The 47,514-nt window shown below is 64.8% G+C and carries 51 protein-coding genes and 1 riboswitch (1 of these 52 running past the window's edge); of the genes, 24 read left to right on the top strand and 27 right to left on the bottom strand.

All coding sequences use genetic code 11. The features are described 5' to 3' along the window. Nucleotides 1-235: 235 nt before the first annotated feature. From BMI87_RS16885 to BMI87_RS16875, 3 genes are all read right to left on the bottom strand, one after another. On the bottom strand, nucleotides 236-1,879 hold the full coding sequence (locus BMI87_RS16885) for an NAD(P)/FAD-dependent oxidoreductase (RefSeq protein WP_078522783.1): 1,644 nt from the start codon (nucleotides 1,877-1,879) through the stop codon (nucleotides 236-238). Between the two features lie 175 nt (nucleotides 1,880-2,054). Beyond that, nucleotides 2,055-2,669, bottom strand: coding sequence for a glutathione S-transferase family protein (locus BMI87_RS16880; RefSeq protein WP_078522782.1), 615 nt, complete (start codon nucleotides 2,667-2,669; stop codon nucleotides 2,055-2,057). Next, a complete protein-coding gene (locus BMI87_RS16875) occupies nucleotides 2,666-4,042 on the bottom strand; it encodes an NAD-dependent succinate-semialdehyde dehydrogenase (protein ID WP_078522781.1) in 1,377 nt (458 codons plus the stop codon). The genes BMI87_RS16880 and BMI87_RS16875 overlap by 4 nt, the downstream gene beginning before the upstream one ends. 329 nt (nucleotides 4,043-4,371) lie before the next feature. Here BMI87_RS16875 and BMI87_RS16870 point away from each other — a divergent pair, with 329 nt between their 5' ends. After that, a complete protein-coding gene (locus tag BMI87_RS16870; RefSeq protein WP_078522780.1) occupies nucleotides 4,372-5,484 on the top strand; it encodes a zinc-binding dehydrogenase in 1,113 nt (370 codons plus the stop codon). Between the two features lie 82 nt (nucleotides 5,485-5,566). Here the strand turns inward: BMI87_RS16870 and BMI87_RS16865 are convergent, their stop codons facing one another. The 8 genes from BMI87_RS16865 to BMI87_RS16835 form a co-directional block, all read right to left on the bottom strand. Continuing rightward, nucleotides 5,567-6,259 carry a DUF4386 domain-containing protein gene (locus tag BMI87_RS16865; RefSeq protein ID WP_146681649.1) on the bottom strand — a complete coding sequence of 231 codons (693 nt, stop codon included), beginning with the start codon at nucleotides 6,257-6,259 and terminating at the stop codon, nucleotides 5,567-5,569. A gap of 25 nt (nucleotides 6,260-6,284) precedes the next feature. Then, on the bottom strand, nucleotides 6,285-7,184 hold the full coding sequence (locus BMI87_RS16860; RefSeq protein ID WP_078522779.1) for an EamA family transporter: 900 nt from the start codon (nucleotides 7,182-7,184) through the stop codon (nucleotides 6,285-6,287). 92 nt (nucleotides 7,185-7,276) lie between these two features. Further along, nucleotides 7,277-7,426 (bottom strand): hypothetical protein, encoded by a 150-nt coding sequence (locus BMI87_RS22590; RefSeq protein ID WP_168175231.1) that lies wholly within the window; start codon nucleotides 7,424-7,426, stop codon nucleotides 7,277-7,279. Between the two features lie 12 nt (nucleotides 7,427-7,438). After that, a complete protein-coding gene (locus BMI87_RS16855) occupies nucleotides 7,439-8,077 on the bottom strand; it encodes a DsbA family protein (RefSeq protein WP_078522778.1) in 639 nt (212 codons plus the stop codon). After that, nucleotides 8,077-8,700, bottom strand: a complete 624-nt coding sequence (gene wrbA / locus BMI87_RS16850) for an NAD(P)H:quinone oxidoreductase (RefSeq protein WP_078522777.1) — start codon at nucleotides 8,698-8,700, stop codon at nucleotides 8,077-8,079. The genes BMI87_RS16855 and wrbA overlap by 1 nt, the downstream gene beginning before the upstream one ends. 106 nt (nucleotides 8,701-8,806) lie before the next feature. Continuing rightward, nucleotides 8,807-9,694: a LysR family transcriptional regulator gene (locus tag BMI87_RS16845; protein ID WP_078522776.1), complete on the bottom strand. Its 888-nt coding sequence runs from the start codon at nucleotides 9,692-9,694 to the stop codon at nucleotides 8,807-8,809. A 168-nt stretch (nucleotides 9,695-9,862) separates the two neighbouring features. After that, complete coding sequence (locus tag BMI87_RS16840; protein WP_078522775.1) at nucleotides 9,863-10,330, bottom strand: N-acetyltransferase; 468 nt, start codon at nucleotides 10,328-10,330, stop codon at nucleotides 9,863-9,865. A 460-nt stretch (nucleotides 10,331-10,790) separates the two neighbouring features. Continuing rightward, complete coding sequence (locus BMI87_RS16835; protein ID WP_078522774.1) at nucleotides 10,791-11,261, bottom strand: PepSY domain-containing protein; 471 nt, start codon at nucleotides 11,259-11,261, stop codon at nucleotides 10,791-10,793. Nucleotides 11,262-11,386: 125 nt separating this feature from the next. On the opposite strand from BMI87_RS16835, the gene BMI87_RS16830 reads away from it, so the two are divergent. The 15 genes from BMI87_RS16830 to BMI87_RS22220 all read left to right on the top strand — a co-directional run bounded on the left by BMI87_RS16830 (nucleotide 11,387) and on the right by BMI87_RS22220 (nucleotide 25,949). Next, the gene (locus BMI87_RS16830; protein WP_078522773.1) at nucleotides 11,387-11,737 is read left to right on the top strand and encodes a PepSY domain-containing protein; all 351 of its coding nucleotides are present in this window, start codon (nucleotides 11,387-11,389) and stop codon (nucleotides 11,735-11,737) included. Further along, complete coding sequence (locus tag BMI87_RS16825) at nucleotides 11,737-12,402, top strand: response regulator transcription factor (protein WP_078522772.1); 666 nt, start codon at nucleotides 11,737-11,739, stop codon at nucleotides 12,400-12,402. Before BMI87_RS16830 ends, BMI87_RS16825 begins: the two co-directional genes overlap by 1 nt. Next, complete coding sequence (locus BMI87_RS16820; protein ID WP_078522771.1) at nucleotides 12,402-13,766, top strand: HAMP domain-containing sensor histidine kinase; 1,365 nt, start codon at nucleotides 12,402-12,404, stop codon at nucleotides 13,764-13,766. Before BMI87_RS16825 ends, BMI87_RS16820 begins: the two co-directional genes overlap by 1 nt. 135 nt (nucleotides 13,767-13,901) lie before the next feature. Then, nucleotides 13,902-15,287 carry a rhodanese-like domain-containing protein gene (locus BMI87_RS16815; RefSeq protein ID WP_078522770.1) on the top strand — a complete coding sequence of 462 codons (1,386 nt, stop codon included), beginning with the start codon at nucleotides 13,902-13,904 and terminating at the stop codon, nucleotides 15,285-15,287. A 28-nt stretch (nucleotides 15,288-15,315) separates the two neighbouring features. After that, nucleotides 15,316-15,702 carry a DUF302 domain-containing protein gene (locus tag BMI87_RS16810; RefSeq protein ID WP_078522769.1) on the top strand — a complete coding sequence of 129 codons (387 nt, stop codon included), beginning with the start codon at nucleotides 15,316-15,318 and terminating at the stop codon, nucleotides 15,700-15,702. A gap of 146 nt (nucleotides 15,703-15,848) precedes the next feature. Continuing rightward, the gene (locus BMI87_RS16805) at nucleotides 15,849-16,343 is read left to right on the top strand and encodes a hypothetical protein (protein WP_078522768.1); all 495 of its coding nucleotides are present in this window, start codon (nucleotides 15,849-15,851) and stop codon (nucleotides 16,341-16,343) included. Between the two features lie 139 nt (nucleotides 16,344-16,482). Further along, nucleotides 16,483-17,187, top strand: coding sequence for an ABC transporter ATP-binding protein (locus BMI87_RS16800; RefSeq protein WP_078522767.1), 705 nt, complete (start codon nucleotides 16,483-16,485; stop codon nucleotides 17,185-17,187). Between the two features lie 4 nt (nucleotides 17,188-17,191). Next, on the top strand, nucleotides 17,192-19,555 hold the full coding sequence (locus BMI87_RS16795) for an ABC transporter permease (RefSeq protein ID WP_078522766.1): 2,364 nt from the start codon (nucleotides 17,192-17,194) through the stop codon (nucleotides 19,553-19,555). Nucleotides 19,556-19,558: 3 nt separating this feature from the next. Continuing rightward, the gene (locus BMI87_RS16790; protein ID WP_078522765.1) at nucleotides 19,559-20,776 is read left to right on the top strand and encodes an efflux RND transporter periplasmic adaptor subunit; all 1,218 of its coding nucleotides are present in this window, start codon (nucleotides 19,559-19,561) and stop codon (nucleotides 20,774-20,776) included. A 209-nt stretch (nucleotides 20,777-20,985) separates the two neighbouring features. After that, nucleotides 20,986-21,094: riboswitch (guanidine-I (ykkC/yxkD leader) on the top strand. Between the two features lie 96 nt (nucleotides 21,095-21,190). Then, nucleotides 21,191-22,258, top strand: a complete 1,068-nt coding sequence (locus tag BMI87_RS16785; protein ID WP_078522764.1) for a putative urea ABC transporter substrate-binding protein — start codon at nucleotides 21,191-21,193, stop codon at nucleotides 22,256-22,258. A gap of 57 nt (nucleotides 22,259-22,315) precedes the next feature. Further along, nucleotides 22,316-23,128 (top strand): ABC transporter permease, encoded by an 813-nt coding sequence (locus tag BMI87_RS16780; RefSeq protein ID WP_078522763.1) that lies wholly within the window; start codon nucleotides 22,316-22,318, stop codon nucleotides 23,126-23,128. Next, entirely contained in the window at nucleotides 23,125-23,916 is a 792-nt protein-coding gene (locus BMI87_RS16775) for an ABC transporter ATP-binding protein (protein WP_078522762.1), read from the top strand. The genes BMI87_RS16780 and BMI87_RS16775 overlap by 4 nt, the downstream gene beginning before the upstream one ends. Before the next feature lie 105 nt (nucleotides 23,917-24,021). Next, nucleotides 24,022-25,296, top strand: a complete 1,275-nt coding sequence (locus BMI87_RS16770) for an agmatinase family protein (RefSeq protein WP_146673635.1) — start codon at nucleotides 24,022-24,024, stop codon at nucleotides 25,294-25,296. A 3-nt stretch (nucleotides 25,297-25,299) separates the two neighbouring features. Beyond that, nucleotides 25,300-25,788, top strand: coding sequence for a hypothetical protein (locus BMI87_RS16765; protein ID WP_078522761.1), 489 nt, complete (start codon nucleotides 25,300-25,302; stop codon nucleotides 25,786-25,788). Then, nucleotides 25,785-25,949: a peptidase M23 gene (locus tag BMI87_RS22220; RefSeq protein WP_146681647.1), complete on the top strand. Its 165-nt coding sequence runs from the start codon at nucleotides 25,785-25,787 to the stop codon at nucleotides 25,947-25,949. Before BMI87_RS16765 ends, BMI87_RS22220 begins: the two co-directional genes overlap by 4 nt. A gap of 43 nt (nucleotides 25,950-25,992) precedes the next feature. On the opposite strand, the gene BMI87_RS16760 is transcribed toward BMI87_RS22220, so the two are convergent. From BMI87_RS16760 to ehuB, 7 genes are all read right to left on the bottom strand, one after another. Beyond that, on the bottom strand, nucleotides 25,993-26,706 hold the full coding sequence (locus BMI87_RS16760; protein WP_078522760.1) for an aspartate/glutamate racemase family protein: 714 nt from the start codon (nucleotides 26,704-26,706) through the stop codon (nucleotides 25,993-25,995). Then, a complete protein-coding gene (locus tag BMI87_RS16755; protein WP_078522759.1) occupies nucleotides 26,706-27,881 on the bottom strand; it encodes a Xaa-Pro peptidase family protein in 1,176 nt (391 codons plus the stop codon). The genes BMI87_RS16760 and BMI87_RS16755 overlap by 1 nt, the downstream gene beginning before the upstream one ends. Further along, nucleotides 27,874-28,923 (bottom strand): pyridoxal-phosphate dependent enzyme, encoded by a 1,050-nt coding sequence (locus BMI87_RS16750; RefSeq protein WP_078522758.1) that lies wholly within the window; start codon nucleotides 28,921-28,923, stop codon nucleotides 27,874-27,876. Before BMI87_RS16750 ends, BMI87_RS16755 begins: the two co-directional genes overlap by 8 nt. A gap of 102 nt (nucleotides 28,924-29,025) precedes the next feature. Next, nucleotides 29,026-29,841: an ectoine/hydroxyectoine ABC transporter ATP-binding protein EhuA gene (ehuA, locus tag BMI87_RS16745; protein ID WP_078522757.1), complete on the bottom strand. Its 816-nt coding sequence runs from the start codon at nucleotides 29,839-29,841 to the stop codon at nucleotides 29,026-29,028. Continuing rightward, a complete protein-coding gene (gene ehuD / locus BMI87_RS16740) occupies nucleotides 29,841-30,512 on the bottom strand; it encodes an ectoine/hydroxyectoine ABC transporter permease subunit EhuD (RefSeq protein WP_078522756.1) in 672 nt (223 codons plus the stop codon). The genes ehuA and ehuD overlap by 1 nt, the downstream gene beginning before the upstream one ends. Nucleotides 30,513-30,515: 3 nt before the next feature. After that, nucleotides 30,516-31,181: an ectoine/hydroxyectoine ABC transporter permease subunit EhuC gene (ehuC, locus tag BMI87_RS16735; RefSeq protein WP_078522755.1), complete on the bottom strand. Its 666-nt coding sequence runs from the start codon at nucleotides 31,179-31,181 to the stop codon at nucleotides 30,516-30,518. 76 nt (nucleotides 31,182-31,257) lie between these two features. Further along, nucleotides 31,258-32,100, bottom strand: a complete 843-nt coding sequence (ehuB, locus tag BMI87_RS16730) for an ectoine/hydroxyectoine ABC transporter substrate-binding protein EhuB (protein ID WP_078522754.1) — start codon at nucleotides 32,098-32,100, stop codon at nucleotides 31,258-31,260. A gap of 400 nt (nucleotides 32,101-32,500) precedes the next feature. Here ehuB and BMI87_RS16725 point away from each other — a divergent pair, with 400 nt between their 5' ends. Continuing rightward, the gene (locus BMI87_RS16725; protein WP_078522753.1) at nucleotides 32,501-33,205 is read left to right on the top strand and encodes a GntR family transcriptional regulator; all 705 of its coding nucleotides are present in this window, start codon (nucleotides 32,501-32,503) and stop codon (nucleotides 33,203-33,205) included. 170 nt (nucleotides 33,206-33,375) lie between these two features. Further along, a complete protein-coding gene (locus BMI87_RS16720; protein WP_168175230.1) occupies nucleotides 33,376-35,274 on the top strand; it encodes a glycoside hydrolase family 15 protein in 1,899 nt (632 codons plus the stop codon). A gap of 65 nt (nucleotides 35,275-35,339) precedes the next feature. On the opposite strand, the gene BMI87_RS16715 is transcribed toward BMI87_RS16720, so the two are convergent. Together BMI87_RS16715 and BMI87_RS16710 are read right to left on the bottom strand one after the other, a co-directional pair. After that, the gene (locus tag BMI87_RS16715) at nucleotides 35,340-36,344 is read right to left on the bottom strand and encodes an SDR family oxidoreductase (RefSeq protein ID WP_078522751.1); all 1,005 of its coding nucleotides are present in this window, start codon (nucleotides 36,342-36,344) and stop codon (nucleotides 35,340-35,342) included. Between the two features lie 176 nt (nucleotides 36,345-36,520). Beyond that, complete coding sequence (locus BMI87_RS16710; protein WP_078522750.1) at nucleotides 36,521-37,318, bottom strand: response regulator; 798 nt, start codon at nucleotides 37,316-37,318, stop codon at nucleotides 36,521-36,523. Nucleotides 37,319-37,415: 97 nt separating this feature from the next. On the opposite strand from BMI87_RS16710, the gene BMI87_RS16705 reads away from it, so the two are divergent. The 4 genes from BMI87_RS16705 (at nucleotide 37,416) to BMI87_RS16690 (ending at nucleotide 41,630) form a co-directional block, all read left to right on the top strand. Then, nucleotides 37,416-37,562, top strand: a complete 147-nt coding sequence (locus BMI87_RS16705; RefSeq protein WP_078522790.1) for a NepR family anti-sigma factor — start codon at nucleotides 37,416-37,418, stop codon at nucleotides 37,560-37,562. Continuing rightward, complete coding sequence (locus BMI87_RS16700) at nucleotides 37,559-38,149, top strand: RNA polymerase sigma factor (RefSeq protein ID WP_078522749.1); 591 nt, start codon at nucleotides 37,559-37,561, stop codon at nucleotides 38,147-38,149. The genes BMI87_RS16705 and BMI87_RS16700 overlap by 4 nt, the downstream gene beginning before the upstream one ends. Then, a complete protein-coding gene (locus BMI87_RS16695) occupies nucleotides 38,146-39,996 on the top strand; it encodes a histidine kinase dimerization/phosphoacceptor domain -containing protein (RefSeq protein ID WP_078522748.1) in 1,851 nt (616 codons plus the stop codon). Before BMI87_RS16700 ends, BMI87_RS16695 begins: the two co-directional genes overlap by 4 nt. Before the next feature lie 62 nt (nucleotides 39,997-40,058). Beyond that, nucleotides 40,059-41,630, top strand: coding sequence for a phospholipase D-like domain-containing protein (locus tag BMI87_RS16690; RefSeq protein ID WP_078522747.1), 1,572 nt, complete (start codon nucleotides 40,059-40,061; stop codon nucleotides 41,628-41,630). Nucleotides 41,631-41,697: 67 nt separating this feature from the next. Here BMI87_RS16690 and BMI87_RS16685 read toward each other — a convergent pair whose 3' ends face one another. Then, complete coding sequence (locus BMI87_RS16685) at nucleotides 41,698-42,759, bottom strand: AI-2E family transporter (protein WP_078522746.1); 1,062 nt, start codon at nucleotides 42,757-42,759, stop codon at nucleotides 41,698-41,700. A gap of 158 nt (nucleotides 42,760-42,917) precedes the next feature. Between BMI87_RS16685 and BMI87_RS16680 the strand changes: the two genes are divergently transcribed. Beyond that, a complete protein-coding gene (locus BMI87_RS16680) occupies nucleotides 42,918-43,115 on the top strand; it encodes a CsbD family protein (RefSeq protein ID WP_078522745.1) in 198 nt (65 codons plus the stop codon). 170 nt (nucleotides 43,116-43,285) lie between these two features. Here the strand turns inward: BMI87_RS16680 and BMI87_RS22585 are convergent, their stop codons facing one another. From BMI87_RS22585 to BMI87_RS16665, 3 genes are all read right to left on the bottom strand, one after another. Continuing rightward, complete coding sequence (locus BMI87_RS22585) at nucleotides 43,286-44,482, bottom strand: hypothetical protein (RefSeq protein WP_078522744.1); 1,197 nt, start codon at nucleotides 44,480-44,482, stop codon at nucleotides 43,286-43,288. Next, nucleotides 44,479-44,898: a phage holin family protein gene (locus tag BMI87_RS16670; RefSeq protein ID WP_078522743.1), complete on the bottom strand. Its 420-nt coding sequence runs from the start codon at nucleotides 44,896-44,898 to the stop codon at nucleotides 44,479-44,481. Before BMI87_RS16670 ends, BMI87_RS22585 begins: the two co-directional genes overlap by 4 nt. Before the next feature lie 108 nt (nucleotides 44,899-45,006). Next, nucleotides 45,007-45,201 (bottom strand): PLD nuclease N-terminal domain-containing protein, encoded by a 195-nt coding sequence (locus tag BMI87_RS16665; RefSeq protein ID WP_088719999.1) that lies wholly within the window; start codon nucleotides 45,199-45,201, stop codon nucleotides 45,007-45,009. Between the two features lie 177 nt (nucleotides 45,202-45,378). On the opposite strand from BMI87_RS16665, the gene BMI87_RS16660 reads away from it, so the two are divergent. Beyond that, the gene (locus BMI87_RS16660) at nucleotides 45,379-45,552 is read left to right on the top strand and encodes a DUF1328 domain-containing protein (RefSeq protein WP_075776656.1); all 174 of its coding nucleotides are present in this window, start codon (nucleotides 45,379-45,381) and stop codon (nucleotides 45,550-45,552) included. 51 nt (nucleotides 45,553-45,603) lie between these two features. Here BMI87_RS16660 and BMI87_RS16655 read toward each other — a convergent pair whose 3' ends face one another. From BMI87_RS16655 to BMI87_RS16645, 3 genes are all read right to left on the bottom strand, one after another. After that, complete coding sequence (locus tag BMI87_RS16655) at nucleotides 45,604-46,266, bottom strand: CerR family C-terminal domain-containing protein (protein WP_165757036.1); 663 nt, start codon at nucleotides 46,264-46,266, stop codon at nucleotides 45,604-45,606. A gap of 123 nt (nucleotides 46,267-46,389) precedes the next feature. Continuing rightward, on the bottom strand, nucleotides 46,390-47,169 hold the full coding sequence (locus BMI87_RS16650) for a MipA/OmpV family protein (protein WP_078522741.1): 780 nt from the start codon (nucleotides 47,167-47,169) through the stop codon (nucleotides 46,390-46,392). An 89-nt stretch (nucleotides 47,170-47,258) separates the two neighbouring features. Further along, on the bottom strand, nucleotides 47,259-47,514 hold the 3' portion of the coding sequence (locus BMI87_RS16645; RefSeq protein ID WP_078522740.1) for a hypothetical protein. Its footprint extends 1,379 nt past the window's final position; 256 of the gene's 1,635 nt are visible here — the last part of the coding sequence; its start codon lies beyond the right edge, outside the window; it ends in the stop codon at nucleotides 47,259-47,261.

Raw genomic sequence — 47,514 nt, 5'->3', positions numbered from 1 at the left:
ATCACCCACCCCCGCGAAACCTCCTGAGGACCATGCCCCAAGGGCAGCAAACCAAACCAACCGAGTCACCAGCGAAATGAACGGAATCGAACCGCCATCAAGGCGACGAAAACACCAAGCCAGAGCTAGGCTCAGGGCCGATTGGTCGGCATGCACCCCCAATTGGCCGACTCTTCCTGAGAACAGAACACCTGCCAAACGGCACATGACACTCATGCCGCGTGGGCCCTTTGGGTCAATCGGCCAACCTGATCGGCCCGCGCTCGGGATAGAGATCGCCGGGACCGGGGTTTGCCGCGGGGCTGCTGCCCCCGAGATGCGTCATGATCCCCCACACCGCATTGAGCGACGTCTGCACCGCACCTTCGACCCAAGCGGGGGTCCAGCTCACACCGTCCCCGGCGAGGAAAACACCCTTCTGGCTTGCCGCCATGCCTTGCTGCATGAAGTGGCCATAGATGCGGTGGTTATAGCGATAATGACCCGGCAGCGCGCCCTTGAAGGCCCCGAGGAAGTTTTCGTCCGCCTCCCAGCTCACGCAGATCGGCTGGCCGCGGATATGCGCGGCAATGTCGACGCCGGGGTAGATTTTGCCCAGCGCCTGCAGCGACAGCTCGACCCGGCGCTCCGCACTGAGCGGCAGCACCTTGAGCGCGTCGCTCATCCAGGCGTAGCTGAGACAGATCACACCGGGGCGGTCGGGCCCATTGTCGAAGAAATAGGTGCCCCGCGTCAGCCGGTCGGTGAGCGTCATCGACATCAGCGGTTCGCCGGTTTCCGGGTCGATATCGTTCCAGAACGGTCGGTCGGTCATGACGAAGGTTTTCGCGGCCTGCATGTAGCGGGTCCGGTCGAGCGCCATCCACATCTTCTGATCGAACAAATCCTCTTCGGTCTCGATCGCCGTCGTCAACAGGTGCGTCTGGCAGGTCGCGAGCACCGCAGCATAGTCGTCCTCGTTGCCCCACTGGTCGCGAAGCCGGATCATTTCGCCTGCGCGGCTCAGGGCGGTCGCGCGGCTGCGCGTCGCGCCGCCATGCAGGCTCGCAAGCGTCGTGCCCTCCGGCCAATGCGCGCAGGCAGGCGCCGCGTTCCAGAGGCGATGCAGGACAGTTTCCACCCCGCCCACGATGTAGCGCTGATCGTCGTCGAGCCCGAGCAGGTTCACCCGCAGGATCTCCAGCATCGAGTTCGGAAAGTCCGAGTCCCAGCCGCCGGTTCCGAAGCCGACCTGACCGAAAATCTCCCGGTGCGAGAAATCGAGCTTCTGGAACGCGTCCGAATGGGCCACGAAATCGTAGAAGGTTCGCTCATCCCAGTCTTGGACGAGCGGATCCCAGATCGCCTTGATGGCCTCAATGTCCTTGGCGCGCACCGCGGCTTGCAGGTCGGGAAAAGCCGCCTGACTGCGCAACGCTTCGTCATAAGCCTCTGCGATCTCATGGTATTGCTCGGGCAGGTCTTCGAGGCTGCGGGCGAAATGGCGTTGGCCTTCAAGCTCGATGACGGTCGACCCGGCGGCGGGCGTCAGCGGGTTGGGAAAGGGTCGGCTCTCGCATCCGACGAGATCGACATAGTGGTAGAACCCACGCGAGGAGACGGGGAAGCGCATCCCGCCAAGCTCCGCCACGACCCCATTCGTTCCTTCGAAACTCTGCGAACGTAGCCGCCCGCCAAACTGAGAGGACTCGTAGACAACGGGCCGCAGTCCCAGCTTCATCAATTCGTAGGCCGCGATCACCCCGGCCGCTCCGGCGCCGATGATGGCGACCGGCGCGCCGAGTACATCCTTCGGAACCGTGCCGAGACCCGCGGGATGACTGATCCAGTCCTCATAGGAAAAGGGGAAATCCGGTCCAAAGGCTGTCAATTGCTGCATGGCTGTCTCCTGCTCCGCCAGTCGTCACCGCAACCCGATGGATGCGGTAAAGAAGACCTCTACGAGAATATCAGGGTCTGCAAGCAGGCATTCCGCCGGCGCTCGGGCCGGGCGGTTGACCAGATCGATCCGGCCTTTCAAGCCCGAGTCACCGCAGCGAAATCCGCGACGGCTCTCACCCGGGAGGCGCCATCGGGCCGGCGGCTTCCGTCGCCGCGATGTATCCCGGCTGCGCTCGCAGCGCCGCCCAATAGGCCGCGACCTTCGGATGATCCGCGAGCAGATCGAACCGCGCCAACAAGGCGATGATATAGGACATCTGGATATCGGCGAGCATCGCCTTGTCGCCAAATAGCAGAGGCCCGGTACCGATCGCCCGCGCGATGAAATTGAGATGGGCATCAAGCGCCGCCTGCGCCTGAGCGGGGACCGGCTTGTCGCGGAAGGCTGGCAAAATCGCCTGCAGCACGACCTCGGCGAAGGAGCTCTCGACGTAATCAAGGAGTTCCTCGTGCTGCCAGAACTCCGGAGTGCCCCGCGGCGGCGTGTGGGTCTCGTCGCCGTATTTCGTGACGAGGTAGCGTAGGATCGTCGCGGACTCCGCGAGTATCCGATTGCCGTCCTCGATCACCGGGGACTTGCCCAAGGGGTGAACCCGGGACAGGGCCTCCGGCGCGCGAAAGTTCTCGGTGCGCTGATAATCGACCCGGTGGCAGGGCTCGCCAAGATCGGCGAGCAGCCAGAGCACACGGGTCGCGCGGGAATAGTGCAGAGCGTGAAGCGTGATCATGGCAGGAACACCGCTTTTGCGTTGACGAATTCCTTCATGCCGAAGCCGCCGTGCTCGCGCCCGTAGCCGGAATCCTTGACCCCGCCGAAGGGCATGTTCGGATCGGCGGTCCCGAAGGAGTTGATCCGGACCATCCCGGTGTCGAAGTGATCGCGGGCGAGTTTGAGGGCGCGGTCTTCATCCTTGCTGAAAATCCCGCCGCCAAGGCCGTAGCGGCTATCATTGGCGATGCGCATCGCATCCTCGTCATCCTTGGCGCGGATCACCGCAGCCACTGGGCCGAAGATCTCGTCGTCATAAGCGGGCATGCCAGGGGTCACGTCGACCAGCACCGTCGCGGGGTAATAGGCGCCGGTGCCGCCCGGGGCCTCGCCACCGCAAAGCGCCTTCGCACCCTTGGCGAGGCTCTGCTCGACCTGCTCCTTCACCGTCTCGAACTGATCCGCGCTGGACAGCGGACCAAGCTGGGTGTCGTCTTTCGTGGGATCGCCCATCTTCACCGCCTTCATCTGCGCCACGAAGGCCTCGACGAAGGCGTCATAGACCTTGTCCGCCACGACAAAGCGCTTCGCCGAGACGCAGGTTTCGCCGTTGTTATACAGCCGCCCCATCAGCGAGAATTTCACCGCCGTTTCGATATCGGCATCTTCCAGCACGAGATAGGCGTCGTTCGATCCCAGCTCCAGCACAGTCTTTTTCAGCGCCTTCGACGCCACGCTGCCCACATGCCGACCCGCGCCATCGCTCCCGGTCAGGGTCACACCGCGCACCAGCGGATGCTCGATCAGATTGTCGCTGGTCTCGTGGTCGATCAGGATGACCTGGAACAGATCCTCCGGCAGCCCGGCCTCGATGCACAGCTCGCGCAGGCGCAGCCCGGAGCCGGTGCAGATGCTCGCATGTTTGAGCACGCAGGCATTCCCCGCTATCAGGTTCGCCGCCAATACGCGCACCGGCTGATAGAGCGGGAAGTTCCACGGCTGGATCGAGTAGATCACGCCGATCGGCTGATAGGTGACGACACCACGCGATCCGTTAGCGCCGTGGGTGCGTTCCTCGTCGGCGAGCAAGTCGGGCCCGGTCTTCGCGGTATATTCAAAGATCGCGGCGCAGATCTCGACCTCGGCCTTGCCGTCCTTCAGAAGCTTGCCGGTCTCGCGCGTCATCAGCGCGGCCAGCTCCTCCGCATTCTCGCGGAGCTTCGCGGCGATCTTGGTCAGGTAGGGCGCGCGCTCGGAATGGGACAGCTTGCGCCACTCCAGAAAAGCGGACTGCGCGGCCTCGAGTTTCTCGACGGCCTCCTGCTCGGACATCAGCGGATAGGTCTGGATCGTCTCGCCCGTCGCAGGGTTGGTGGTGGTGATCGTGGACATGAGAACTCCTTCGATTTCACCAGAGAAACTTGCACCGCAGTCGTGGAGTTCCAGCGCCCGCGACGGTAACGCGGCGTCTTTCGGCCCGCGAAACGGTCATTGCTGACCACGAAAACTTGTCCCTAGCCCGGTCTTGTCGCTCTCACCCGGGGCCAAGCATTTGAAGACCCCAGAAAAGACGCAGCGGAACGTAGCCGCGCGCCTTTTCGCTGCACGCTTTGCGGTCGCCTCGGACGCAGGGCGCTCTATCTGGCAATGCAAGCGCGCCCTCGGAAACCTCTGGGCGTGAACCAACCTCTTCCCGACGACATTCAAATCTGGAGATCGACATGGCGACCACTGGCAAGCAACTGTTCACGACGCTGGAGGCAGACGGTACGCTCACCGTCGCGATCGAGGACGTGGACTTCGCCGATCCGACCGGCAACCAAGTCCTCGTGAAGATGGAGGCGGCTCCGATCAACCCCTCTGACCTCGCCATCCTCGTCGGGGCAGCGGATATGGAGAACGCGGAATATTCCCCCGGCAAATTCGTGGCCAAGATGCCCGAGCCGTTCAACGCGGGTTCGAAAGCGCGGCACGGCCTCAAGCTGCCCGCCGGGAACGAAGGTGCAGGCACCGTTGTCGCGACCGGTGACAGCGACGCAGCCAAGGCGCTGATGGGGCAACGCGTGTCTTGCGTGCCGGGCAACGCCTATAGCCAATATTGCATCGCCGACGCGCAGATGTGCCTGCCGCTGGGCGATCACTCCTCCGAGGACGGCGCGAGCGCTTTCGTCAATCCGATGACCGCGCTGGGGTTCGCCGAGAACGCCAAGATGGATAAGCAGGACGCGATCCTGCACACGGTCGGGGCGTCGAACCTCGGCCAGATGCTGACCCGCATCTGTCAGGAGGACGGGCTCGGTCTCGTCAATATCGTGCGCAAGGACGATCAGGTCGATCTGCTTGAGAAGATCGGCTCGACCCATGTCGTGAACTCGTCGCAGGATGACTTCATGCAGCAACTCAGCGCCGCGATCGACGACACCGGCGCGTTCTACGGCTTCGACCCGATCGGCGGCGGCCACGCGGTCGACAACGCGTTCAAGGCGATGGAGCAGGTCGCGGTGAGCCGGATGACGGAATACTCGCGCTACGGCTCGAACCAGCCCAAGCGGATGTTCATCTACGGTCGGCTCGACACCGGCCCGACGACGCTTTCCCCAAGCTACGGCTTCGGCTGGACGCTCTCGGGCTGGCTGCTGTTCCCGTTCCTGCAAGCGGCGGGGCAAGAAACCGTCGGCCGCATGCGCAAGCGCGTCCGCGACAATCTCACCACCACCTTCGCCAGCCACTACAAGACGCGCGTGAATCTCGACGAGATGCTGACGAAGGAAGCCGTGACCGATTACCGGAAGATGAAGACCGGAGAGAAATACCTCGTGACCCCCTGGTCCTGATGATGCATCGCCGAAGTGGCCCGGATCGGTTCCGGGCCGCTTCGGATTCTGACGAACCGACAGTCGCTGGGCTAGACCAGAGTCAGCTCACGCTCCGCCCGTGTCGGCGCGGCGGGAAAAGCAATCTGAGGCAGAACGCAGTCTCTGCGAGGATCGTCAGCCCGTATGCCGGGGCGAAGGCCGATGAGAGGTCGGGGGCGAGAAGCCGGATTCCGCTGCCGATCAGATAGATCAGACCGGCCAGCGCCAGCCCCGCCCCAAAGGCTTTCGCGAAGAGGCCCGAGCGCCAGACCAGCGCGCCCATCATCAGGCTGTTCACGCCGAAGAAAACCAGCCCGAGATCGTAGCCATGGCCATGCAGGTCGAGAAAAATCAGCGCCAGCGACTGGGCGTCGGCCACATCATGACCGTTTGACAGAAGCAGCCAGGCCGTCTGCAACGCCATCAGGTTTGCCGCGATGAGGACCGCCTGAATCAGCCGAAACACCATCGCCGACAGGGCAAGACCCGGAGCAACCCCGCGGAAAATCAGATAAAGCAAGACGGCAAGCCCCGCATCGCTCAGCGCCATGACCAGATCGGCGATGATCGCCAGCCGGAACTGGCCCGGTGCCGCCAGTATCGCCGCGGCCGTGCCCGCGGCATCTGAAAGGTCGATCAGGGGAGCGCGCAGGCCGAGCTCGGCACCCAGCCCCATGACGATGATGATGAGGTAAAGCAGCCCGGCGAGGCGCGACTTTCGGGTCAGGTCGTCGGTCAGGGAAAGTTGGGCCACGCGGAGGTCCTCCGTTGATTGACGCTCACGCCGCTCCCGACTGCGCCACGCGCGAAGCGCGGAACCTATCGGCAACGCGCGGACGGTTCGCGCGCTGCCCGGCCCAGACCGAGATCAGAACGATAGCCGCGCCGCTCATCTGGAGCAACGACAGGCCCTGCCCCAGCCAGAGCCAGCCGAGGGTGACCGCCGTGACCGGGCTCATCATCCCCAGCATCGAAACCGCGCCGGGCTCGAGACGGGCAATGCCCCGGAACCAGATCGCATAGGTCGCGCCCGCCCCGATCAGGCCAAGCCAGATCAGACCTGACAGGTTCAGCGCGGTCAGCGGCGGCAGGGACGGCTCGACGATCAAAGCCAGCGGCAGAAGGACCAGCCCGCCTGCCGTCAGTTGCCAGCCGGTGAAACTCAGCGCCGAGACAGGCGGCTCCCATTTGCGGCTCAGCACGGTGCCCGCCGCCATCGACGCGGCCCCGCCAATACCGGCGATGACACCCACAGGATCCAATGCGGCCTCGGGCCCCAGCAAAAGAAGCGCGACACCCAGTACACCCGTCGCCGCGGCGATCACCGCCCCGGCGCGCACCGGCGTGCCAAGCCAGCCGCGCGCCATGAGGATGACCATCATCGCCTGCAGCGAACCGAGCGTCGCCGCGACCCCGCCGGGCAGACGATAGGCCGCCACGAAAAGCAAGCTCCAGAACAGGGCGAAGTTCAGACTGCCAAGGAGGAAAGTGCGGCCAAGCCATGCACGCGGCGGCAGCGACCGCGTGAACGCGACCAGCAACAGCCCCGCAGGCAAGGCGCGCAGGGCCGCAAGCGTGATGGGGTAGCCAGCGGGCAGCGCCTCGGTGGTGACGAGATAGGTGCTCCCCCAGATAGCCGGGGCGAGCGCCGTGAGGAAAATGTCGGTAGTGCGTGACATCGGGTGACTCGTATTCAGGGAGAAGACTGGGCTTTCGCGGGCGGTATCGGCGGACCGCGTGAAGGTGCCTTTGGCACCTTCGGTCGGGTCGCTCAGCGGAAGTGGCGCGGCGAGAGACAGGGGCGCTCGGGCCAAGGCTCGAGCCCGATATCGCGCATCAGATGGGGTGAGAGATCGCGCGGCACGCGTCGCGGACTGTAGCGCCGATGCCGGAGACCTCGGAACAGGAAACGGAGCTTCATCAGGGGCACTCCTCAGGCGACGAGTTTCAGGGAACTGCGCAACTGTGCCGCGAGGTCGTCGCGCGTCCCGTTCACGAGCCGCGCACCGGTTTCCCGGACGATCAGCGCGGGGATGGAGCGCACCTGAAGCGCGCGGGCGCGCTGCCGATCGGCTTCGACAGCCTCCGCCGTGGCCGGATCGTCAAACGCCTCTGCGAAGGCCGCCGCCTCGAACCCGAGGCTTCGCGCGACGTCGCGCACGATGACCGGATCGGCGATGTTGCGGGCCTCGGTGAGATGCGCGCGCTGCAGCCGGTCGAACATCTCCCAATGGGCGCCCTGCCCGCCCAGCGCCTCCGCGGCCTTGCATCCGAGCGCGGCGGTCATCCCGTGCGGATAGTCGAAATCAGCGGCCCGCATGGCCGCGATATCGACAAGCTCCGGTCGGTCGCTGACCTCTCTACAGACCGCCCAATGCCCGAGGATGGTCTCACGGGCGGCTTCGGGGGAGCCCCAGCGCGCAGCCATTTCGGCGCGGTCTGCCTGCAGGACGAATGTGCGATGCCGGATGTCGAGATCGAACTCGGCGGCGAGGCTGCGCATCCGCGACGAGATGTTGAAACACCAGCAGCAGACGACGTCGTGAAAGAAATCGATGGTGAGCTTGGGCATCACGCGGCCTCCTCGTTCAGAGCGGCTCCTGCGAGCCGCGCCGCGATGCGCGCGACATGGGCGCCCTGGAAGCGGGCGCCCGCGAGATCGGTCTCGGTCGGTGTCCGCGATCCGTCCGCTCCGGCGATCGTGCCAGCGCCGTAGGGCGCACCGCCGACGATTCCGTCCGCCCTCGTCTGATCGGCGAAAGTGTAGGGCATCCCGGCGATGAGCATCCCGAAATGCTGCAGCGGGATCTGCGTGGAAAGCAGCGTCGCCTCGTGCCCGCCATGCTGCGATCCGGTGGAGGTGAACACGGCGGCAACCTTGCCGACCAGCGCATTGCGCGCCCAGAGCCCGCCCGCCTGATCGAGGAAGGACTTCATCTGCCCGGCCATCATCCCGAACAGCGTGGGCGTGCCGAAGATGATCGCATCGTAGGCTTCGAGATCGGCGGGGCTAGCGACGGGCGTGTCGTCGGCGGCGAAGCCAGCCTTCTGCCGGATATCGTCAGGCAGGGTTTCGGGAACGCGGCGCAGATCGACATGCGTGCCGGGCACGCTGCGCGCCCCCTCCGCTCCGGCTTGGGCGAGCGCACGGACATGGCCGTAGCTGGAATAATAAAGAACGAGAACGCGGGTCATTGGATCCTCTCAGGGCATGGGTTTCGTTGCCTGAGAAGATCGCGGATCAGCCGCGCCGGAATAAGCGGCCGAGGCGCAAATCACTCTTTACGCCGGTTGAAGAATGTTAATGCGCCATCGCCGCCCGCAGGTGATCGAGAAACGCCGTCACTTTCGCATCCATGTCCAGCCGCGAAGCCGTCACGGCGAAAATCTCCGGCGCGGGCAGTTCCCACTCGGGCAGCACGCGCACCAGATCGCCGCGCCTCTCTGGCTCGTTCGAGACGAAATCCGGCAAGGTGCCGATGCCTTGCCCCGCGATCAGCAGGTCGCGCAGCACGAGACTGTTGCCCACGCGGATGGCGGGATCGAGATCTAGCGTGGTGGCCCCGGACGGTCCGTGCAGCGCCCATTTCGTCAGATGGTCGGCCAGTAGGAAGCCGATAACCCTGTGCCCTGCGATATCCTCCGGTCGCTCGGGACTGCCAGCCCGCGCGAGATAGGCGGGCGCGGCGAAGATGCGCTGCCGCATCGTGCCGATCTTGCGCGCGACCAGCGCCGAATCCGGCATCGCCGGTCGGATGCGGATCGAGACATCGAAGCCGCCCTCCACCATGTCGACCACTCGGTCATCGAGCGAGAGCGACAGCCGCAGATCGGGATGCGCCTCCAGAAACTCCGGCAGAATCGGGGAAATCACCGTCTGTCCGAAGGAGCTCGAGGCGTTCACTTTCAGATGCCCGCGCACCGCCCCGGCCCCGTCGCGGATACGCGTCTCGACCGAGGTCACCGCGTCGAGGATGCCGCTCGCCTCGTCATAGTAGAGCCGCCCGGCATCGGTCAGAGACATCGAGCGCGTCGTGCGTGTCAGCAGTGAGCTCCCGAGGCTTTCTTCCAGCAGCTTGATCTCGCGGCTCAAAAGCGCCGGCGACACCCCGAGATCCTCCGCCGCGCGCGCGAAACTGCCGCGCTCGACGATGCGGCGGAAGGCTTGCATGACAGAAAGCTTGTCCATTTCGGAAAACCCTCGGGGCGGTCAGGTAGCGCTCCGAATAGCACGAATTTCGCGCCACGCGAACGCCCTCGCAGAGAGCGGTCGCAAGCGCCGAAGCAACAGGGTGCATCGCGGGAGACGAAGGCGACCGTCACGACCGCGGCCCAAGGATGCGACCAGAGGGCCCGCTCACTCGGCGGGCCGCTCCTCCAGATCCAGCCGCATCGTGGCCATGCCCTGACGCCGCGACAGCTCCTCATAACCAGCCGAGAGATAGGCGTTGTGGGCTGGCGCGTTGTCGACTTCCACCTTCAAGGTCAGGGTCAGCGCCCCGAGGTCGCGTGCTGCCTGCTCCACATGGCTCGTAAGCTCCGCAGCGGCGCCACCGCGTGCCTCTTCGACGAGATAGACATAGGTCAGGTGCCGCACCTCTGGCCCGACACCCTCTCGCAGCGCGAAGAAACCCACATCTCGCCCCGCGGCATCCTGTAGGTAGAAGGAGACATCCTCGCGGTCTCCAAGCCACTTCTGATGCCATTCCATCTCGTCGAAAGGGACTTTCGCATTGGGATTGAGCAACGGGATTTCGGCGTCCGACAGCATCGCTGCCAAGGGTGCCAGATCGCGATCGCGGTTGCGGCGCAGGGTAAGTGCCATATGTCCTTCCTTCGGCTGGGCCCGGCACGTGCGCCGAGGGTCCTCATGAAAGGTCGCGTGCCTGACACAGAAGTCCAGTGCGGGTCAACCGGAGGGCGCCCCGCAACTGCGTCCATGTCCACGGTGCGGGTAGGCCCGAGCGGTCGGCCAGCAGATAGCGGCGCTCGGATATTCACTAGTTCGGAGCTTTGGAGAATAATCGAGCGAGCTTTGTGAGGGGTGTGGGGACGGCACAACAAAGCTCGCTCGATACCCCGCGGCTCAGGTCAGGCGTGTCTGCGGCCGGTGACCATGGCTCTCGCGAGGTGTTCGGGATGGGAGAGGCTCGCGAGGAGCACGCCTCCCAAATGTAGGACACTCAGGTCGAGTGTCAGGTGGGCGGTGGCGAATCTCGCCACCAGCCCGCAGTATCCGAAGCGGACGAAAGGGCCTCAGACCCGACTGGCCGCTCCTTCGCTCATCAGTCCAGCTCGGAGCCGATGATCTCGCCCGACACCGGGTCGAGCTTCAGCTCAAGCCGACGACCGTCGCGATCGCGCACCTTGGCTTCATAGCTGTAGCGCTCCATCTCCATCTTGCTGATCTGGTAGCCCTCGGCACGCAGGTCGCTGGCGACCTCGTCCATCTTCTTCCACTGCTCGCGTGCCTGATTCATGTTGCGAACTTCCTCGCGGTAGTTCGACGGCATGCCGTATTCGCCCTCGGACTCGCCATTGCGATACGAGTTGCGATATTCGTTCCGGTATTCGTAGGTCTCGCGGTTCTGGGACTTGGTCTGCGTGGCATTCTTCTGCGGCAGCATGACCTGACCGCCCGACTGCCCGCCGCCGCCATTCCCATTGCCGCCAGGACCCTGCGCCTGTGCGGCACCGAGGCTGAATGCGCCGACAGCGGCACCGAGGGCGGCGGTGAAGAGAAGAGTGCGTTTCATCTTTAACTCCTGTGATCGGATAGGGGCGAGTTGCCCGGATGAGACGACATTGGCAGAATCACTCTGACGCCGTACTGACGGGCTTTGTCAGCGTTCTGTCAGCTTGTTTGCGCTAGGAAAGCCGTATGAAAACGCTCACGACCCTCCTTCTTCTTTCGCTGGTCACGGCCACGCCCGCCCTCGCCGATCGCGCGGGCGGCGGAGGCGGCTCGGGCCGAGGCGGCTCGGATCACGACCGGGCGCGCAGCGCGGTCGAGCGTGAAGAGATCCTTCCGCTGTCGAAAATCCTCGGCGGCGTGCGCAACCGTTTCGGCGGCCGCGTCATCAAGCTGGATCTCGAATCGGATGACGGTCACTATGTCTACGAGCTCAAGCTGATCACCCCGGAAGGCCGGATCATCGAGCTTGAGGTTGACGCGGCGACCGGTTTGCCGATTGGTAGTCCCGAAGACAGCGAGCGCGACGGGGACAAGTAATGCGCGTATTGGCGGTCGAGGACGACCAGAGGATCGCGGCGGATCTCAAGGCTGCGCTCGAAGCGGCGGGGTTTCTCGTCGAGACCTGCGCGGACGGGCTCGATGCGTGGTTTCTGGGCGATACCGAAGATTACGACCTCGTCATTCTCGATCTGGGCCTGCCGAAGATGGACGGGCTGAGCATCCTCAAGAAATGGCGCGCCAATGATCGCGAGATGCCGGTGCTGGTGCTGACCGCGCGCGGCGCCTGGACCGAGCGGGTGGAGGGGATCGACGCTGGCGCGGATGACTACCTCCCCAAACCGTTCCGCATGGAAGAGCTGGTGGCGCGGGCGCGGGCCCTGATCCGGCGCTCGGCGGGGCGGGCCTCGTCGAACCAGAGCGTGGGCGAGTTGACGCTCGACGCGAACCGGATGAGCGTGTCGATCCGCGGCGTGCCGATCGCGGCGACGGCGCTGGAGTTCCGGCTTCTCTCCTACCTGATGCTGCATCGCGACCGCGTTGTGCCGCCGACCGAACTGCTCGAACATCTCTACGGCGATGACGACTCGCGCGAGGCCAATGCGCTCGAGGCGCTCGTCGCGCGGCTGCGCCGCAAACTCGGCCCCGGCGTGATCGGCACGCGGCGCGGCTTTGGCTATTTCCTCGAAGGCGGCGACGCGTGATGCGGTTGTCGCTGCGCCTCCGGCTCGCGCTTGGCGGCGCGCTGGCGGTGGTGCTGGCGCTGGCGATTGCCTCCGCCGCGCTGACGGCGCTGTTCGCCGCCCATGTTCAGCGCCGGGCCGAGGCCGAACTGTCGGTGCAACTCGATCAGGTCGTGGCGGCGCTCGGACGCGATGCCGACGGGAGGCTAGCGCTGCAAACGCCGCCCGCCGATCCGCGCTTCGATCAACCTCTGAGCGGGCTTTATTGGCAGATCGACCTCGGCAACACGCTGCTGCGGTCGCGCTCGCTTTGGGATTACGCGCTGCCCCTGCCGCCCGATGAGCTGCCAGACGGGCATATTCACGTGCATCGTCTCCCCGACCAGACAGGCGACACCCTTCTGACGCTGGAGCGCAGCGTGACCCTGCCGCCCTCGCTGGGCGGGAGCCAAGTGCGCGCGGCGGTCGCGCTGACGACGACCGATCTGGATCAGGCGCGCAACGATTTTCTCAAGGAACTGCTGCCCTATAATGCGATCCTCGCCGCCGCTCTGATCGTTGCCGGATGGGTTCAGCTCTTCTTCGGCCTGCGCCCCCTGTCGGAAGTCGGGCGCCGCGTGCTCGCCGTGCGCTCGGGCGAACAGCGGCGGCTTGGCAGCGATTTCCCGAAAGAGGTGCAGCCGCTCGCGAACGAGGTCGATGCGCTGATCGACGCCCGCGAGGCCGAACTGGACCGCGCGCGCCACCGCGCCGCCGATCTCGCGCATGGATTCAAGACGCCGCTGCAGGCGCTGATGGGTGAGGCCGACCGGCTGCGCCAGAGCGGCCAGACCGAGCCCGCCGCCGCCATCGAGGAAATTGCCGAGGCGATGCGCCGCCATGTCGATCGCGAGCTGACCCGCTCGCGCCTCGCGGGGCGCGTCGTGAAAGACAAGGCCACGGTGGCCCCCGTCGTGCAGCAGATCGTCTCGGTCATTCGCCGCACGCCCACGGGCAGCGCGGTGGAGTGGGACATCGCCGTGCCCGAGGATCTGCAGGTGCCGCTCGACGCCAGTGATCTGGCCGAAGCCCTAGGCGCGCTGATCGAGAATGCCAGCCGCCACGCCACATCGCAGGTCACGATCCGCGCCAGCCGCCGTGACGCGGCGATCGCAGTCGAGGTGCAAGACGACGGCCCCGGCATCTCGGCAGACCGCATCGAACATCTTCAGAAACGCGGCGCGCGCGCCGACGAGAGCGGCCATGGCTTGGGCCTGTCGATCAGCGCCGAGATCGCGCAGGCCGTCGGCGGCAAGCTGAGCATCGCGAATGCGGAGACCGGGCTGCGCGTGACCCTGATCCTGCCCGATGCCCGCGCGGGCTCAGCTCACGCCCGCCGCACCTGACCACGCGCCAGGGCGATCCTCACGGATCTTTTATGCCCGATCCGACGGCACACACATTCAGAATTCGGAACGTGAATCGCCCCCCACGCATTCCTCCAGCAATCCTGAACGGACGGAAAGTCGGAGGCAGATGACATGACCATGCGTTTTGAACAGATCCTTGCGGAAGGGATCGCCCAGTGCTCCTACCTCTTGGGCGACACCGGCAGTGGCACCGCCGCCGTCGTCGATCCCCGCCCGGATTGCGACATCTATATCGAGCGCGCCAAGGCGCTCGGCCTGACGATCACCCATGTGTTCGAGACCCATATCCACGCCGATTTCCTGTCGGGCGCGCGCGAATTGGTGAACCGGCTGGATGGCGCGCCCAAGCTTTGCGTCAGCGTCGAAGGCGGCGCCGAATATGATTTCGCGCATGAAGGCATCCGCGACGGCGATAAATTCACCTTCGGGCAACTCACGCTCGAGACGCGGCATACGCCGGGGCACACGCCCGAGCACGTCTCCTTCCTGCTCTACGAGAAGGACAATGACGATCCGTGGGGCGTGCTGAGCGGGGATTCCTTCTTCGTGGATTCGGTCGGTCGGCCCGACCTTCTGGGCGACGACAAGACCGAGGAACTGACCGAGGCGCTGTTCCGCACCACGCAGGAATTCTACATGCAGCTGCCCGAGGGCGTGCTGGTCTATCCCTGTCACGGCGCGGGCTCGGCCTGCGGGCCGAATATCGGCGACCGGATGTCGACCAGCATCGCCTATGAGAAAGCCCATAACAAATATGTCCAGATCACCGATCTGCAGGCCTTCAAGGACGAGATGACGAAGGACGCGCCGCCGGTGCCCACGCATTACCCGCGCCTCAAGAAGGTGAACGCGGCGGGCCCCGAGGTGATGCACGGATTGCCGCGCTGCATCGGCAAGACGCCGGAGGAGTTCGAGGCGCTCATCGCCAAGGATGACGTGCAACTCGTCGACCTCCGCGACATGCTCGCCTTCGGCGGCGGCTTTATCGAAGGGTCGCTCAATATCGGGCTGCAGCCGATCCTGTCGGTCTGGGCGGGCTGGATGCTCGATCCCGACAAGCCCATCGCGCTTGTCAGCGAAAAAGCTAGCGACATCGATGAGGCCGTGCTGCGTCTCTGGCGCGTCGGCTTCACGAAATTCGCGGGCTACCTGAACGGCGGCATCGCCGCGTGGCGCACCTCCGGGCGACCGCTCGCGCATATCCCGCAGGTCACCGTGCAGGAGTTGAAGGGCAGCGATCTGACCCCGCTCGACGTGCGCAAGGACGAGGAATGGGACGGCGGCCGTATCCCCGGCGCCGTCCATCATTTCCTCGGCACGCTCGAAGACGAGATGGACCAGCTCGACCGCGCGACCGCCTACGCCGTCTACTGTCAGGGCGGCTACCGCGCCAGCCTCGCCGCGAGCCTCCTGCATCGCGCGGGGTTCGACCGTATCTCGGCCGTGCCGGGCAGCTTCGGCGCATGGTCCGCGCAGGACTACCCGGTCGAAACCTGAATCGCTTTCAACTCAAGGAGCCAAGGCCATGAGCTACACCATCGACAAACGCCTCACCGATACCACGCTCGAAGAGGCCGACACCCGGACCCGCGAGGCCCTGAAGGAGCAAGGCTTCGGCGTGCTCACCGAGATCGACGTGCAGGGCACGATGAAGAAGAAGCTGGACGCGGACATGCCCGGCTACCTGATCCTCGGCGCCTGCAATCCGAAGATGGCGCATCAGGCGATCCAGCTGGAGCCGAATGTCGGCGCGATGCTACCCTGCAACGTCATTCTGCGGCAGGATGGTTCGGACATCCTCGTCTGCGCAATCGACCCGGAAGCCTCGATGACGGCGATCGACAATCCGCAACTCAAGTCGGTCGCGGGCGAAGTGCGCGACATGCTGGCAAAGGCGATCGACGCCCTTTGAGCTGGAATGCCCCCGGCAGCGAGGCCTCCTCCGCTGCCGGGGCATCGGCGCGCGCGTCCCGCGCAGCCCTTGCATTCGAGAGCCGTTTTGCGGGATATCACGGCCCGACGACTTCCCATGCGAAGTCCCGTTAAGCGAAGGCCAGAATGCCCCAGACCGATCGTCTCAAGACCGACTGTTCGCAATGCGCAGCCCTCTGCTGTCTGGTGCTGGCCTTCGACAAGGGCAAGGATTTCGCCTTCAGCAAGAACCCCGGCGAGCCCTGTCGGCACCTTTGTGGGCACGATTGCTCGATCCACGACAAGCTGACGCAGGAAGGCATGGCGGGCTGCGTCGCCTATGATTGCCTAGGTTCCGGCAACCGTGTCGTGCAAGAGGTCTTCGGCGGGCAAACCTGGCAGAGCGAGCCGCGCCTGATGCCGGTTATGATGGAAGCCTTCTCCGCCATGCGCGAGGTCCATAAGCGGATCGACCTGCTGCGCGCCGCCGAGACCCTGTCGCTGGATGCGGGCGACGAGCGCAAACGGCGCGACTTCCTCGACCATCTCGAACAGCACGAATGGACCCATCCCGAGCTGGCTGAATTCGAGTTCGGACTGGCGCTGGAAATCGACCTCTTCTTCCACAGCCTCAGCACCTGACGACGCCTGCGACGCGATGCGTCGGGGTCACGCTGAAGCGCTCAACTCCCCGCCAGAGCCGACAAATTTTGACTGCCTGAAGAAGCTGTGATCTGATCCGGGTTGGGCACTCTGCCCGATCTATCTCAAGAGGCCGAGCGTGCAGCCTGCCTTTCGCACCGAAGCATTGTCGAAGACCTACGGCGAAGGTCCTGCCGCGGTTCACGCGCTCCGAGAGGTGACGCTGGAAATTCCGCGCAGCGAGGTCGTCGTGCTGCTGGGCCCCTCGGGCAGCGGCAAATCCACATTTCTCAACATCATCGGCGGGCTCGACAGGCCAAGCTCGGGTCAGGCGTGGTTCGGCGATCAGAACCTGACCGAAATGTCCGACCGGGCGCTGACGCAATATCGGCGCAGCCATGTCGGCTTCGTCTTCCAGTTCTACAACCTGATGCCCAGCCTCACCGCGCGCGAGAATGTCGATCTGGTGACCGAGATTTCGCATGACCCGATGGATGCGGGCGAGGCGCTGCGATTGGTGGGGCTGGAGGAACGACTCGACCATTTCCCGGCGCAGATGTCAGGCGGCGAGCAGCAGCGCGTCGCCATCGCGCGCGCCATCGCGAAGCGCCCGGCGGTGCTGTTTTGCGACGAGCCGACCGGGGCGCTCGACAGCACGACGGGGCGGCGCGTGCTGCAGGTACTCAACGATGTGAACCGCGAGCTGGGCACCACCGTTCTGATCGTCACCCATGCGGCGGCGACGGCAGCGATGGCGCATCGCGTGCTGCATTTCACCGATGGCCAATTGCGCGATACGATTGTCAACGAGACCCGCGCCGATCCTGCCGAGATCGAATGGTGAGCCGATGGCCCTGACCGTTCTCCATCGCAAGCTGTTCCGCGACCTCTGGCGCATCCGGGCGCAGGCGCTTGCGATCTCGGCGGTCGTCGCTCTGGGCGTGATGGTGCAGGTGATGATGGCGGGGCTGACCGATACGCTCACCGTCACCCGCGACGCCTATTTCGAACGGCACCGGCTGGCGCAGGTCTTCGAGCCACTCACCCGCGCACCCAGCTCGATGATGGAACAGGTCAACGCGATTCCCGGTGTGCTGGCCGCCGAGGGCCGGATCAGCGGCTTCGGTCGGATCGACGCAGACGGCGGCGAGCCGGTGCAGGCGCGCATCCTGTCGCTGCCCGGCCCGGCGGGATTGAACGGCATCCTGATGACGGCGGGACGCAAGCCCATCGCCGGACGCAGCGACGAGGTCGTGCTGCTCGACACGTTCGCAGCCGCACGCGGGATCGCGCTTGGCGACACGCTCGGCGTCACCGTCGAAGGCCGCCACCAGCGCCTGCATGTCGTCGGTTTCGCCCGCGCGCCGGAGTTTCTGTTCATGCCCGCACCGGGTGAATTCTTCCCGACCGATGGCCGCTTCGCCGTGATCTGGATGGAGCGCAAGGCAGCCGCCGCCGTGCTCGATCTCGACGGCGCGTTCAACGAGGTGCTGGCGCTCACCACGCGCGAGCGGCCCCGCAAGGCGGTGCTGGCCGATCTCGACCAGCTGATGGCGCCCTATGGCGGCGGCGCCGGATATGTGCAGGACCAGCAGACCTCGGCGCGCTTCATCGAGGAAGAACTCAAGGGTCTACGCCAGTCGCGGGTGTTTCTACCGCCGATTTTCCTCGCCGTTGCGGCCTTCCTGCTCAACGTCACGATCACCCGGATCGTGCAGGCCGAGCGGCGCGAGATCGGGTTGATGAAAGCCTTCGGCCATAGCGGTGCGGAGATCGCGGGGCACTACCTAGAAATGGCGCTGATGATCGCCTTCGCGGGCGCGCTGCTCGGATCGGCCCTGGGCGTGATGCTCGGGCGGTCGATCACCGGGCTCTACATGGAATTCTACAAATTCCCCTATCTCGTCTTCTCGATGCATCCCGGCCCCTTCGCCGGGGGCCTCGCCTTCTCGCTGATCGCCGCCGCGCTCGGTGCGGCGATTGCGCTGCGCACGGTGTTCCGCCTGACGCCCGCCGAGGCGATGCGTCCCCCGGCCCCGCCCGATTTCACCCATGGCCGCGTCGGCTTCCTCGCGATCGTCACGAGTTTCTTCGACCAGCCGGGACGGATGATCCTGCGCCAGATCACGCGGCAACCGGTGCGCAGCCTCGGCACCGTTGCGGGCGTGGCCGCGGGGCTCGCGCTGAACATGGCGATGCTGATGATCTATTCTGGCTTCGATCACACCATGGATGTCACCTTCGGCTTTGCCGACCGCTCCGACGCGACGGTGAGCTTTATCCACCCCGTCTCGCGCGATGTGACGCATGAGATCGCGCACCTGCCCGGCGTGCTGGAGGCCGAGCCGACGCGCTACGTGCCGGTCCTCTTCCGCAACGGCGTCATTACCCATCGCGGCGAACTGACCGGCCTGTCCGAGGATGCGCAGCTCAACCGCGCGCTGCGGCCCGATCTGGAGCCGATCGCCCTGCCCGCGCAGGGCGTCGTGATCTCGCGGGGGCTCGCCGATGTGCTGAAACTTCAGCCGGGCGAAAACCTCACCGCCGAAGTCACCGAGGGCCGCAAACGAACCCTGTCGCTGCCGGTCGCGGCGATCTCCGACACCTTGCTGGGCGCTCCGGCCTATATGCGCCTCGACTCGCTGACCCGGGCCGTGGGCGAGGCGGACCGGATCACCTCGGTCTCGATCCGCACCGAGGGCGCCCCGTCGCCTGAGCTTCTGCACGAGCTGCGCGAGCGCCCCAAAGTCGCGGGCGTCTCGATCAAATCCGACAGTCTGGCGGCGTTCCGTGAAATCGCCGACGAGGGCGCGGGCCAGATGCGCTTCGTCTTCGGGGCGATCGCCTTCGTGCTGAGCTTCGGCATCGTCTACAACGCCGCGCGCAACGCATTCGCCGAACGCGCGCATGAATTGGCGAGCCTGCGCGTCCTTGGCTTCACCCGCTCCGAGGTGACCCTGATCCTGGCCGGGGAGATCACCCTGCTGGTCGCCTGCGCGCTCCCGGTCGGCATCTGGTTCGGCTGGACGCTTGCCAAGTTGATCGCACGCGTTTTCTCCAATGAACTCTACCGGGTCAGCGTCAGCTTCGATCTGCCCAGCATCGCGATGGCGGTGCTGGTCGTGGTCTCGGCGACGCTGGCCTCGATCCTGATGTTGCGCCGCGCGCTGGATCGGTTGAACATGATATCGGCGCTCAAGGCGAGGGACTGACCCGTGACACCAAAACCCCGGACCAGATGGCTCATTCTCATCCTGATCGGCCTGATCGCGGCAGGCGCAATCGCCGCGCTGCTTTGGCCGCAGCCGCAGACCGTCGATATGGGCGAGGTCACGCGCGGCCCGATGAAGCTTGTCATCGAGGATGATGGCCGGACCCGCGTGAGCGAAAGCTACACGGTCTCGACCCCGGTGAGCGGCAGGCTGCAACGGCTCGATATCCATGTCGGCGATCATGTCGTCGCGAACGAGACGGTCGTCGCCCGGATGCGCCCTGCCCTGCCCGCCGTACTGGATGCGCGCAGCCGGGCGCAGGCGGAGGCCGCGCTGGCCGAAGCTCAGGCCGCGCTGAGTGCCGCCGAGGGCGATTACCGCGCCGCCGTCGCGATGCGCGAACAGGCCGATAGCGATCTCGCGCGGTCGCAGCGGCTCGCGCTTTCCGGTACGATCAGCCAGTCCAAGCTGGACCGCGATCAGATCAATGCCGATTACGCCGCCGCGCAGGAAGCCGCCGCGAAAGCTGCCATCGCGATGCGCGAGGCGGCGCTGGCCTCGGCGAAATCGGTGCTGCAGAACGACGCCGCCGCGAACAACAGCGACGGGGTCGAACCGATCCCCCTTTATGCGCCCGCCACGGGAACGGTGCTGCAAATCCTGCAGGAGAACGAGACCGTGCTCTCTGCGGGCTCCCCGATCATGGAGATCGGCGACATCTCGGAGGGGCTCGAAGTGGTGGCCGATCTTCTCTCGCGCGACGCGGTGCGCGTGCGCCTCGGCGATCCGGTGGAGATCACCGATTGGGGCGGGCCGGATGTGCTCGAGGGCAAGGTGGTCCGCATCGATCCATCGGGCACGACGAAGGTGTCGGCCCTGGGCGTCGAGGAGCAACGCGTTGGCGTGGTCATCGCCTTCACCGGCGATTCCGCGCAGCGGGCCGGTCTGGGCCACGGCTTTCAGGTGACCGCCCGGATCGTGGTCTGGCAGAACCCCGACGCGCTGAGGGTGCCGTCGAGCGCCCTGTTCCGGCGCGGCACCGGCTGGGCCGTCTTCAAGGTCGAGGACGGGCGCGCGCGGGAAGTGAACGTGAAAATCGGGACCGATAACGGCACCTATGCCGAGCTTCAGGACGGTCTGAGCGAGGGCGACAAGGTCGTGCTCTATCCGGTCGAGACGCTGGAAGACGGCGCGCCGGTGGAGGCGCGGTCCGGCGGTTAAGTTGCGCCTCACGCCCCGCCCCAACCACCTCGCGAGGAATCACGAAGCCGCACGAAAAGCGCACCAACCGATCAAAAATGCTTGGGGTGGCGCTCAAAAAACCATCACTTGAGAGTTTTTTGCGCCCAAATGCCATGCGAGCCGCAATCGAAGCGGCTTTTGCCCCCTCTCCACTTTTGGAAACGCACCAAGGTCATGCCCGAATGAACCTGCAGGGCGCTTAGGGTTCCGTTGCCGAGAAGGCAGGTCTGGTCCGAGAAGTGCCACCCACGCGGCAAATTCCGTGCGGGCACACGGCGGGCCAAAATCCCGGGAGATTACTGCGCAGGTCTGACCCGCGCCTCATCTCTTGTTCCGCCAGCGGGTCGGCCTCTACGCCATAAAAAGGCGGGACGCATGCCAACGGGGAAGACCATGACCAGAACGAAATTCCTGTCCGCCACGGCCCTCAGCTTGGGCGTTCTCGCCGCCTCTCTCTCGCCCGCGATGGCCGAGCAGAAAACCGATTTCAAACTCGCATGGTCGATCTATGCCGGCTGGATGCCCTGGGGCTATCTGGACAGCTCGGGGATCATGGACAAATGGGCCGAGAAATACGGCATCACCGTCGATATCGTTCAGATCAACGACTACGTGGAATCGATCAACCAATACACCGCGGGCGGCTTCGACGGTGTCTCCGCGACGAACATGGACACGCTCTCGATCCCGTCGGGCGGCGGCGTCGACACGACCGCGCTGATCGTCGGCGACTATTCCGACGGCAACGACGCGATCATCTCGAAGAAAGCGACCTCGATCGAGGAGCTGAAGGACACCAAGGTGAACCTCGTCGAGCTGTCGGTCTCGCATTACCTGCTGGCGCGCGCGCTCGACAAGGCCGGGCTGGCCGAGAAGGATCTGGCCGGTGTCGTGAACACCTCCGACGCCGACATGATCGCCGCCTTCGCGACCCCCGAGGTCGAGACCGTCGTGACGTGGAACCCGCTGGTGTCGGAAATCCTCGACACCAACCCGGATGCGAACAAGCTCTTCGACAGCTCGCAGATTCCGGGCGAGATCCTCGATCTGATGGTGGTGAATACCGAGACGCTCAAGGACAATCCCGATTTCGGCAAGGCCGTGGTCGGCGCCTGGTATGAGGTCATGTCGAAGATGGCCGCAGGCGACGAAGAGGCCCTGACCGCGATGGCCGAGGCCGCCGGCACCGACCTCGAAGGCTACAAGGCCCAGCTCGCCGCGACGGCGATGTTCTACGATCCGGCCAAGGCGGTCGAGCAGGCTTCGAGCGCCGAAATGCCCGAGACCATGACGACGGTCGCGAACTTCCTGTTCGACAAGGGCATCCTTGGCGTCGATGCGCCCTCGGCCGATTTCGTGGGCGTCGAATATCCCGACGGCTCGGTGACAGGCGACGAAGGCAATGTGAAGCTGCGCTTCGACACGACCTACATGCAGATGGCGGCCGACGGCGCGCTTTGATCTGACTTGCCCGGCCTTCGGGCCGGGCCCTTTTTCCGCCAATTGCCGAAAGCGCCCATGCGTCTGCTCAACCGACATCCGACCCGGCCCACCGGCATCCTGCTGGCCGCGCTGCCCTTCGTGGCGGTGCTGATCGCCTATTGGATCGGCTCGGAAATCCGGCTCGCGGCGAACCCGCAGGACAAGCTTCTGCCCGCGCCCGAGACCATCATGAACACCGCCGGGCGGCTGTTCACCGAACCGAACAAGCGTACCGGCGAAATCCTCCTCTGGGCCGATACTTTCGCGAGCCTGCGGCGTCTGGCCTTCGGGGTCGGCATCGGGGCGCTGATCTCGCTGACGGTCGGGGTGGGGATCGGGCTGCTGCCTTACGTCCGGCGCGGATTGTCGAGCTTCGTCGCGGTGCTCTCGATGGTGCCGCCGCTGGCGCTGCTGCCGATCCTCTTCATCGTTTTCGGACTGGGCGAGACCTCGAAAATCGTGCTGATCGTTATCGGGATCACACCCTTCCTGATCCGCGACCTCTCGCAGCGGGTGCTCGACATTCCGCACGAAGAGATCGTGAAGGCGCAGACGCTGGGCGCCTCCACATGGGTCATCGCGCTGCGTGTGGTGCTGCCGCAAATCCTGCCGCGCCTGATCGCGGCCATCCGCCTCTCGCTCGGGGCGGCTTGGCTGTTCCTGATCGCCGCAGAAGCCGTCGCGGCCGAGGTCGGCCTTGGCTACCGCATCTTCCTCGTCCGGCGTTACCTCGCGATGGATATCATCCTGACCTACGTCATCTGGATCACGCTACTCGCCTTCCTGATCGACTTCGCGCTCAAGACGCTCTCGCGCAAAGCCTTCCCGTGGCTGGGAGGTGGGCTATGAGCTTCGTCACCGTCCGCGACGTGTTTCAGGAATACGACGGCCGCCCGATCATCGAACGGGTCAATCTCGACGTGGCCGAGGGCGAGTTCGTCTCGATCGTCGGCGCCTCCGGCTGCGGCAAATCCACCTTCCTGCGGCTTCTGCTGGCCGACGAGACGCCGACGCGGGGCCGCATCACCGTTGATGGCGGCACGCCTGCGCGCGAGCCGGGGCGCGAGCGCGGCGTGGTGTTTCAGAAATACTCGGTCTTCCCGCATATGACCGTGCGCGACAACATCGTCGCCGCCGAAAGTTTCCCGAAAGGCTGGGGCTGGTTTCGCGGCGCAAAACTGCGCGAGGCCCGGGCGCGCGCCGATGAGGTTCTCGAGCGGATCGGGCTCGCGCATGTGGCGAAGAACTACCCCTCGACCCTCTCGGGCGGGATGCAGCAACGCCTCGCCATCGGACAGGCGCTGCATGCCCGCCCGCGCATCCTGCTGCTCGACGAGCCCTTCGGCGCGCTCGATCCCGGCACGCGGCTTTCGATGCATGAGTTCCTGACGCAGCTGCGCACCGAGACCAGCATGACCGTCTTCATGGTCACGCATGATCTTGGTGAGGGCTTCAAGCTGGGCGACCGCGTTCTGGTCTTCGACAAGACCCGCTGGGACCCGGATTACCCCGAACGCTACGGCGCGACGATCACCTATGATTTCGACGCCCGCGATCACGGCATTCCGTATCAGCACATCCTCGACAAGATCCCCTCTCTGGCCGCGCAAAGCGACCCCGCGCCCGCGCCGGACTGAGAGGCCCAAGTTTCACCGCGCGCGCCGCTGGGCCCCGCGCGCGGGCCGCCGCCAAGGTCCAGACAGCCTGCCCCGATCCGGGGCTTCGATAGATTGGAGACAGAGATGTTCCATGACCTGCCAGGCGGGCGATCGCGCCCGCACCACCCGCAAGCGGCCATCGCGGCGCATGCCCTGCGCGAGCGCCGCCAGCACCACCCGGACCTGACCAAGCTCGCCGGCTGGAAGGCGATGCGCAAAGAGGCGGAACTCCCCGAAGGCCGCTGGGACGAGGAACGCCGCTGGGCGCTGCGCATGGGTCTGACCGGCGCGGACAGCATCGAGGACAAGTCGATCCCGACCTTCGCGCGCGGCGAGCTGCCCCATTACGCGGGCATCAACACTTTCCTGAAGGCGCCCTATGCCGAGGACGTGCTGGAGGTCTCGCACTACGACGCGACCGTGCTGGGCATCCCCTTCGACGGCGGCACCACCTACCGCGCGGGCACCCGCTTCGGACCGCAGGGCGTGCGCAAGATCTCCGCGCTCTACACGCCTTACAACTACGAGATCGGCGTCGACCTGCGCGAGCAGATGACGCTCTGCGATGCGGGCGACGTGTTCACCATCCCGGCGAATATCGAGAAGAGCTTCGACCAGATCAGCCGCGCGGTCAGCCACGTCTTCTCCTCGGGCTCGCTCCCGATCATGATCGGCGGCGACCACTCGATCGGCTTCCCTTGTGTGCGCGGCATCGCAGAATGCACCTCGAAGAAGATCGGCATCGTCCATTTCGACCGCCATGCCGACATTCAGGAAAAAGACCTCGACGAGCGGATGCACACCACGCCGTGGTTCCACTCGACCAACCTGCCCAACGTGCCGGCCAAGAACCTCGTGCAGATCGGCATCGGTGGCTGGCAGGTCCCGCGCGAGGCGGTGAAGGTCGCGCGCGAGCGTGAAACCAACATCATCACCATGGGCGACATGGAGAAGATGGGCATCGACAAGACGATCGAGATGGCGCTCGAGATGGCCTGGGACGGCGTCGACATGGTCTACATGTCCTTCGATATCGACTCCATCGACTGCGGTTTCGTGCCCGGCACCGGCTGGCCCGAACCGGGCGGCTTCCTGCCGCGCGAGGCGCTGGCGCTCGCCTCCGGCATCGCCGCTGAAGGCATCTGCGGGATGGAGCTGGTCGAGGTCGCGCCGCCCTATGACGTGTCCGACATCACCGCGCTGATGGGCACGCGGGTGATCGTGGACGTGCTGGGCTCGCTGGTCGCCAATGGCAAACTCGGCGCGCATCGCAAGCATATCGACAAGCCCGTCTCGCTGCCCCATGGCGAATTCGAGGGCAAACGCTGGTCGAATTCCGAACCGCATAAGGTGGGCTGAGCCATGCCGCATGATCACGCCCCCCACGGGCACCGTCACCACCACGATCACGGGCACAGCCACGGGCATTCCCATGACCACGCGCATCACGGGCATGGTCACAACCACGCCCATGGCGAGCATCTGCACAGCCACATGCATCACGAGGACGAGGCGGCGGACCTGCAGGTTCTGGCCACGCAGTTCATCGATGGCTTCATGCAGGCCTCCGACAAGACGAGCTATCTCAAGCTCGCGGGCGTCCCCTTCGAGCGCCCCTCGTCCACGGGACCGAAATCGCTGAAACTCGTGGATGTGGAGCTGAAGACCGAATGGCAGGTGGGCACCGCCTCGCCCTCCTTCGGTTCGCGCGAACTGTCCTACCTTCCGTTCCCGGGCGAGATGGTCCGCGAACGCACCAACATGTCGCTGATCTACGTATCGATGGACGAGAAATCCGTGCTCGACATCCGCGACTTCCTCACTCAACGCAAGAAAGAGATCGACCAATGAAGAAGACCTTCGCAACGCTTCTGGGCGCAACGCTCGCCAGCCCGGCCCTCGCGCATTCCGGCACGCAATTCCACACCCATGGTGTCGAGCCGATGCTGATCGTCGGCGTCGCCGCCCTCGCGGTCTATGGCATCGTCGAATTCGTCAGATCGCGCCGCTGATTTTTCGAAGCGACCTTACAAGGCGCCCCGACGGGCGCCTTGTTCACTCCGGCTCCCCGAGCCGCGCCAGCTTGCGCATATGCCAGGCCAGCGCCTGGTTCGAGCTGAGCACCGGCATCCCAAGCTCCGCTTTCAGCTCCGGCAAAATCCGCCGCGTGCGCAGGTTGGTACAGGACAGGAAAATCCCGTCCAGCTTGGCCTGCCCTGCAAGGTTTCGCGCCGCCTCCGCGATCGAGGCCGGGTCGATCCGCGCCACCCGCGCCTCCACCTCCTCACCGAAAGACAGCGTCGCGGGGACGGTGATCCCCGCGGCGACGAAGGCCGCCCGCAGAGGCTCCGCGACCGAGGCGACATAGGGCGAGACGATGCCCACGCGCTCCAGCCCGAGATCGGAGATCGCCGCCAGCGCGGCGCTCAGCGGATCGGTCACATGCCGCGTCGTGACGCCCGCCATGACATTCGCCCGCACCTCGTGCGGCCCGATCAGCGCGGCGCCAGAGGTGCAGCCATAGCCCACCACATCGAACGTCGCCGCAGGCGGCAGCAGCGCCGCCGCGCCGCTCAAAGCGCGCTCCATCTCGGCGATGCTCGACGGGGTCAGGTCATCGCCGGAATGGACGCGCGTGACATGCATCCGCGCATCGCCCGGCGGAATGTAGCGGCGGAATTCATCCTCGATGGTCTCGTCCACGCGCAGCACGATCAGCCCCATCGTTGGCGTGGCGTCTTCGCGAAGACGATAGGGGAAATCGGCCATCAGCTCAGCTCCGGCAGGGTTTCGGGGGCGCGCGGCGACAGCAGCTCCGCCCCGGTCGCGCGCAGGACAATGTTTTCCTCATGGACCAACAGGCGGCGCGGACCCTGCGCGGTCTCGACCCAAGCGCCGGGTTCCAGCGTCAGCACCATGCCCTCGCGCAGTTCGGTGTCGTCGCGCGGGGTGAAGGACGGCCATTCCGTCAGGGTGATCCCCAGCCCGTGGCCCAGACGCCCATCGCCCGCCGCGACACCGCGCGCCGCGAGCCCCTCGACCATCAGACGATGCGCATCATGCGCCCGCATCCCGGGCCGTAGCTGCGCCATCACCGCCTCGGTCACCTCCCAGAGCGCGGCATGGGTGCGCCGCACCGGCTCCGACGCCGGACCGACCGAGAAATTGCGATCGAAGTCGCAGAAATACCCGTCGCGCACCGCGCCGGTATCCAGCATCAGCACATCGCCGGTTTGCAGCGGCTCGGGCCCGGCAGGCGAGATCACATCGTCATAGCCCGACGGCCCCGCCGCCCCGGCGACGTAGCTGACCCAGTCGGCCCCCTCCTCCAGCAGCGCCGATTGGAAGGCGCGGAAAATCCCGTCGAGCGGACGCCCCGGCCCCGCGAATTCCGGCACCCGCGCGAAGGCACGGCCCGCGATGGCGCAGGCCCTACGGATCTTCTCGATCTCCGCCTCGCTCTTGATCTCGCGCACCCGCTGAATCGCGGCGGTGCCGTCGATGAAGCGCCGCGGCGCGATACGCTCCCCGAGCCGCGCGTAATCCGCGAGCGGCATCCGCAGCTGCGTCTCCAACCCCATCGGAACCCCGATCCGCGCGCTCTCGGGCAGCAGATCGCAGAGCGTCTCGGCGAGCAGGCTCACGCCGTCATCCGTCGGATCGGGCGCATCCCAAGTGCGAACCTGCGTCATCCATGTGCGGCCCATCAGTTCCGCCCCGATGGAGGGGATCACCGCGACCGGCGCCCCGCTGGCCGGGACAATCACGAACCACGGGCGCGCGGGGCTTTCCCAGAACCGGGTCAAAAAGCCCGTGACGTAGAAGATATCCGCAGCCGAGGTCAGGAACAGCGCATCCAGACCCTGTGCGCTCATCTCGGCCTGAAGTCGGCTGACGCGGGTGCGAAACTCCTCCGCCGGGAAGATGAGCGAGCGCTCAGCCATCTTCCGGGCCTTCGCTGAGGATCGCCAGCACGCGCGCCTCGGGACCCAGCGACAGCCCGGCAAGCAGAGCCGCCAGCCCTGCCCCGCCCGAAGGCGTCGTGGCCAGCCCGTGCTCCGCGAGGATATCGACGCCGGACTGCGCCTCGGCTTCCGTGATCGTGGCGAAGCGATCCGCGTCGCGCGATAGACCCGCCAGCGCCACCATCGAAGGCGTCTTGCAATCGAGCCGTCCCGTCGCGGAGACCGGCCCTTCTGTGCTCACCAGATGGCCTGCGCGAATGCTCTCGATCAGCGCAGGCGCCGCATCGGGTTCGACCACGATGATCTGAGGCCCGTCGCCCCAAACGAGCCGCGCATGCGCCGCGACGGCGGCCGCGAGACCGCCCACCCCCGCCTGCAGCAGGATATGGGTGGGCGGCGCGTCGATCTGCGCGACGGCCTCGGCGGCAAGCTGGGTGTAACCCTCCATCACCCGCAGCGGCGGCAGGTCGACATAGCCCTCCCACGAGCTGTCCGACAAAAGCGTCCAGCCATTCTCGGCAGCGGCCGTCTCGGCGGCCTCCATGCTCGCTTGATACTCCGCGCCAGCGCGCACGACCTCGGCCCCGCGTGCCTCCAACCGCGCGGCGAAGGCGGCGGGCACGGTCTCGGCCAGATAGATGATCGCGCGGGCCCCGAATATCCGCGCACCTGCCGCGACCGAGAGGCCATGGTTCCCCGCGCTGGCTGCGACATAGGTCTCTCCGGCGAGGGCCGTTTGCAGGTCGCCGCCTTCGGCCCTCGCCGCCGCCTCCCGGGCGATCGCATGGACCGCGCCCAGCGCCTTGAAGCTGCCGAGCCCCATGCGCTCACGCTCGTCCTTGATCCAGACTTTGCCGACCCCGGCGCGCTCCGCAATCTCGGGCGCCGCGCGCAGCGGGGTCTCGCGATGGGCCGGACATTGGGCAAGCAGGCTGGCCACGCCAGAGGCGTCCGCGATGGGCTGAACACCCTCCGGGTCGAGCCCGTCACCGCGCCAGGGATTGTCTATGATGATCGGCATATCGGACCCTCGCTGCGATGGAAGCAGGCCCATAAGGCAACGAGACGTCCGCGCACGCAATGACCTTTTCAGAAAGGCCATTGCGCGACATCGTGAGGCGCGTCAGTCGGCCTCTTTCACCGCCGAGAGGAATTGCTGCGTGCGCTCTTTCTGCGGGTTGCCGAAGAGATCTTCGGGCGCGCCCTGCTCTTCGATCTTGCCGTCGAAGAAGAAGCAGACCCGATCCGAGATGTCCTTCGCGAAGCCCATCTGGTGCGTCACCATCAGCATCGTCAGATTGTGCTTCTCCACCAGCGAGCGGATCACATTGGTCACCTCGCCGATCACCTCTGGGTCGAGCGCGGAGGTCACCTCGTCGAACAGCATCACCTTGGGGCGCATCGCCAGCGCCCGCGCGATCGCCACGCGCTGCTGCTGACCACCCGAGAGCCGCGAGGGGTGTTGGTCGCGCTTGTCGGACATGCCCACGAGTTCCAGCAGTTCCTCGGCCCGCTCGCGCGCCTCGGCCTTCTTCATGCCCAGAACCTGCACCGGCCCTTCCATGCAATTCTCCAGCGCGGTCATATGCGGGAAGAGATTGAAATGCTGGAAACACATGCCGATCTGGCTGCGCGCCTTGCGCAGATATTTGCGGTCCGCGGGCACCAGCTTGCCGTTCTTCTCCATATGAGTCAGCGGCTTGCCGTCGACGTAGATCACGCCCTCGTTGATCGTCTCGAGCGTCATCAGCATCCGCAGCACGGTCGTCTTGCCCGAGCCGGACGGGCCGATGATCGTGACCATTTCCCCCTCGGCCACGTCGAGATCGAGCTGGTCGAGCACCACCAGATCGCCATAGCGCTTGGTGACTTTCAGGAACCGCACCATCGGCACATTGTCGCCCGTCAGTTCGAGCGGATAGTTCGAAAGGTCTTCCATCATTTCAATCCGAGTTTACGCCGCACGCGATCCTCGAAGACGCGGATCAGGGCAGCGGTGGGAAGCGAGATGGCGAGGAAGATGATCCCCACCAGCGTATAGGGTTCGAGATAGCGATAGCTCGACGAGCCGATCGCATTCGCGGTGTGCATCAGTTCGGCCACCCCGATCACCGAGAGCATCGGCGTATCCTTGAAGATCCCCACGAGGTAGTTGCCCATCCCCGCCAGCGCGGGCGGAATGGCCTGCGGGATGACGATGCGCCAATAGGTGTCGCGGGTGGACATGTTCAGCGCGGTGCAGGCCTCCCATTGGCCTTTCGGCACCGCGTCGAGACCGCCGCGATAGACCTCCGACAGATAGGCCGAATAGTGCAGCCCGATCGCGATCATGCCTGCCGTCCACGGCCCCAGCTTCAGGCCGAATTGCGGGCCGACGTAATAGACGAAGAAGATCTGCAGGATCAGCGGCGTCGAGCGGATGAACTCGATGAATTCGCGCACGACCTTGGTCAGCGCCCAGTAGGGCGTGCGTTGGGCCAGCGCGAAGACCATGCCCAGCACCACCGCGATGGCATAGCCGAAGCCCGCCGCCATCAGCGTGTTGAGCGTCGCATGCATCAGCTTGGGCAGGATTTCCCAAGTGAATTCCCATTTCCAGTTGAACCCCATGGATCAGGCCCTCCCCAGCTTGCGCCGCATGACCAGCTCCAGCCAGCGCATGAACGGCGTCACGATGAAGCGCGCGAAGACGTAGTAGATGATCAGCGCGGTGCCGAAGGTCTGCGCCGACAGGAAGGTGGAGCCGTTGATCTGCTTCGCTTCGAACATCAGGTCCGACACGGAGATCAGCGCGACCAGCGCGGTGTTCTTCAGCAGTTCGATCAGCAGGTTGCCCCAAGGCGGCAGCATGTTGACGAAAGCCTGCGGCAGGATGATCCGCCACATCCGCCTCATCGGGCTCATCGACAGCGCATAGGCCGCCTCCCACTGCCCTTTCGGCACGGATTGGATGCCACCGCGCACCAGCTCGGCGCCGTAGGCCCCGAGGTTCATCCCCACCGCGACGAAACCCGCGGTGAATTTCGGCAGCGTCAGCCCGAACAACGGCAGCACGAAGAAGATCCAATACAGCTGGACCAGCAGCGAGGTGCCGCGGAAAATCTCGATATAGACGACGGCGATGCCCCGGATCAGCCCGTTGCGCGAGAGCTTCATCAGCCCGGCAACAAGCGCGATGGCGATCGCCAGAGCGGAGGCCAGGAAGAACTGCCCCGCCGTCACGAGCGTGCCGTCCCAGAAGCGCGGCCCGTATTCTTTCAAAAATTCTATGTAACTCATTCCCGTCCCGCCCCGGCGGTGAATGTCAAAATGGACGGGCCATGCGCAGGCCCGTCCATGTCTTCAGCAGTTGCGCTTAGCGCATCTCGCAGACTTCTGCGGCGGTCTTGTCGCCCGGCAGGTTGCCTTTCGAGTAGCCGTACTCGCCGACCGCTTTCATCATCGCGTCCGAACCGAGATACTTCTTCTGAGCTTCGTTGAACTTGTCGACGAAGTCCTGATCCGCCTTGCGGAAGCCGATGCCGACCCAGTTCTGGGTCCATTCGGGAAGCTGGCTCACATCCGAAACTTCAACCGAACCGTCCGATTGCTTGGCAAGGTTCTGCGCGGTGAAGTAGGTCACGCCACCTGCATCCGCGCGGCCCGCTTTCACGGCGGCGAGGATTTCAGTCGGACCCGGCACGGTCATCACGTCGCTATCCGGGATGCCGCCCTTGGCTGCGGATTCCACCTGATTATAGCCCGCACCCGTCACGAAGGTCGCGCCAGCCTTGGCGATCTGCCCGTAGTTGTTCAGGTTCTTCGGGTTGCCCTTGGGCACGATGAACGCATCGCCCACCTTCGCCATCGGCTCCGAGAACGCGACGTTCTGGCAGCGCGAGTTGAGGATGTAGAGACCGCCGGTGACCATGTCGAAGCGGTTCGCGTTGAGGCCCGGGATCAGCCCGCCCCAATCGGTCACGACGGGGGTGATGTTGTCATAGCCCATCTCGTGGAGCACACCCAGAACATAGGCGTTCACGAAGCCCAGCGGCTTGTTGTCTTCGCCCGGATAGGCCCACGGAACTTCGTTCGCAAAGCCGATGCGGATCGGCTCGCCAGAGTTGATACGGTCCATCAGGGGTCCGGCCAGTGCGGCGGTGGCGCTCATCGCGAGGCCCATACCGGCAGCGGCGACAGATTTCCAAATCGATTTCATGCGTCTCTCCTGTTGGCTCTTGTTAACGGAAAGCCGACAGCCTTCCGCGCTTGATGTACACAACACCTATGAGATTCCGGGGAGTGTCAAGCAGATCACATTGATTATACAGGGTTGCCAGACAGATATCGTGGGCTTGTGAAGTTCCCTGCGCAGATGTTGTGCACCAATATTGCCCAATATCGCAGCGTTGAACACGAAACGCGCATATCTCGCGCGCCCGTGCGGACCCAGTGCAGGCCCCGCGCGGGCAACAACCTCCGCATCGGGCCGATTGCTCCGCCCCCTCAGGCGCAATATGTGAAATACAAATGCCGTTTGGGCCGTCGCCGCGAAGTAGATTGACCTGCGCGCCGCCGCCGCCGATCATGGCCTTCGCGCGAAGAGACGACAAAACCCGATGAACGAGATACCCCTGCCCCACCGGCAAACCGAACCGGAACGACTGCGTGGCCGCGATCGCTTGGATCTCATCCATGCCGAAATCCGTAGCCGCATCTGCCTGCTCGACTACCCGCCCGGCATGCGCCTGTCGGAAACCGCGCTGGCTTCCGAATTCGGCATCTCGCGGACACCGCTGCGTCGGGTGCTGGCGCGGCTCGAGGATGACGGGTTGCTGCGCTCGATGCATGGGGTCGGCACCTTCGTCACGGATGTCGATTACACCGAACTGGCTCAGGTCTTCCGGCTGCGGCGCGAACTCACGGTGCTGCAGACCACGCTCGACCCGGTGCCGCCGAGCGCCGCGCTGATCGCGTCTTTCGTCAAGCTTCAGGAACGCGGCCGCGCCCTTGTCGATGCACCCACGGCGCGCGCTTTCGCCGAGCTGGACCGCGATACCTTCCTCTGCCTGCTGGACCTGACCGCGAATGCGCCGCTGAGGGAAATGTCGGAGGCGCTGTATTTCCGCACGGCCCGGATCTGGCTGCAGCAGGTCACTGCCTCGCAGATCGACCTGATGCAGGAGATCGAGATTTACAATGACGAGCTGCGCGACATCCTGCGCGCCTTGCGGCTCGGCAATCTCGATGCGCTCGGCCATATGCGGCGCGGCCATATCTCCATGAGCTTCGCGCGGATGCCCGTCCTGATCAAAGCGCCCTAGCGGACGACTGGGGCCGCAGCCTCCGCGACCGGGTTTGCGCCACGCGCGGCTCTCGAACGCACACGGTTTGTTCAAGGAACTGCGGCGCGGCGGGTCCGTTCGATCACTGAGAGGGATGTATTGTCTCCGGGGGACGACGCCCGGGGATACCGACGAAGGACATGCATTCCATGACCGATCTCACCCACCCTTCCGCCAACCGGTCCGCGAAGACCACGCCCGATCCCGACAGCCCGCCGCTGCGCTTTCTGGAAGGGCGGCGCGGCTATCTCCCCATCGGCGATTACGCGGTGATCGGGGACACGCGCACGGCGGCACTGGTGGCCCGCGATGGCGCGATCGACTGGCTCTGCGGGCCTGATTTCGACGGCGATCCGGTCTTCGGGCGGCTGCTCGACCAGTTTCGCGGCGGGACGTTCTACCTTGGTCCGGTGCCGGATGCCGACCGCCCAACCACCCCCGAACGCGCCTATGAAAACTACGGCCCGATCCTGACCACGACCCACCCGACCGAGGGCGGCCAACTCAAGGTCACCGACTTCATGAACCTCCCGGACTCGCTCGAAGAAGCGGCGAGTTTCGGGCGCTCCGTCGTGCGGCTGATCGAAGCTCAGGAAGGCGCGGCGGAGGTCGAAATCTGCATCGCCCCACGCTGCGATTACGCGCTGAACACCCCCGATTTCATCCGCCGCGGCCCGGGCAGCTGGCAATTCACCCAAGACGGCGACATCGTCCTGATCGACAGCTCCATCGAGTTGGAAATCGAAGGCTCTGGCCGGCTCAACGGGCGCGGCACGCTCGCCGCTGGAGAAGAAGGCTACGTCACCCTCACGATCACCCAAGGCGGCCACGGCCATGTCGGGGGAATGGACGCGGCCCACAAGGCGCTCGCCGCGACCCGCGAGGCATGGCGCAAGCGGCAGTCCAAGACGGATTTCGGCGACGGGCCTTTCTCCGGGGCGCTCAAACGCTCGCTGATGGCGCTGCAACTGCTGGTCCATGCGCCCACCGGCGCCGTGATCGCCGCGCCCACGATGGGCCTGCCGGAGGTGATCGGCGGTATCCGCAATTACGACTATCGCTATTGCTGGCTGCGCGACGCTTACTTCGTGCTGCATGCCTTTCTCGATCAGGGCCTGACCGGCGAGGCCGACGCGTTCTTCCGTTGGCTGATGGCGGCCACCCGCGAAACCGCGCCGGAGCTGGGCACGCTCTACAAGGTGCAGGGCGACAGTGACGTCTCGCTGCACCAGCTGCAAACGGTCGAGGGCTACCGCCGCTCGGCCCCGGTGCAACTGGGCAACGGCGCTGCGACGCAACTGCAACTCGACGCTTACGGCTCGATGATCATGGCCGCCCGCGCCTATGTCGACGCGGGTGGTGAATTGCATCCCGGCGAAGGCATCCGGCTTGCGAATTTCGCCGATGTCGTGGTCTCGCAATGGACCCGGCCCGATAACGGGATCTGGGAAATGCCCGATCCGCGCCGCCACCACACCTATTCCAAGGCGATGTGCTGGGGCGCGCTGAACGCGGTGATCGCGCTGGTCGAGCGCGGCGTGATCGACGCCGACACAAAGCTCTGGAAGGCCGAGCGCGCCGCGATCGAGGCGCTGATCCGGGACGCGGCGTGGAATGAGCAGATCGGCGCCTTCACCGGCGCGATTGGCGAGGATTGGCTCGATGCGAGCGTTCTGCTGATGCCGCGCATCGGAGTGATCGCAGCCGACGATCCGAAGATGGCCGCGACCTACACCGCGATCCGCGAGCGGCTGGGCTCGGGCGTCCATCTGCGGCGCTACGACCTGCGGGAAGACGGGCTGCCTGGCGTCGAGGGGCATTTCAACGCCTGCGGCTTCTGGGCAGCGGATTACCTCGTGCGGGCGGGGCGGCTCGACGATGCGAAGACCCAGATCGAGGGGATGCTGAAAGCCACGACCGATCTTGGCCTGATGTCCGAGGAGCACGACCCTGAGACTGGCGCGCAGTTGGGGAATTTCCCGCAAGGCCTGTCCCATGCCGGGATGATCGCGGCGATCACCGCCTATCGTTCGGCCGTGAAGGGCTGACCGCCCGCCCGCAAAAAGAGACGCGCGCCACGGGGCGCGCGGCCTTCAACTCTCTCTGCGACCGATCAGGCCCGCTGACGTGAGACGGCGAATATCGCCCCCAGCATCAGCCCGGCGACCAGCGCCGCGCCACCGCCCGCGACGAGCCGCGAGCCGCCATGCTCGGAAATCGCAATAGCCGGCGAGCTATCGCTCGCCTCGTCGGAGAACCGCCCCCGCGCCTCCCAATCGCCATCGACGCTGTCATAGAGGTTGTCCGCCCGGGTGGGATCGGCGGGTTCCTCCGTCTGCTGCCCGGTAATCGCCGTGCGCGCCAGATATAGGTCGCCCAGCTCCGGCGAGATCTTCTCCGACAGGATCGCCTTCACCGCCGAGAAACCCAGCCAATATTCCCGCTTGGGATGGAAGGCCGCGTGATGGATGCCATCCGCGATCAGCTCCGGCTGGAACACAGGGGCGACCGGGCGCGGACGGTTGGGCAGCTTGTTGCGCGCCCAGTCGAATTGCGGCGTGTTCACCGCCGGCAGGTGGCAGACCGTGATCTTCACGTCGGATTTCTCGTGGATCAGCTCGGAGCGCAGGCTGTCGGTGAAACCCACGATTGCCGCCTTCGCCGCGCAATAGGCCGATTGTAGCGGCACCGCGCGATAGGCCAGCGCAGAGCCTGTCTGCACGATCGTGCCCCACCCCTGCTGGCGGAACCGCTTCAGCGCGGAAAGCGTGCCGTTGACGGTCCCGAGATAGGTCACCTCGGTCACCCGGCGATATTCCTCGGGCGTCATCTCGGCCACGGGCGACAGCACCGTGACCATCGCGATATTGATCCAGATGTCGATCGGACCGAAGGCGCGCTCGGCGGCGACAGCCGCGGCCTCGACCGCATCGGCATCGGCAACATCAAGCGGCTGCACAAGGGCCTCGCCGCCCTTCGCGCGAATTTCCTCCGCCGCCTTCTCGAGCCGCGCCTTGTTGCGCGCGATCAGGGTGATGCGGTTGCCTTTGGCGGCGAAGCGGCGCGCGACGGCGCGTCCCACGCCTGCGGATGCGCCGGTAATCACGATATTGGTCATGGGGCGGCTCCTTCGGTCTGAATGGGTTTCGTCAATTCGTCTCTGAAGGAAGAACCACGCGCTCCTGCCGCTGGTTGCAGGCGCGGCTTCAATTTGTGGTGCGCGGCCCGCATGTGAAAAAAGGCAGCCCCGATCCCCGGAGCCGCCTTTTTCATGTGTTTCGCGTGATCCCGCCGTTAGGCCGCGAGCGTCTCCGTGGAGGAGAAGAACATCGCCTGGCTGACCGCCGATTGCACCTGGCTTTCGGTGTAAGGCTTGGTGATCAGGAATGCGGGTTCCGGCCGCTCGCCGGTCAGCAGACGCTCCGGGAAGGCCGTGATGAAGACGACGGGCAATTCGTTGCCGAACTGCGCGAGAATGTCGTTCACCGCGTCGATGCCCGAGGAATTATCCGCGAGCTGAATGTCGGCAAGGATCAGGTCGGGCTTGTCGGTCGAGGCAAGCTCCACCGCTTCGGTCCGGGTCCGGGCGATGCCGGTGATCTGGTGCCCCATATCCTCGACGATGGCACGAATATCCATCGCGATGATCGCCTCGTCCTCGATGATCATCACCTTGCCCGCGACGGAGGTTTCCATCTCGCGGATTGCGATGTCGATCAGTTCCTTCGCCTCGTCGGTGTCGACCTGCATGATCGTGCCGATCTCCTCGACGCGGAACCCTTCGATCGAGTGCAGCAGAAGCGCCTCACGCGTGTTCGGCGTGAGCGTCGACATGTGATCCTGCGCGCGTGCCGACAGCCGGTTGTCCGGCTCGCCCAGCGGTGCGCCCGCGGAGGCCCAGACCAGATGGAAGGCGTGGAACAATGCGAGCTTCGGATCGTTATTCTCGAAAGGCGTCGTGTCTTCGAGTATGGCCTCGAGCGTAGCCGCGGCGTATCTGTCGCCGCTGTCCTGGCTGCCGGTAAGGGCTCGGGCGTAGCGCCGCAGATACGGCAGGTTGGCTCCGATGGTGCCGGCGATGTCTTCGGACATGAAAACCCCCTTTTGCGTTTTTTCGGGAACCAAACTCTCTGGCCCCGCGTTCGGTTCCGTGCAAAATGAGTGGGATCGAAACCGGATGTATAGTGATATGGCAGACGAAAAGCCTAAGTCCAGTATCAGGGACCAGATCAATCAAAACCTGAAGAAGGTTTATGAGGAGGCGCTTCAGGAAGAAGTGCCAGATCGGTTCAAAGACTTGCTGGCGCAACTCAAGGCGAAGGAGGGCGAAAAATGACTTCGTCCTCCAAAGCCAACTCGTCTACCGAAGCCCGCGATCCGCGTGAGGAACTGCCCGATCATCTCGGGGCCCTGCGCGCCTTCGCACTGTCGCTGACCCGGAATTCGGCCTCTGCCGACGACCTCGTGCAGGACACGATCGTCAAGGCGTGGTCGAATATCGAGAAATTTGAGCGCGGCACGAACCTGCGTGCATGGCTGTTCACGATCCTGCGCAATACCTTCTATTCGGACCGCCGAAAGCGTAAGCGCGAGGTTGCAGACCCCGAGGGTATCCACGCGGCTTCGCTCTACGAGAAACCTGCGCATGACGGACGTCTCGCGATGAACGATTTCGTCGTGGCCTTCGATCAGCTCAGCCCCGAACATCGCGAGGTTCTGACCCTTGTTGGCGCCTCGGGCTTCTCCTACGAGGAAGCCGCCGGAATGATGGGCGTCGCAGTCGGGACGGTGAAAAGTCGTGCCAACCGAGCCCGCGCCCGGCTTGCGGAGATGCTCGGGCTGGAAGAAGGTGAAGACATTCTGTCCGGCTCGGATCGAAATTCGCTGGCCGTGATGGGCAAATCCGGAGTTGCCGCCGCATGAATTCGGAAGCCGCGAAAGCGGCAGACGACGAGCACTACAGTGACCACGCCCCGTTTCAAGCTCGGAAACGGGGCGTCATTCCCTTTTTTGACGGGCTTGGCGTGCGGCTGGCCTTCATGCTGGCCGTCGCGCTCTTCCCCCTGCTGATCATCGCCGTGCTGCAATCGACCTCGGTCGTTCGCGAAGCGCAGGCGCGCTCCGAGGCTGCCCTGATGGGCGAGACGATGCGCGCCGTCGCAGGCGAGACGCGGGTGATCCAGCACGCGCAGGATGCAGCCCGCGTCCTTGCCAGCACCGTCCAACCGCTCGTGGGTAGTGACGAGGCCTGCTCGAACTGGATGCGGCAGATCTCGGGCGCTTTCCCCGAGTTCTCGCTGGTCGCCTTCATTCCCGACAGCGGCAAGATGAGCTGCTCGAACTCGGGCAAGAGTTACGATTTCAAAGGTCAGGACATCTTCGAGAGGATGATGACCGCGGATCGCACCAGCTTCTACGTCAATCGCGATGCGCCGGTGTCGGGCACCTCGGTGCTGGGCGTGGCCCATCCCGTCTACAACGCAGCGGGCGATCATATCGGGATCATCGCGATCTCGATGAGCCACTCTTCTCTCTCGCTTGCCAAGGACGGGCCGAAGCTCGCCGATGACCGACCGCTGGTGATCATGACCTTCGACCGCGAGGGCACGATCCTGACCTCCTCGGACGGGCTGGCGAACACGCAGTCGCACCTCCCCGTCGACCGCTCGCTGAAGCTGCTGGCGGGCAATGGCGCGGTGACCTTCTCGGGAGATTCCAATCGCGGCATAGAGCGGGTCTATTCCGTCGTCGAACTCGTCCCCGACCAACTCTACGCACTCGGCAGCTGGCCCGCACAGGCGGCCTCCGCGCTGAGCCCCTTCGCCGATATCTCGCCGGTGCTGTTCCCCGCGCTGATGTGGATGGCGAGCCTGCTCGTCGCCTATTTCGCGATGCAGAAACTGGTCATCGGCCACGTCCGCAAACTGTCGAGCGCGATCACCAGCTTCGCCACCGGCAGCCGGATCGTGGGCAATCTCAACCTCTCGACCGCGCCTTCGGAAATCCGCGATCTTGCCGAAGCCTATGACCGGATGACCGAGACCATCCTGCATGACGAGGCCGAGCTGGAAGACATGGTGCATCACAAGGAAGTGCTGCTCCGCGAGGTCCACCACCGGGTGAAGAACAACCTCCAGCTCATCGCCTCGATCATCAACATGCAGATGCGGCAGGCGCGCACGCCCGAAGCCAAGGGGCTGATGAAATCGCTGCAGGAGCGGGTCATCTCGCTCGCGACGATCCACCGCGGCCTCTACCAGACCTCCGGGCTCACCGATATCCGCGCGCAGGAGCTGCTACCCGATATCGTGCGCCAGATCACCCGCCTTGCAACCGGTCCGGGCCGCCATGTCTCGGTCGACTGCCATATCGACGACATTCACCTGACGCCCGATCAGGCCGTGCCGCTCTCGCTTCTCCTGACCGAAGCTATGACCAACGCGATGAAATACGCCTCCGCCCGCGATGGCGAACCGAAACTCGATATCTCGCTTACCAAGCTCGAAGGGATGCAGGCGCGTCTCAGCGTGCGCAACACCGTCGATAAAGACGCCCCGCCGCTGGAGGCCGTGGACGGCACCGGGCTGGGGTCGCAACTGGTCAACGCCTTCGTGCAACAGCTCTCCGGCACGATCGAGATCGAGACGACAGACGACGAATACCTGCTCAATGCAGACTTCACATTGCGCCCCCTCGTCGAGAGCGAATTGCGTCACGAAGAGCGCTTGAAATCTCGGAAACACGAAACAGTTTCTGAAGAGAGCAATTGAGTGAGATACCTGCCGCGGCGACCTCTGGTCACCTTCGCGGCCGTTCAGAAAAAACGAGCCGCATGGAACGTCTTAAACAAGCCGGAGTTCACGCCGAGAGCCGCGTAAGACTGCTTTTGACAGCAGCCGAGGCTTACCCTGTGCTCGAGGATGCTTTCCTCGACTCGCGTCATTCTATCCACGCCTCCTTCCGCGTCTTCGACCTCAACACGAAGCTGAAATCGGATCGCGGGCGCGCCATCGGCGCGACTTGGTTCGACCTGATCATCCACCTGCTGAAACGTGGCGTGGCGATGCAGATCGACCTGACCGACTTCGACCCCTGCGCCAAGCCCGAGCTGCACCGCATGACGTGGTCCTCGATCCGCATGTTCTGCGCCGCGCGCGAACTGGCCGGGCCGAACGCCAATCTGCGGCTGCGCGCACTGATGCACCCGGCGCAATCGGGCATCCTGCCGCGCACGATCTTCTGGCCCTATGTCTATTACAAGCTCGGCAACCACGCGAGCTGGCTCAACGGGATGGACGAGGCCAAGCGGCTGACGGCGATGCGCGACATGCCGGGGCTGCGGGAATATCTCAAGGCCGGATCGGACAAGAAAATTCACCGCAAGTTCCGCGGCGCGCCGCCGAAACTGTTCCCGGCGACGCATCACCAGAAGCTCGCCGTGTTCGACGACAAGAAGCTCTATATCGGCGGGCTGGATCTCGACAATCGCCGCTTCGACACGCCCGTGCACGAGCGCGACGGCGAGATGACCTGGCACGATGTGCAGCTGATGATGACCGGCCCCGTGGTCGCCGAGGCGAAGGCCCATCTGGAGACGTTCCACGAAAGCTGCGCCGGCGACAAACTCGCAAAGCCGCCGCGTCGCCTGCTCCGCACGATTTCGCAGCGGCGCAAATTCGCGACCTTCCGGATCGGGCCGAAGCTCTATCGGACCGAGATCGAGAACGCGCATGAGATGCTGATCGCGCGCGCCCAGAAGCTGATCTATCTCGAGAGCCAGTTCTTCCGCTCGCGCAACCTCGCAAATCATCTGGCCCGCGCCGCGCGCGAGAACCCCAATCTCAATCTGATCCTAATGCTGCCCGCCGCGCCCGAGACGCTGATGTTGGCCGACCGCCCGACCAGCGACGTGCGCTATGGCGAGTATCTTCAGGTCCGCGCGCTGGACATCATCAAGGAAGCCTTCGGCAGCCGCCTGTTCATCGGCTGCCCGGCCGAGCCGCGCATCGCCGATCCCGATGATGACGGGGCGATGCGCACCGGCGGCGCGCCGCTGATCTACGTCCATGCGAAAGTCTCGATCTTCGACGAGGACGCGGCCCTGATCACCTCCGCCAACCTCAACGGGCGGTCGCTGCATTGGGACAGCGAGGCGGGCGTCTATCTGCGCCGCAACGATGGCATCCCGGCCATGCGCCGCCGCCTGATGCGCTATTGGCTGCCGCCCGCGCCGGAAGAGGCGTTCTTCGACCCGACGCGCGCGGTCTCGGCCTGGACCGAACTCGCACGCGAGAACGGCACCAAAGCCCCCGAGGACCGGGAAGGCTTCGTGATCCCCTACGACATCGAAGCCGCACGCAAAATTGCGCGCAAGCTGCCATTCATTCCCGAAGAGATGGTCTGATCCGCACTGGCGGATCGCGGGCCACGTCGCCTCATCTGGGGCGGGCCGCGCCGGATCAGTTCTGTTTTCAGTTGGTTTCGAGCTTCTGCTCCGCCTCGGATTTCGGGTCCGGCAGACTGTCGGTCAGCACCAACGCCCAGAGCAACAGCGGAATCGCTACGATCCCGCCCAGCGGCCCCCAGAGCCAGATCCCGAAGGTCAGCGACAGGAAGACCAGAAGCGGGTTGAGCCGCATCTGCCGCCCGATCGCGGCCGGGGTGACGAATTGCGCCTCGGTCGCGTTGAGCATGACGTAGATCAGCGGCGGCAGGATCACCCGGATCCCGTCGAACGTCGCCACGCCTGCAAATCCCAGCGCGATGATCAGCGCCGCGGGGCCGAGATACAGGATGTAGTTGATCAGGAAGGCCACCAGCCCCCAGAGCGGCGCATTCGGCAACCCGATCAGCTGCATCGCGACGCCCACCGCCAGCCCGAGCCCGCCATTCACCACCGTGATGGTGAGGAAATAGCGCGAAACTCGGGTCTCCGCCTTGCGCAGCCGGGCAGCGGTGGCGCCGCGGCTCGCCGGCTCCGCGAGGTGCTTTGCGATCCAGTTGTAAATCTCGGTCCGCGAGAGCTGGAAAAAGAACAGCGCCCCGATATAGATCAGCCCCTGCGCAATGATGGCCGGGGCGAGCATGACGAGATCCTTGGCGTCCGGGACAGCGCTCTTGTCGCCATTGCCACCGCCATCCTGCGCGGCATCCTTCGCCGGTGTGATCGCGTCGCTCACTTCCTTCGAGGCGTCCTGAATGCCTTGGAACATGTGGCGCATGTGAATGATGGTGGAGCGCATGTCGTCCATCACCTTCGGCGCCTGACGCATCAGCTCCGCGATCACTGGCTGGATCACGAGAACCAGCAACACGGCGATCATCAGAGAGATGACGAGCGAGGTAAGTGCCCCCCAGACAGGCGACAGACCTCTTTTCTCCCATGCATCGGAAATCGGTGAAAGCACGATCCCAACGACGAGCGCGAGCACGACGGGGGCAAGCAAGCTTTCCACCTGGCTAAGCGCAGCCACGACAGCGATTACAGCGATCGCGATCATGGCGATGCGCGACAGGGTCTCCAGGCGATGCATTTCGAGAATGACTTCCCTCTTGGGTTTCGCGAGCTAACGCCGCTGGGGCCCCCGCAGTTCCCGAGTTTTTGCGCCCTCACCCACAGGAACATCGCCCCCGGCGAAACGTTGATGGACGACGCCGAGACCCGCGTCTTCATCTTGAAAGGAGCGACGCCATGAATTGGGATCAGATTAAAGGCAGCTGGAAAGAAATGAAGGGCAAGGCCCGTGAGAACTGGGGCGAGTTGACCGATGACGAGCTTGAGGAGGCCGCAGGCCATCGCGAGCAGATGGTCGGCCTGATCCAGAAGAAATACGGCAAGACGAAAGAGGACGCCGAGCGCGAAGTCGACACCTGGTCGAGCTCGGTCTGATCTTCGGAATTAGATCCTATTCCAGCGTAAAACAGAATAAACCGGCGTCGCAGAGATTGCGGCGCCGGTTCTCTTTTGCGGGTCGGTCACGCGCAGCGAGCGCCATGAGCCGCCAAGCAAAAAGGCCGGGCACGAGGCCCGGCCTTTTCCAATCAGGTCCACCGATCAGATCAGTGGGTGGTTTTCGGCGCCGACGAGGACGTCGGGTTGGTCGAGGACGCGCTCGACGTGGACGAGGAGGACGACGACGAATGGTTCGCCTTCACCTTCTCGGCCGCCTCATGGGTCTTCGCCTCAGCCTTGGACGCGACCTCTTCGGCCTTGGACTTCGCGGCATCCTTGGCCTCTTCGGCCCCGGCGCGCACTTCCTCTTCGCCTTTCTGCAGCGACTGGCCGACATCGCGCAGCGCGCGGTTGGCTTCCTGAGCAAGCTGGCGCGAGAGGCGGTCGATCAGTTGCTCTCCTGCGGCCATCGCCTGATCGCCGAAGTCACGTGCAGCACTGCGCGCCTCGTCACCGGCCGAGCTCATCACCGAGCGGGCGGTCCGTTTCAGCTCATCCGTGAACTGATCGGCAACCTTGCCCGCACGGCGCTTCTCGTCGCGGTAAAGACGCTCGGCCTCGTCGAACAGACGGTTCGCCCGCGGGCCGAAGCTGCGGCGGCTGACATTGACGTCCGGCTTGGGCACCGCGTTGAAGATCGCGGCACCGATGGCGAAGCCGATAGCGGCGGCGATCAGCGGGTGATCCTTGACCATCTGCTTGCTGGTCGTACCGGCATGGGTCGCACCGTCCTGCAGGCGAATCCGGGCGGAATAGGCTCTTTCACGGGCCCGCACCACGCGGTCGCGCGCATCCTCATTGAGGTCGCTCAGACCCGAGGACAGCGAGTTGCGCAGGTCGCTCGCGAATTTCTGCATCACCTCGGAGCGCTCCTTGACGAAGTCGCGCGCCTTGTCGGTCGAGCTGCGCTGCTCGGCCTCGAGATCTTCGAGACGCACCGAAGCATCGTGGCGCAGCGTATCGATCTCGTCGATCCAGCCATCCGCACCCGCTTCGCTCGGCATCACGAGCGGATCGGCATCGGCGACCAGATTTTCTTCCTCGACGGTGGCGGAGTTGCGCTGGCGCAGCAGGAACCATGCGATACCGGCACCCGCGAGGGCGAAGGCCACGGGGTTCTTGCGCACGGCCTGTTCGGCACTGCGCGCAGCCGGCGCCGCGTAGTCGCGCACGACTTGCGACACTTGATCGGAGAGATAGTCCGGCGCGATGCGGCCGGTCAGATCGCCGAGCGTCGATGCGAGATCGGCACGGTCCTGGCGCAGACGGTTCTCGATTTCCTCAATGGTTTTCTTCTCGGTCATTTGAAGCTCTCCTTAAGCGCCTGCACGTCAGCAGACAGGTTTTCCTTGAGACGGGTGGGTGGGCTCGACACTTTGCGCAGCTTCGACGCGGCAATGAGCGCCGCGATGATGCCGAGGATCAGAAGCACCACGCCGACGATCAACGTCGCGGGGCCCCGGTCGAGGCCGGCCCATTCCAGCCCGTAGATGGCGGATTGCGTCAGGGGGAAGATCGCACCGAGCGCGAAAACCAGGGCGACTGCACCGAGAATGACGGCATTGCGCGCAAGACCCGCCCGATGGGCAGCTTCGGCGCGCACCAATTCCGCCTCGGTCCGTGCGATCTCGCGCGTCTGCTCGATCACCCGGTTCAGCAAATCGGTCACCGTTCCCCGGCCCTCGTGGCCGTCAGGTTCTTCGGTCTCGTGGTAACTCATCGACCTCTCCCAAACATGTCACGGCCTCTTGCCGCGATTTCTGTGGTTCCAACGCGGGTTGGGGAATGCGGTTCCTTGAGGCTCTCCGCAGCCGCCCCCTTGATTTCGTCACTTCGAGGCGCGCGGCCCGGCCACCAGCCAGATCAGGAAACCGATCAGCGGCAGGAAAAAGACGAGAAGCGCCCAGAGCACTTTCTTGCCGGTGCTGGAATTCGACCCGATGATCGAAACCAGCGCCCAGATATCGAGTGCAAGCAATACGATACCCCAAAAGCCGCCGAGGCCCGTCATATTCATTTCCATGTCCCCATCTCCCTTTTTCGTGAGGTTGTGAATCGCCGCCCAAACGCCGGAAAGCGCACGATGTTCCGCGAATTTGCTGACTCAGGGTAATGGAACTTTCGGGAAAACGGCACGTTTGGATGTCATGAAAGCGCAGCACTCAGCGCTAATGTACGCAACATCCGAAGGAGAATACCCATGCTTGGTTGGGCTTTGACCTTTCTCGTTATCGCGCTGATTGCCGCGGCGCTCGGTTTTGGCGGCATCGCAGGCGCATCTGCCGGGATCGCACAGATCCTCTTCGTGGTCTTCCTGATCCTGTTCGTGGTGGCCATGGTCGCCCGGGCGGTAAAAGGCAAACCGCCGGTATAAGTGCGAAGACGCTATGAATTTTCGAGGCCGCTCCCGCCGGGGCGGCCTTTTTCATGCGTCGGGGGCGGTCTTGCCACGCGCCTGCACCAGCATCGCATCCAGATTGTCTGCGACGACCCAGGAAATCTGCGCAACCTCCGCCGAGCCTATCTCCGACCATCCCATCTTGCGACGCACGACCTCCGCGCCGAGCCGGAAATAAAGCACTTGGCCGATCATCGCGAAAACCCGCAGCGCGCTCTCCGGATCGTCCTCCGACGCCCCGCTCGCCCGGGCCCACAGCGCCAGCAGACGCCCATGCACGATCGAAATCAGACGGTCATAGAGAATATCGAGCGTCTCGCCCCCTTCGGTCACTTCGCGCATCACGAAGCCGATCATCGAGGCCGCATCCGGCTGCGTAAGGATGCGCGAGATCATCGCCTCCATCAGCGTCTTGAGCTCCGCTTCCGCCGCCTCGGGCGACAGCGCCTCCGGGGGTCCAAGAGGCCGCATCACCTCTTCCATGCGCCGCACGAATTCCAACGCGCAGGCGCGGCGTAGCCCTTCCTTGCCTTGGAAATGGTAGGAAATCGCGGCGACATTCGCGCCCGCCGCCTCGGCCAGTTCCCGCGTCGAGGTGGCCGCGAAGCCTTTCGTCCCGAACAGGCGCATCCCGGCTTCGATCAGGGCGCGCGCGGTGCGATCACGGGCGGGCGGCTGTGTCTGGGTCATCGGCGCATCACGTCTGGAGAGGAAATCTGCCGCCAACATGCGCGGCCGAGGCCAAAAAAAGCAAGCCGCAGGGGCGACCCATGCGGCTTGGCTTCATGCATATCGTAGGAAGCTTTGGACCGATCAGAACGGGAAGCTCACCCGGCGGGTCAGCATCAGCGAGACCGAGCTTTGCTCTCGCGAGCCTTGCTGCACGATCGGGCTGTCCGCCGCATCGCCCTGCAGGCGATCGTAGTTCAGCTTGCCCTCGACCGCCCAGTCATTCCCGAGCTGGTAGGTCGCCGACAGTTCCAGACCGGTCGAGACGAGCCCGCCATCGGGCGAATAGGCCGCCAGACCGCTCGCCGTGGATTCCGACGGGCTGATGCCGAAATAGGTGCGGTTGTAGAGGCCCGAACCATAGAAGACGCGCGGCCCGATGCTCAGCTTGAAATTGTCGGTCTTGATCGGCTTCCAGTCGGCGCCGATTTCAGCGACCACGGCGTTATGCCCGACCACGCCATAGCGCATATCGGCAAAAGCGCCCCATTGCGGCGCCTGGTAGCCAAGGCCGAGCCCCAGTTCGAGCGACGTGGTGACGTCGTCGAGACCCGCGATCTCGGAATAATCGCTCGAATTACGACCGCCGACGAGACGGAAGGAGCCATGCACGTTCGGGCCGAGCTTTTCGTAATTCGGATCGTCCGAGCCGAACCGCATCCCCTGCAGCGTGAAGCTGTTGAGCTTCACCTTCGCTGTGGGGCTGGTGTCGTAATGATCCGCGCCGAAATAGGACGGGGCATAGCGTGCGCCCGCGCCGATGGTGAAGGTCACGCCACTTTCTGCCTGCGCGCTCGCGGCGGTGCAGACAGCAGCGACCGCGATTGCGGCGCTTGCGGAAAGTTGGCGGATGACTTTTGCCATGATGGCGCTCCCGAAAAAATGTACCGATTTGCGCAAACACTGCCAATTGGCGGCGAAAAACGCAATCGGCTGGCGCAGATTGGTTCAGATTAGCGGCGCTTATACCACGGCTGGGCGATTTCCTCGATCCCTGTGGGCTGATCCTGCTCCACTTCACGCCAGACCGTGCCGTCGACCGGGGCCACCGTCGCGTCTCTGCCTTGGGTGAAACTCTGATCGCGCACGATCATCCGGTAGGCCGCATTCAGTGCATCGGCGCGCTCCGGCGAGGGCAGGATCAGCGGGCCGATATCCTCGGCCAAAGCCGCCTCTTTCTCGGGCGGAAGACTGCCTGCCTCCAGCCAA

Source organism: Thioclava sp. F28-4, from assembly GCF_002020045.1.
GTDB classification, from domain to species: domain Bacteria; phylum Pseudomonadota; class Alphaproteobacteria; order Rhodobacterales; family Rhodobacteraceae; genus Thioclava; species Thioclava sediminum.
This window is presented reverse-complemented; position numbering and strand designations above follow the sequence as displayed.

Excerpts from the sequence above, each read along its gene's own strand:
- BMI87_RS16665 (WP_088719999.1), bottom strand. The coding sequence starts at position 45,201 with ATGGAAATGAATATGACGGGCCTCGGCGGCTTTTGGGGTATCGTATTG.
- BMI87_RS16780 (WP_078522763.1), top strand. The coding sequence starts at position 22,316 with ATGCGTCTGCTCAACCGACATCCGACCCGGCCCACCGGCATCCTGCTG.
- BMI87_RS16885 (WP_078522783.1), bottom strand. The coding sequence starts at position 1,879 with ATGCAGCAATTGACAGCCTTTGGACCGGATTTCCCCTTTTCCTATGAG.
- wrbA (WP_078522777.1), bottom strand. The coding sequence starts at position 8,700 with ATGACCCGCGTTCTCGTTCTTTATTATTCCAGCTACGGCCATGTCCGT.
- ehuD (WP_078522756.1), bottom strand. The coding sequence starts at position 30,512 with ATGGGGTTCAACTGGAAATGGGAATTCACTTGGGAAATCCTGCCCAAG.
- BMI87_RS16840 (WP_078522775.1), bottom strand. The coding sequence starts at position 10,330 with ATGGCACTTACCCTGCGCCGCAACCGCGATCGCGATCTGGCACCCTTG.
- BMI87_RS16655 (WP_165757036.1), bottom strand. The coding sequence starts at position 46,266 with ATGACCCAGACACAGCCGCCCGCCCGTGATCGCACCGCGCGCGCCCTG.
- BMI87_RS16880 (WP_078522782.1), bottom strand. The coding sequence starts at position 2,669 with ATGATCACGCTTCACGCTCTGCACTATTCCCGCGCGACCCGTGTGCTC.
- BMI87_RS16770 (WP_146673635.1), top strand. The coding sequence starts at position 24,022 with ATGTTCCATGACCTGCCAGGCGGGCGATCGCGCCCGCACCACCCGCAA.
- BMI87_RS16870 (WP_078522780.1), top strand. The coding sequence starts at position 4,372 with ATGGCGACCACTGGCAAGCAACTGTTCACGACGCTGGAGGCAGACGGT.
- BMI87_RS16845 (WP_078522776.1), bottom strand. The coding sequence starts at position 9,694 with ATGGACAAGCTTTCTGTCATGCAAGCCTTCCGCCGCATCGTCGAGCGC.
- BMI87_RS22590 (WP_168175231.1), bottom strand. The coding sequence starts at position 7,426 with ATGAAGCTCCGTTTCCTGTTCCGAGGTCTCCGGCATCGGCGCTACAGT.
- BMI87_RS16690 (WP_078522747.1), top strand. The coding sequence starts at position 40,059 with ATGGAACGTCTTAAACAAGCCGGAGTTCACGCCGAGAGCCGCGTAAGA.
- BMI87_RS16650 (WP_078522741.1), bottom strand. The coding sequence starts at position 47,169 with ATGGCAAAAGTCATCCGCCAACTTTCCGCAAGCGCCGCAATCGCGGTC.
- BMI87_RS16855 (WP_078522778.1), bottom strand. The coding sequence starts at position 8,077 with ATGCCCAAGCTCACCATCGATTTCTTTCACGACGTCGTCTGCTGCTGG.
- ehuA (WP_078522757.1), bottom strand. The coding sequence starts at position 29,841 with ATGGAAGACCTTTCGAACTATCCGCTCGAACTGACGGGCGACAATGTG.
- BMI87_RS16670 (WP_078522743.1), bottom strand. The coding sequence starts at position 44,898 with ATGAGTTACCACGAGACCGAAGAACCTGACGGCCACGAGGGCCGGGGA.
- BMI87_RS16825 (WP_078522772.1), top strand. The coding sequence starts at position 11,737 with ATGCGCGTATTGGCGGTCGAGGACGACCAGAGGATCGCGGCGGATCTC.
- BMI87_RS16680 (WP_078522745.1), top strand. The coding sequence starts at position 42,918 with ATGAATTGGGATCAGATTAAAGGCAGCTGGAAAGAAATGAAGGGCAAG.
- BMI87_RS16705 (WP_078522790.1), top strand. The coding sequence starts at position 37,416 with ATGGCAGACGAAAAGCCTAAGTCCAGTATCAGGGACCAGATCAATCAA.
- BMI87_RS16660 (WP_075776656.1), top strand. The coding sequence starts at position 45,379 with ATGCTTGGTTGGGCTTTGACCTTTCTCGTTATCGCGCTGATTGCCGCG.
- BMI87_RS16805 (WP_078522768.1), top strand. The coding sequence starts at position 15,849 with ATGCCCCAGACCGATCGTCTCAAGACCGACTGTTCGCAATGCGCAGCC.
- BMI87_RS16775 (WP_078522762.1), top strand. The coding sequence starts at position 23,125 with ATGAGCTTCGTCACCGTCCGCGACGTGTTTCAGGAATACGACGGCCGC.
- BMI87_RS16860 (WP_078522779.1), bottom strand. The coding sequence starts at position 7,184 with ATGTCACGCACTACCGACATTTTCCTCACGGCGCTCGCCCCGGCTATC.
- BMI87_RS16815 (WP_078522770.1), top strand. The coding sequence starts at position 13,902 with ATGACCATGCGTTTTGAACAGATCCTTGCGGAAGGGATCGCCCAGTGC.
- BMI87_RS16820 (WP_078522771.1), top strand. The coding sequence starts at position 12,402 with ATGCGGTTGTCGCTGCGCCTCCGGCTCGCGCTTGGCGGCGCGCTGGCG.
- BMI87_RS16695 (WP_078522748.1), top strand. The coding sequence starts at position 38,146 with ATGAATTCGGAAGCCGCGAAAGCGGCAGACGACGAGCACTACAGTGAC.
- BMI87_RS16765 (WP_078522761.1), top strand. The coding sequence starts at position 25,300 with ATGCCGCATGATCACGCCCCCCACGGGCACCGTCACCACCACGATCAC.
- BMI87_RS16755 (WP_078522759.1), bottom strand. The coding sequence starts at position 27,881 with ATGGCTGAGCGCTCGCTCATCTTCCCGGCGGAGGAGTTTCGCACCCGC.
- BMI87_RS16760 (WP_078522760.1), bottom strand. The coding sequence starts at position 26,706 with ATGGCCGATTTCCCCTATCGTCTTCGCGAAGACGCCACGCCAACGATG.
- BMI87_RS22220 (WP_146681647.1), top strand. The coding sequence starts at position 25,785 with ATGAAGAAGACCTTCGCAACGCTTCTGGGCGCAACGCTCGCCAGCCCG.
- ehuC (WP_078522755.1), bottom strand. The coding sequence starts at position 31,181 with ATGAGTTACATAGAATTTTTGAAAGAATACGGGCCGCGCTTCTGGGAC.
- BMI87_RS22585 (WP_078522744.1), bottom strand. The coding sequence starts at position 44,482 with ATGACCGAGAAGAAAACCATTGAGGAAATCGAGAACCGTCTGCGCCAG.
- BMI87_RS16700 (WP_078522749.1), top strand. The coding sequence starts at position 37,559 with ATGACTTCGTCCTCCAAAGCCAACTCGTCTACCGAAGCCCGCGATCCG.
- BMI87_RS16715 (WP_078522751.1), bottom strand. The coding sequence starts at position 36,344 with ATGACCAATATCGTGATTACCGGCGCATCCGCAGGCGTGGGACGCGCC.
- BMI87_RS16795 (WP_078522766.1), top strand. The coding sequence starts at position 17,192 with ATGGCCCTGACCGTTCTCCATCGCAAGCTGTTCCGCGACCTCTGGCGC.
- BMI87_RS16835 (WP_078522774.1), bottom strand. The coding sequence starts at position 11,261 with ATGAAACGCACTCTTCTCTTCACCGCCGCCCTCGGTGCCGCTGTCGGC.
- BMI87_RS16750 (WP_078522758.1), bottom strand. The coding sequence starts at position 28,923 with ATGCCGATCATCATAGACAATCCCTGGCGCGGTGACGGGCTCGACCCG.
- BMI87_RS16875 (WP_078522781.1), bottom strand. The coding sequence starts at position 4,042 with ATGTCCACGATCACCACCACCAACCCTGCGACGGGCGAGACGATCCAG.
- BMI87_RS16785 (WP_078522764.1), top strand. The coding sequence starts at position 21,191 with ATGACCAGAACGAAATTCCTGTCCGCCACGGCCCTCAGCTTGGGCGTT.
- ehuB (WP_078522754.1), bottom strand. The coding sequence starts at position 32,100 with ATGAAATCGATTTGGAAATCTGTCGCCGCTGCCGGTATGGGCCTCGCG.
- BMI87_RS16830 (WP_078522773.1), top strand. The coding sequence starts at position 11,387 with ATGAAAACGCTCACGACCCTCCTTCTTCTTTCGCTGGTCACGGCCACG.
- BMI87_RS16725 (WP_078522753.1), top strand. The coding sequence starts at position 32,501 with ATGAACGAGATACCCCTGCCCCACCGGCAAACCGAACCGGAACGACTG.
- BMI87_RS16810 (WP_078522769.1), top strand. The coding sequence starts at position 15,316 with ATGAGCTACACCATCGACAAACGCCTCACCGATACCACGCTCGAAGAG.
- BMI87_RS16685 (WP_078522746.1), bottom strand. The coding sequence starts at position 42,759 with ATGCATCGCCTGGAGACCCTGTCGCGCATCGCCATGATCGCGATCGCT.
- BMI87_RS16720 (WP_168175230.1), top strand. The coding sequence starts at position 33,376 with ATGACCGATCTCACCCACCCTTCCGCCAACCGGTCCGCGAAGACCACG.
- BMI87_RS16710 (WP_078522750.1), bottom strand. The coding sequence starts at position 37,318 with ATGTCCGAAGACATCGCCGGCACCATCGGAGCCAACCTGCCGTATCTG.